Genomic DNA, 56,058 nt, shown 5'->3' on the forward strand with positions numbered 1-56,058 from the left:
CTCGGCGTCGCCTCCCAGGTGGCCGATCGCGGCCTCGCCGGCGGCCTCGCCCGAAACCACGGCGGCGGCAATACCGGCACCGGTAATCGGGTGCGTCAGGCCACCCGCGTCGCCAACGAACAGCACGTCGCCCGCGACCAGCGAGTCGCGCAGGCCGCCGACCGGGATCGCCCCGCCGGTGCGGTAGCGGATCTCCTCGCCCAGCAGACCCTGTTCCACGAGCTGGGCATGCAGGGATTCCAGCGGAGCCTTGAGATCACCGGCAATGCGCTTGTCCGCGCCCAGACCGAGATTGGCCCATTGGCCCTTGGGGAACAGCCAGGCGTAGCCGCCCGGGTAGTCATCGGACAGCCAGACATCGGTGGCGGTGTAGGGCTTGTTCAGCGGCACGGTGTACTGGCGGGTCTGCACCGTCGGCAGGGCCGGAAGGCCCAGCGTCTCGGCGACCGGCGAATGCGGCCCATCGGCCGCGATCAGCACGCGATAGCCGATCTCGTGTTCGACACCGGCGTGTTTCACCCGGGCGGTATGACGCTCCGCGTCCACCGCCACCAGCGGAGTCGAGGTCACCAGCTGCGCCCCGTTCGCCTCGGCGGCACGGATGATGGCGCGATCAAACTCGCCGCGATCCACCATCAGGCCCGGGAAGTCGGAATGTTCCACCGCGCCGGAGGGCAGGAAGCTCTGCATCGCGTCGATCCGCTGCAGCAACACGCCGTCGGGCTGCGCGTACGCGCCCATCGGGTTGGGGATGAACTCGGCGCATTGCACCGGCTCGCCGAAGGCCTTGTTACGCTCGACCGCGAGCACCGACAACCCGGCCTCGGCACACACACGCGCGGCCGAGGCCCCGCCCGGGCCCAGACCAACGACCAGCACATCCACCGCGGCGGGCAGCATTAGCGAAAACCTCGTGTTCCGTTCATCATTCCGCGACCGTTTCGACCTCGGCCTGCGCCAGCGCAGACTGGATCGCGGCGATAAAGTCGTCGGCGCTCAGCTGGAGCATCTCGACGTCGCGTTCGGCGAAGAAGGCGCGCACGCGCTCTTCCATCTCCGCCTGCGGCGTATCGCGCAGGGCCGCCTCGAGATCGGCGATCGTGCGGGCCGGCTTCACGAAGATGTCCCCGGTAATCCACAGCTGCTTCAGACGCTTGCGCTCCGGGTCCAGCGCCACACCCACCCGCATCAGCCCGCCATCGGACTTGGAGATACTCTCGAACATCGGGGCATCGGTCGCCGGACGGTTGCGCTGATACACCCACTCTTCGGAATCGATGTCGGCCAGCGCCTCGTCGAAGGCGCGGCGCTCTTCCGGGAGCAGGTCGGCGGCTTCGGTGCGCACCCCGAACTCCTCGGCGAAGGCGCGCGCAATGGCCTCCTTGACCACGTCCAATGCGGGCATCTCGTCGAGCAGTGTGGCGAGGTTCACTACCCGGTCGCGGGCGGACTCGATGGCCTTGTTGGAAAGCTTCTCCGCCGGTATGCGCAGGATGCGCAGCATGTCCTCGACATCGAACTCGATCAGCAACGTGCCCTGGTACATGATCGAATCGCCGTCAAAGGCGCCGCCGGTACCGGAGATCTTGCGACCATCCACTTCGATATCGTTGCGCGGGCGAAACTGCGCGTCCACGCCCAGCGAACGCATGCCGGCCGCCGCTGCGTTACAGATGCGCGCGGCAATCTGACCCATGTCGGCCGAACCGAGAAAGCGTTTGTCCAGATACAGTTCCCAACCGAGCTGGGTGGCATCGAAATAGATCGCACCACCGCCGGTGATGCGGCGCTGGATGGCGATGCCGTTCTCCTGGCAGTACTCGGTGTTGATCTCCTGGTCCACGTTCTGGTGGAACCCCACCAGGGCACAGGGCTGGAACTGCAAAAAGCGCAGGGTATGCGGCGATGCGCCTTCCTGATGGCATTCCAGCAGGGCGCGGTTGAACGCCATGTTCTCGGCGGCCGGGCGCAGCCCGGTGTCGAGGATGCGCAGGGTCGTCTGGTCGCGCTCAGGCATGACATCCACCTCCGGCTGCAACCTCGCCCCCCTCGGTGACGATGCGAATACCGCCCAGGCCCTGGCGCGCCTTGCGCTCCTGCTCGCGACGGCGGGCTTCCTCGGCCACGATGGTGTCCAGGTCCAGTTCCACGCCACTGGCAACACCGGCGTCCTCGGCCATCACCTCGTCACCGACAGCGATCGAGCAACAGGCCGGAGTCACGCGCACCTTCTTGCCCAGGCGCGCGGCGAGTTCCACCACCCCTTCCGCCGGGTGAGCGATCCCGGACAGGCCCGCCATCACGGCGTAGCTGTCGATCTGGCTCTTGGCCTCGCCCGGCGGACGGGCGCAGCCCAGCAGCAGCGAGGTATCACCCAGGCGTGCGCGGGCGTCGTGGAAGAAGCGGCCCACCGCATGCACATCCGGGGTCTCGAACGGGCGACTGGCCGGCGCGTAGAACGGCATGACCACCACCAGCACCACGGCATCCGGCAGGTGGCGCGCCAGCATCTCGAGCGCATTCCACTCGCCCAGCAGCTTGCCGTAGTGCAGGCCGATCACGATATGCGGGACCACCTTCATGTTGGTGTTCACCAGGCTCTCGAGCGTGCGCTCGAAGTCGTCCACGCTGCGCCGCAGGTGATAGACCTGCGTGATGGTGTCCTGGGCACCGATGACGTCCATCATCGCCGCATCGATTCCCGCCTGCTCCATGGACAGCGCAATGTCGTCGTCCACCAGTGCGGTATGCATGGCAATGCGGAATTCGGGGAACTCGTCCTTGATGCGCCGGATGGTGGAGTAATACGGGTCGTATTCCACCTCGTTGCGATGATTCGAGCCACCGGTCAGGAGCATGCCCTGGGCGCCGGACTCGATCACGCCATTCACCTGGCGCCAGAGATCCTCCGGGGTGCGGACGGGGATCATCGGGTCCAGGATCTTGGCCTTGCAGTGGTCACAGGCCAGCTTGCAATCACCACCGGTGATGGACATCGCAGGCCACGCACTCTTGCCACAATCGGCCAGCTCACTGGACTGGTAGGACTTGAAGGTCGGGGTATAAAAGTGCACCGAACCCGGATCCCCGGCGTGTTGCAGGCTATGCTGGAGGTCATCAACCAGCAACGGATCGACGGGGACGTCCTCGAGGGGCTCTACCCGCTGGATCACATCGTTCCAGCTTGTCATCGGCGGTCTCCGGGTCGGCGCATTTCTTGAAGGTTTTACTCGGGTATTACCGAAAAAAAGAGGCCGCCAACCGCAACGGGTCAGCGGCCCGGACCGGATCGGGGCTTAGCAGCCGCCGAAACCGTCCGCTTCCATCTTGGCTTCGAAGGCCGCATGGGCGTCGGAACCGGTCTTCAGATCGCCGATTTCGCCATCCCAGTCTTCCGGCTTCAGCTTGATCAGCCAGCCTTCGCCGTAGGGATCTTCGTTGATCAGGCCCGGGTTACCCGCAACCTTGTCGTTGGTCTCGGTGACTTCACCGGTGACCGGGGTCTTGGCCGGACCCACCCACTTGCCGGATTCGACGGTGGTGCAGGACTTGTCCTTCTTGACCGTCTTGCCGACCTTCTTCGGGGTGTAGGACACAATCGTGCCCGCCAGCGAACAGGCGTAGGACGTCAGACCGACGGTGGCGGTACCGTCGCTTTCCTTGCGCACCCAAACGTTGTTTTCAACGTTGTACATCAGATCTTCCGGAATATCACAACCCCGAACTGCACCCATGTCTTCCTCCAGGAATATTCAAATAAAGCGGGAAAATTAAAACGTTATCGTTTTATCACTGCGTAGTATCAGGTCGGCTAACTCGCTCGCCCGATTCACTTCATCGACATCGTCGATGAGATCCGAAGACGCGTCGATTCTATACCCCGGCAGAGCGGGCTGGCAAACGTGCAAGCGCACGCCTGCGCGTTTTGCGTCCTGGATAAAGTCCTTGATCAACTTGCCGTCTTCCATGGCCCGCAGATCATCCGCTACACCCTGCTCCATCAAGCGCACGCCCTCCATGGTGAAGAAGATGTGCACGTCCACATCCATCGAGGCCATGACCGCGCCGAGATAGAACGGCGTGGCGCAACGGCCGGGCGTCGACGGGCCCGAGGTCATGATGATCACGACCGTCTGCTCGTCGTTGTCCAGGTAATAATCGTCGTCGATATCAGCCATGGTCCCGCTCACCGCAGCTTTCGCTGGCACTGGATGTCATCGTCCTTGGCCCGCTTGCAGTAGCCTTCCTCGGCCTTGTCCCCGGTCAGGAACACCTCCAGCGCGGACTCGATCCCGTTGGTGGGCTCGACTCGGGCAATCCAGGCATTGTAGGGATCCGAATTCAGCAGCACCGGGTTCTCCAGCACCTCCTCGTTCCCCTCCACGATCTTGCAGTCGATGAAGTTGGGGATCGGACCCGCCCACTTTCCACTTTCGATCGTGGCAACCGGCTTGCCCGGCGGTCGCCGCGTACCCGGCCGCCGCACCCGCACGTGGATGATCTTGCCCGCAATCGTCTGCGACAGGTCGGTCATGCCCACGGTCAGGGTGTCGTCGTCCTCGCGCCGAAGCCAGATCTGGAATTCGTCGTCGTAGAACAGTTCAGGGTGAAACTCGCAGCCGTTGCAATCCATGTTTCGCCTCATTCCCGGGACCGCGGGGACCCGTGCCTACACAAAAAAACGGGCGCCAGGCGCCCGTCTTCCAAAGTCATTGATGGGCCATGCCGGGCATGGGTCCAGGGATCAAATGACCCCCTTCTCCTTCAGCAGGCCAATCGAGTCACTCACGTTCTCGTGAATGCCCAGTTTCCGCGCGGACAGGCCCATGGCCAGACCCAGCAACTGGGTGAAGTACAGCACCTTCACATCGGTCTTGATGCCGAACTCGGTCTCGGCACGAACCTGGTGCATCTCCAGACCGGAGTGACAGGTCGGGCACTCGGTGGCGATCACTTCCGCACCGGAGTCTTCCGCCGACTGCAGCAGGTTCAGCACCAGCTGGGTCGAGGTATCGGAATCGGACAACGTGTGCGCACCACCGCAGCAGGACGTCTTCAACGGATATTCGACGTTCACGGCACCCGCGGCGCCCAGAAGGTCATCCATGAAGTGCGGCTGATAGCTGGAGTCGGAGCCCGGGCCATTGTCCTTCTCCGGGAAGATCTGGCGCGGACGGGTGTACATGCAGCCGTAGTAGTTCGCGACCTTGATGCCGTTCAGGCTCTTGGTCATCTTCTGCTTGATGCCTTCCGGACCGAGTTCTTCCATCAGCCACTCGAGCAGATGCAGGGTGCGAACGTCGCCGCTGTAGACCGGGTCATCCGACTGACGCGCAAGATCCTGCACGGTGTTCATCGCGTCTTCCGACGTGGCAGTTTCGAACTCGGCTTTCTTCAGGTTGTGATAGCAGCCGTTACAGGGGGCCATCACGGTGTCCATGCCCATCTGCTCGGAGGCGATCGCCATGTTCCGTGCGGACAGGTAGGTCTGCAGCATGGGGTGAACGTTCTTCACCTCCATCGCGCCACAGCAGTTCCAGTCGCGCAGGTTCTCCATCTCGAGCCCCAGCGCCTTCACCAGCACGCGGGTGGAGCGATCGTACGGCCCACCGGAGCCCTCAAGTGCGCAACCCGGATAGTAAGCAACCTTAGCCATGAGCGGCCTCCTTCTGTTCGCGCACGTAACTCTTCAGCACGTCCCCGGTCTTGCCCCAGGACTTGGTGCGCGGCGTATGAATCGTGTTGAAGCCCATCGCCATCAGGTGTTTCACCGGGAGGTGCTTCATCATGCGGAAGACGAACACCTTCAGCCATTCCTGCAGAAGCGGCTGGCCGGTCTTCTTGAAGAAGTTCTGCATGACCTTGCCGTCTTCGATGCGGCCGGTTTTGTAGATCTGATCGGCGAACTCTTCATCGAAGATGCTGGACGGGGTCTTTTCGGTGATCCCTTCCTCTTCCATCCAGTGCGCCAGCGCCTTCATCACGCCTTCCGGCTTCACGTCCTTCGGGCAGATGTTCGTGCATTTGTTGCAAGAAACGCACTGCCAGATGATGTCCTTGTCCTTGACCAGCTCTTCCTTCATGCCAAGCCGGGTCAGGTAGATCCAGTAGCGCGGATTGAACTGCACATTCTGCGCGTACATCGTGCAGGAGTTGGTGCAGGACCCGCACTGCCAGCAGCGGTGCACGTTCTCCGCACCCGTGTAGGTCTGGATCTTCGCCTCGAAATCGTCGTCGTAATCGCGAACCGTGCGCGGGGCAATCATGGTGTTCCAGTGACCGGAAACATCCACCCCGTCGACCACCAGCTCGTCGTGCTGCTGGAGTCGTTCGTCCTCGATCAGTGCTTTTTCATGTATTGCCATGACGTCTCTCCGAAAACCTGTCTTGCCAGGCTCAAGTTCGTTCCGTTATTCAATGCAGCGACGCATCGGTTCCTTTCAGGCGACCTTCCGGGGAATCGATCCCCAGCATCTTCACCGCCAGCTCGAGCGGATCCTGCTTGCCACCAAACTGGTTGTCGATCATCCCTAAACTCATCGACAGCGATCGGGCGTAGTCCGAATAGGCCTGGACCCAGACCAGATCCGTTACAAACGGCAGGTCACGGTAAAAGCCCTCTTCCGCCAGCGCCTCGTAAAACCAGCGCCGTGCCCCCTCGATCGCACCGACTGACTCCCCGATCGGGATTGACCGAAGCGTGTCGTTGGCGCGAATGAACTCGCGCAACGACCCAGTCGTGGTCGACGTATCCCAGACCCAGCGGCAAGCCAGTGGCACAGCCTCGGGATCTGCAAAATGCAGGATCTCGGCACCGAAGTCCCAGATCGCCCGGCGCAGTTTCTTGTCATCTGCCGCCAGGTCCGCGAATGCGGCGAGGCGGTCGTTGACATCCACATCCGGGTGGACCAGGGCACGCACCCCGTCCACCAGGGCCCCTTGCCGTTCCGCCATCAGGGTGACCAGCTTCCGGCGAACCGAAAAGACCAGCCCCCCAAGGGCCCGAACATCCTCTGCATCGATCTCGTCGCCCTTGGCCACGATCGCCGCAAAGACTTCGTGCTTCGAACGCAAGGCCTCGATGAACGTCTCCAACCCATCGACACCGCCCGCTTCGGCGATAGCCCCTTTCAGGGTGGAGAGCTTGGACGCGAGGATCTCCTTGTCAAAGGTAACCTCAAGCGGCTCCGGGGCGAGCCCCGAAGCCGCCTCGTCGCTGACGACCTCAGCCGGCTTTCTGAACCAGCGCATGCAGATCCGCAACCGCGCGGCCACCGGCGGCGGCACCCTGGGCGATCGAGTCGTCGATCGTCTCGGGACCGTAGGCCGCACCGCAGGAGTAGATTCCCTTGCGGGTGGTGCCACAGGTGTTGGTGTACTGCTCGGCCTTCTCGATGAAGCCGTGCTTCTCGAGGCCGATACCGAACACCTGGGAAAGCTCGGGGTTATCGGCGTTCGGATCCATGCCAATGGCATGCACGACGATATCGAACGGGATGATGATCGGGCGCTTGACCAGGGTATCTTCACCCTTGACCAGCAGGCGACCATCGCCCGAGGCCGTCACTTCCGCGATACGGGCCTTGACGAACTTGGTTTTGAACTCTTCCTGGGACTTCCAGTAGAACTTGTCTTCGTACAGGCCGAAGGTCCGGATGTCCATGTAGTAGATGAACACGTCGGTTTCCGGTGAGATCTCCTTGATCTCCATCGCCAGGTTGGCGGAGACGGTGCAGCAGATCTTGGAGCACCATTCGCGACCGATCTGACGGTCACGGGAGCCCACGCACAGCAGGATGCAGACACGCTCCGGCACACGGCCGTCGGACGGGCAGGCGATCTTGCCACTGCCCACCATCTGTTCCATCTGGGTGGTGGTCAGCACGTCTTCATACGTGCCAAAACCCCACTCCGGCTTGTTGATGGAGTCAAAATGGGTGAAGCCGGTTGCCAGGACCACGGCGCCCGCCTGGACGGATTCGCCGTTGGTCAGCGTGGCGGTGAAGTTACCCGCCTCGCCTTCCAGCTTCTCGACCTTGGCGCTCTTGTGCACGGTCGAGTTGGCGTCGTCTTCCACGCGCTTGACCATGCGACCAATGGCGTCCTTGGCCCACTCGCCGGAAGGCACCAGCTTGGCGTAACCCGACAGGATCGGGGCGCCGCCGAGGACGTCTTCCTTCTCGACCACCACGGCCTTGTAGCCGGCCGAGTTGACATTGGCGGCAGCGGCCAGACCGGCCGGCCCACCACCCACTACTAGAACGGTATCTTGCTGCATCAGACCTTGCCCCCGTAAGCGAGTTCAGGATTGTAGAGGTATTCGATATTGCCGGCTTCGACTTCCTTCAGGTACTCCTGGAAGGTCTTCTTGGCCTCGGACCAGGACATGCCCATCTTCTCGACCAGGTCCTCGCAGGGCGACGCGTGCCACTGCAGCTGGACGATCTTGAACGGGTCCGCACCGCAGGCCAGGGCCGCGAACTGGACTTCCGCCATGATCGGGATCTGGAAGTTCTGGTTATGTGCCTTGCCGATCCACTGGTTCTTGTCCATGGTCGTGACACAGCCGGTATCGTTGGCCAGCATCACGTCGGCGTTGGCTTCCTCGCGGGCCACGCGGATCTTGCGATCCATCGTGAACGAGCGAGTGAATTCGCGCTCGGAGATGATGTGGCGGAAGCCGAAGCCGCAGCAGTCGTACCAGGTCGAATAGTCAATCACCTGCGCACCCAGAGCCTGGGCGGTGGAGGTAATGATCGCGGTACGGTTGCCGCCCAGCACGGTGGGATCGTACACCGCGTCCTCGTGGACCATCTTGTAGTAATGGCAGGCCACGTGGGCGGTGGTGCGGATGTTGGAGACGTCGATGGTCTGCAGCTCGGAAGCGATACGGTTACGCATCACGTGCACCCACTCGGAGTAGTGGATGATCTCTTCCGGGATGACCAGCTTGCCGTCGACCAGGCGACCCAGCTTGCCGAGGATCTTGGTGACCTTCTCGCGCAGTTCGGCGGACTCGACCAGATACTTGCGGATCTCCTTGTAGTTACCGAAGGAGGTGCCGCAATGGACCAGCGGGTAGAAATGACCCAGCTCGTGGCCGTGCTGCTTGCCGGAGACGTAGGCCTGGTGGAAGTTGCGCAGGAACACCGCAGCGAGCGACTCGACGTTCCCGATACCGGAGCCGTGGTAGTTCCACGCGGTGCAGGAAGTCTGGTCGGTTTCGTCGAGGTAGTCCTTGCCCGGCTCGAAGCCGAACTTGTTCATGAACCACAGCAGCGAGGTCGGGTAGCCAGGAATGTTCCCGCACTGGCCACAGGACTTGTGGTGCCACAGCTGCTTGGTCGGGACCTTCTTGTCCCAGCCGAACAGGGTCTTCACCGACATCGGCTCGTGTTCATCGTTGATGCGATGAATGATGATCTGGCCGTCCTTCTCGAGCTCGTACATGTGCTCGCGGACGTCGTCCATGCGGTCGCCAAGGTCGACGGTGCGGCGGTCGACGTGCTTGCGCACCCAGTCGGTGGCCTTGACTGCGTCTTCCTTCGACAGATCGGTCGACTGGAAGAACGAACCGTGACCGGCGATGCCCTGCCCGTCAGTGTTGTGGGAACCGGGCTTCATGGTGCCGGCGCCAGCGCCTTCACCATTCTGGTTGTGATTGCCTGGGGTCTGTTCACTCATAACGCTTCTCCTGATGTCTTGGATGCGGGAATCGGTGGACGACTTACTCGTCGTCTTCCTCTTCCTGCTCCTCGAGCCAGTCTTCGTAGTCCTCGCGCTTCTCGTCGATGAAGTCTTCGATCACGTCGAAGAGATTCTCGTCCATCAGCTCGAGGGACTTCAGGACTCCGGTCATTTCCCAGATGGTGTACATCTCCACCGAGGTCTTCAGGGACACTTCCCAGGCGGTCTCGACCGTCTGCAGCGTCTTCACCGGAATCGCCTTGCGCAGGATGCGCAGATCACCTTCCACCTTCTGGATGTTGGGGCCCCAGTCAGGGAAGTGATCGGGCTGGATCATATCGGGAGACAGCTGGTTCCCCGTGGTGATCAGCTTGAGCATGACGCGGCCGAACGGACGAAGCACGTCCTTGGCGGACTGCATCTCGTGCTTGATGGCCACTTCGCGCATGATCGCGACCAGGCCACCGGGGGAGTTCTTGAACGGGCAGCGCGCCGCACAGGTCATGCACTGGGCGCAGGCCCAGATCTTTTCCTGCATCGCGTCGTAGATCTGCTCGACGTTCTCGGTCCAGAGCAGCTGCACGATCTCGCGCGGCGAGTAATCGTAGAACTGGGCGGACGGACACGTGGCCGTGCAGATGCCGCAGTTCAGGCAGCCGTTAAGCTCGTGGTCGTAGCGAAAATCTCCACGAATATCGTCGAAGATTTGCTGCATCTCAGCGTATGTCGCCATATCTCACACCTCTTCGCTTTAGGCGATGCAGGTTTCTTGTGAACCTTGCGCAGCCAGCCTAGACCTCGTCCAGGCACCAATCCAGTTACCGCATGGCAACCATCGTTATTCAGGATTCGGGGCGGCAACCCTTGCGAATTGCCGCCCCGAATCAAGCACTTGAAGCGCCTTAGCCCTTCTTGATCAGGAAGTAGAACTTGCCGCCTTCTTCCTTGTGCTCCATCAGCTCGTTGCCGGTCTGCTTGGAAAACGCCTGGAAGTCCTTCACGGCGCCCGGGTCGGTCGCGATGATGTGCAGAACCTGGCCGGCGTCCATCGCGGCCAGCGCCTTCTTGGCGCGCAGGATCGGCAGCGGGCAGTTCAGGCCGGAAGCATCGAGTTCTTGGTCAAAGTTGGCCATCGTTTCTCTCCTTTGAGTGCGTTTTATCAGTCGTGTACTGCGGTTCGGTTGGGCCCCGTGCGCTGCAGCCATTACCGAACGGTAATCAACCGAATTCCCCCTTATAGGCGAATCGGCATCGGAATACAACCGAATTCTAATCCGGGCTTACCACCGGTTTTCCGGTCTGGGCCCACCCGACAATGCCGCCGCGCAGGCTGCTTGCACAGTCCACGCCCTGTTGGGCGAGAAAGGCGCAGGCCTGGGCGGAACGCGCCCCACTCTGACAGTAAATGACCACCGGCGCATCGCTACCGGTGAACTCGTCCTTGCGCAGCGGCAAAGTGGCCAGCGGGACAAGCTCTGCCCCCGGGATAACGCCGCGACCGGTCTCGCCCGGCGAGCGCACATCCAGCAAACGAAAGCTCTTGCCCTCGTTGCGCCACTGCTCCAGTTCGTCCGGGGTGATCTCGGTAAATCCGTACACGCTGCGCTCCGGGTCTTTCACTTGCGGGGGATGCCGTACTCGTCGCGCGAGCTCTGACCGGCGGCCGCTCTACGCAAGGAGTGGGCGCGGAGCATAGCGAAACCGATCGGAAATGCAAACAAGACCAAGCGAGGAGAGGTGGATGGTCGCCCGGGACGAAAAGTTCTGCTATCGTCGCCCACGCTTAAGAAAACGCTGATGCAGAGTCATCAGCTTCATTGCTTCGCGGAGGATATCCCGGTGGACAAGAGCGAATTCCAGGTCGACGGCCACTATGCCGTCACGCTGAAAGACGAGAACGGCAAGCTGCGCCCTGCCAACATCTACGTGCACGACATGCAGGACAACTACATGATCGCGCGGCGCACCTCCGGCGGCGACGTGGGCCTGCTGTTCAAGATGGACTATGACGACGTGATCAAGCTCGTCCGCACCCACAAGGTGCTGGACCGCAAGAAGTTCATGGTGCCTGCGGCGATGCTCAAGCCGAAGCTGTGGGAAACCCGCGACAGCATGCGCACCTATTCGTCGGCCCCGGGGCTTGGCAAGTAACGACCGCCCCCGGCATGCCCACACCAGAGGGCCGGCGCCCGCCGGCCCTCGCGGCATGCCTTCTATTGTCCGTTTCCTGCTCGCCGCCCTTCTGGTGGTGGCGAGCCTGGCGGTACCACCCGCCCACTCCAGTGGCGTTTCCCTGCCCGACTTGGGCGAGGCCTCCGGCGGCGTACTGACCCCGGCGGAAGAACGCGAGCTCGGCCGCTCCCTGCTGCGCGAGGTCCGCCGCAGCGCCCCCCTGGTGACCGATCCCGAGATCGTCTTTTATGTCGACTCCCTGGGACGCCAGTTGTTGGCCAACGCACCCAGCGCCGATGGGCCGTTCTACTTCCTGACCATCGACAACAGCCAGGTGAACGCCTTCGCGATGCCCGGGGGCATTATCGGCATCCATGCGGGTCTGATGCTGGAGGTCCGCGACGAGGCCGAACTGGCCGCCGTGGTCGCACACGAAATCGCCCACGTTACCCAACGGCACCTCGCGCGCATGTTCGCGCGCGGGCGCGACGTCAATTTCACCACCGGCCTCGCCATCCTGGCGGGCATCCTTGCCTCGGCGGTGGACCCCACCCTGGGCTCGGCCATCATTACCGGGGGTGTGGCCGGCGGCATCCAGCAACAGATCAATTTCACCCGCGCAAACGAGGCCGAGGCGGATCGTGCCGGGATGCAGATCCTGCAAGGCACCGGCTTCGACCCCAATGCGATGGCCGATTTCTTCGAACGCCTGCAAGAGCTCTCGCGCGGGGTCGGCGACCAGGTGCCGGAGTACCTGCGCACGCACCCGGTCACCCTCGACCGGATCACCGACGCCCGCAACCGCGCAAACCAGATGGCTGCCAGCGACACCCGCAACCGCGGCCCCGAATTCCAGTGGATGCAGGCGCGCATGCAGGCGCTGCAGGATCCACGGCGAACCCTGGAACGCTTCCGCGCAACGGACACCCCCTCGCCCCAGCAGCGCTACGGGGCGGCGGTCGCCTATCTCGAACGTGGAGAACCCGGCCGCGCCCGCGAACAGCTCGAACGCCTCGATGCGGCGGACGCCCCCGGACTGACCCTCGAACTCGCGTTCGCAGCACTGCTGCGCGAGGAAGGCGAACACAGCGCGGCGCTGGAACGGCTGGAAGATCTGGACGCGGTGTATCCCGGCCACCCGGTGATCCGCGAACGCCTGGCCCGGGTCCACCGCGACCTCGGGCAGCCCGACCGCGCCATTCGCATCCTGTCCGACATGATCCGCCGCGAGGCGGCCCCCAATCCGGAGCTCCTGCGCCTGCAGGCGGACATCGCGGACGCGGCCGGGTATATTGCAATCAGCCGCGAGGCCATGGCCGAATACTTCTTTCATCGCGCCCAGTACGAGGAGGCCGTGCGCCAGTTCGAGGCGGGAATGGACGCCTCGGATGCCAGCGAGCGCGACCGTCAACGCATCGAAGACAAGCGCGACACGGCCCGAGAGACCGCACGCGAGGCGCGCGAGGACCGGCGATAGAAACCGCGTACGCGGGGAATGTTCCCGCAGGACCATTCGTCTACCGACAGTCATAAGAACTGCCCGAAAACCCACCACCAATACACCCGGACAAGAGAGGTAGAACTCCTCATGCACATCTCACGCCGAGAATTCATGCAGTTACTGGCCGCCGCCAGCGCCGCCGGTTTCCCCCTGGGCACCGCCGCCTGCAGCAACAACAAGGGCGGCACTGCGGGTGATCCCTACGACACCCTGGATCGCTTCGGCAATGTGCACCTGCTGCACTACACCGACTGCCACGCCCAGCTGAAGCCGGTGTACTTCCGCGAGCCAAACGTCAACCTCGGCGTGGCGGACATGCGTAACCGTCCGCCGCACATCGTAAGCGAGCACTTCCTCAAGCATTACGACATCGAACGCGACAGCATCTACGCCCACGCCTATACCAACCTGAACTTCATGGAAGCGGCCGAACAGTACGGTCGCGTAGGCGGCTTTGCGCATCTGAAGACGCTGATCAACAAGCTACGTGACTCGCGACCGAACGCCCTCCTGCTGGACGGCGGCGACACCTGGGGCGGCGGCTCCGGCTCCGCGCTGTGGACCAACGCGCAGGACATGGTCGATGCACAGAAACTGCTGGGCATCGACGTCATGACCGGTCACTGGGAATTCACCTACGGCGCGGACCGTGTGGAAGAGGTCGTGAACGGCGACTTCGCCGATGCCGGCATCGACTTCGTCGCCCAGAACGTCCGCGACGTGGACTGGGGTGACCGCATCTTCAAGCCCTACGTGATCCGCGAGATGAACGGCGTGAACGTGGCGGTGGTGGGCCAGGCCTTCCCCTACACCCCGATCGCCAACCCGCGCTGGATGGTCGAACAGTGGTCCTTCGGCATCCGTCCGGACGACATGCAGGAGACCGTCAACGACGCGCGTGCCGAAGGCGCCGAGATCGTCGTTGCCCTGTCGCACAACGGCATGGACGTGGACATCAAGATGGCCGGCATGGTCGAGGGTCTGGACGCCATCATGGGCGGCCATACCCATGACGCCGTGCCGCAGCCGATGCCAATCGAGCGCCCCGACGGCGGAACCTGCCTGGTCACCAATGCCGGCTCCAACGCCAAGTTCGTCGGCGTGCTGGACTTCGATTTCCGGGACGGCGCAATCAAGGACTGGGAATACCGCCTGGTGCCGGTGTTCGCCGAGATGCTGCCGGAAGACCCGGCAATGGCGACGTACATCCACAACATGCGCAACAGCGAGGTCACCTGGAAGGGCGAGACCTTCAACATGGAGGAGAAGCTGTCCGAGGAACTGGCGGTCACCGAGGACCTGCTGTTCCGCCGCGGCAACTTCAACGGCACCTTCGACCAGCTGATCTGCGATGGCCTGATTGAATACAACGATGCGCAGATCTCGTTCTCCCCGGGCTTCCGCTGGGGCACCACCGTGTTGCCGGGCATGCCGATCACATTCGAGCACGTGATGGACCAGACCGGTCTCACCTACCCGGAGATGACCCGCAACGCCTTTACCGGGGCCCAGATCAAGGACATCCTGGAAGACGTGGCCGACAACCTGTACAACGCCGACCCGTTCTACCAGCAGGGTGGCGACATGGTCCGTGTCGGCGGCCTGAAGTACGCCATCGACCCGAGCGCCAGTGCCGGCAACCGGATCTCCGAAATGGAACTGGACGGCAGGAAGCTGGACGCCGACAAGGAATACGTCGTCGCCGGCTGGGCCAGCGTGCAGCAGAGCGTGCCCGGCGGTGTCGGGGTCGACATCTGGGACGGCGTCGCCGACTACCTGCGCAGCCAGGACGGCAATGTGCGCATTAGCGACCTCAACGAACCGAAGGTCAAGGGCATCGGCGAGGACAACCTCGGCTACGTCCCGACCACCGAGGACATGTACCGCAGGTCCTGATCGGTTCGCGCCCCCTTCCGGGGCCAACCCCGGAACGAGAAAGCCCCGCTCATGCGGGGCTTTTTTATGGCCGTCTTCCGGGTGACCCGTCTCGGGACAAGTCGCCCGGGGCACTGGGGCTCTCTCTAAACATCCACCCAGCGCCCGCTGGCATCACGGCAGGCCGTGCCGTTAATCGTTTCGGGGTAGCCGTCCATGGTGGCCTGCACCTGGTACTCGCGGCAGTCCTGCCCCGAGGAGCGGTAGGTCCGGGTCGGTGTGGCGTGGTACTGATGCCCGGTATTCGGGTTGCGCCAGGTCGAGCTCTGGCGATCCGGGACCGTCTCCAGCGTACGCGACACGCGCATCCGGTCCACGTCATCCATGCTCCGCCCCACCGAACCGCCAACCGCCGCACCCGCCAGGGTCCCGGCAATAATCGCCGCAGTACGCCCGCGCCCGCCGCCGATCTGACTGCCGATGACACCGCCGGCCGCACCCCCGATCAGGGCCCCGGTCTGCTGCTTGCTCACCGTCTGGCACCCCGCCAGGAGGGCCACCAAACCCGCCAGCATCAGGATCATTAAAATTCTGCCTGTCATCTTTCCAGCCTCCCGACGGCACAAACCGCACTAATACACGAACACGCAAACAGACTACGCCCGCGCATCTGAACGGAAGGTGAAAGACCTGGAGATATGCCGCCCCATCCTTCGCCACACCGAAAACGGCAAAGGGATCCGCTACACGCCTGCGGCGCTATTTGAGATCAATCGGGAAAAGCGGGAAAGAAAATGGTGGGCCGTGTAGGAATCGAACCTACAACCAATGGATTAAGAGTCCACTGCTCTACCAATTGAGCTAACGGCCCCCGGAACAAAAAAGGGGGTGGGGTGACCGATGGGACTCGAACCCACGACAACCGGAGTCACAATCCGGGACTCTACCAACTGAGCTACGGTCACCACCGTGTCACTGTACAGCTACTTGCGCGAAGGGCGGCCCTGGCGCGCCCGGCAGGACTCGAACCTGCAACCGTCGGCTTAGAAGGCCGATGCTCTATCCGGTTGAGCTACGAGCGCGTTACCGCCGAGCATTGAGGCCATGGCGCCTGATCCGAGCCTGCCGGAAAACCGTGGCCGGGAGCCATGGTCGGGGTAGAGGGATTCGAACCCCCGACATCCTGCTCCCAAAGCAGGCGCGCTACCAGACTGCGCTATACCCCGTCGAGCCGTCCCCGCTAAAGGGCCTACACAGCGAGCGCAGGATGGTAGCCCCGCGAGGGGTTCGCGGTCAACATTCATCAACAGATTCCGCCTGCAATGCCCTCCCCTCGGGCGCGGCCCCGTGCTAACGTCGGCTCGGGACGTTCGCAGGGTCGCGAGCGCGGAGGGGACGGATGCTCGACTGGGTAGCCAACACAGCCATTGTATTGGGGGCAAGCGGCCTCCTGTATGCCCAATGGACACTCGCCCGGCTGCTGCGCGAGCTCCCCGAGAGCCGAGTCCGCACCGGCTGGAAGATGATGTTCTTTCTGGTCCCGGTCTTTATCCTCGGCTATTTCGGCTACATCCCGCTGAACTGGGGGCTCTACGAGGGCCTGCCCGACCTCCTGGTGCCAGCCATCTTCCTCCTCGGGGGCTGTTTCGTCTGCACCGTGGTCGGTCTGACCCATAGCTCGGTGGAGAAGATCCGCCACATTACTCGGCTGGAACACGAATCCATCACCGACCCGCTGACCGGCCTGTTCAACCGCCGGCACATGGATCGCCGGCTGGACGAGGAAGTATCCCGCGCCCGGCGCTACGGCCAGCCATTGTCCGTCGTGATGCTGGATATCGACCAGTTCAAGCCGATCAATGACCGCCTGGGCCACCTGATCGGGGACTACATCCTGACGACCCTGGCCGAACGCATGCAGCAAGTCCTGCGGCGCTCCGACCTTGCCGCGCGCTTCGGCGGGGAGGAGTTCGTCGTCGTCGCCCCGCATACCGACCTCAAGGCAGCCATGGCGCTGGGCGAGAAGCTGCGCGAAGCCATATCCGGCCACCCGATCACCCTGACCGGGCACCAGGCCGCCCCGCCCTGCGCACCGGACACCCTGACGGTCACGGTCAGCGTCGGCATCGCCAGCCTCGACGCGAACCCGAAATCCAGGGACACCGCCGAGACCCTGATTGCCCGTGCCGACGACGCGCTCTATCGCGCCAAACAGGACGGGCGCAACCGCTGCGAGGCCAGCGCGCCCGCAAGCGGCCTCTCGGCGGCCCTGTAGCCAGGCACCTCCGCTGGCCGAGGCATCCGCCTCGCCCCCATGCAGATTCCGCCCGGCAAATCGCTTGAGCCCCCGCGCCCGCCATGGGAAGATCGCGGGCGTTCCCCCGGAGGCGAGACCCCATGACGGCCCAGATCATCGATGGACGCGCGATTGGCCAGACCCACCGCGCAAGAATCGCGACCGAGATCGAATCCATGACCGCCCGCGACCTGCGTCCGCCGGGCCTCGCCGTGGTGCTGGTCGGGACCAACCCGGCCTCCGAGGTCTATGTGCGCAACAAGCGCAAGGCCTGCGAACAGGTGGGTGTGGTCTCGCACTCCTATGACCTGCCCGCGGGCACGCCGCAGACCGATCTGCTGGCGCTGATCGACCAGCTCAATGCCGACCGCACCATCGACGGCATCCTGGTCCAGCTGCCGCTGCCGGATCACATTGACCCCGAGACGGTGATCGAGCGCATCTCCCCGGCCAAGGACGTGGACGGCTTCCACCCGTACAACGTCGGCCGCCTGGTGGCGCGCGTGCCGCGCCTGCGCCCCTGCACCCCCTGGGGCGTCATCCAGCTGCTGCGGCATATCGAGGAACCGTTCAAGGGCCGCACGGCCTGCGTGATCGGCGCCTCCAATATCGTCGGCCGACCCATGGCCCTGGAACTGCTGCTGGCCGGTGCGACCCCGACCATCTGCCATCGCTTCACCCCGGATACCGCCGCCATTGCACGGCACTCCGACATCGTGGTCGCCGCGGTCGGCAAGCCCGGCCTGGTCAAGGGTGACTGGATCAAGCCCGGCGCCACGGTGATCGACATCGGCATCAACCGCCGCGACGACGGCACCCTGACCGGCGACGTGGAGTTCGACGCCGCCGCCGAGAAGGCCGCCTGGATCACGCCCGTGCCGGGCGGGGTCGGCCCGATGACCGTGGCGATGCTGCTGGACAACACCCTGCGCGCCCGCGCCTTCGGGACCCACGAAGCGGCCTGAACGATGGCGCCCGCCGCCCGCCTGCGGGCGGGCGCTTCCTCCTCGCGGATTCAGCCCGCTGCGTGACGACGCGCGGCCTCCAGGCGCAGACGCACGCGCTCGCGCCCCAGATACTCCCAGATACGCGGCAGCTCCGGCCCAAAGGTCTGCCCGGACAACGCCGCCCGCAACGGCATGAACAGCTTGCGCCCCTTGCGTTCGGTGGCCTGCCCCACCGCCTTGGCCAGGGCGGGAAAATCCTCGGCCGCATCCAGCGCCTCCAGCCCCGCGCTAAAGAACTCCGCGCCGGCGGCCGTCAGTTCCTCGCGCGCGGCCGCGCTGTACGGCGCCGGATCGGCGGCGAACGCCGCCACCCACAGTGGCGCCTCCTCGGCGCGGGTGATGTTGTCGCGCAGCAGCCGCGCCAGCGCCGGGCGCTGCTCGGCGGCCACCGCCTCCAGCACCCCCGCCGCCTCCAGGTAGGCCTGCATCTCGGCATCCGAAAGGCTGCGCAGGGCCTCTGACTGCCAGTGATCCAGCTGCTGCGGATCATGCCGCGCCGCGCTGTGACCAATACGCTCGGGGCTGAATCCGGCCGCCAGCTCCGTGGGCGACAGCAGGGCATCGCTCTCGTAGCGATGCCCAAGACGCGCCAGGTGGTTCAGGATCGCGACCGGCAGATAGCCCTTCGTCCGCAACTCCTCGACGCTCGCGGAACCATTGCGCTTGGACAGCGGCGCCCCGTCCTGCCCCATCACCAGCGGCAGGTGGTGATACGCGGGTGCCGCGAGGCCCAGCGCCTCCAGCAGCAGCATCTGCCGCGGCGTGTTGGCGATATGGTCCTCGCCGCGCACCACGTCGGTCACGCCCATCAGGGCATCATCGATCGCGTTGGAGAAGAAAAAGGCCGGCGTGCCGTCGGAGCGACGGATCACGAAATCGCCGATCTCGTCGGTGCGGAAGCTGACCGGGCCGCGCACCCCGTCCTCGAAGCGGATGGTCCGGCCCAGTGGCACACGAAAACGCAGCGTGGGCTTTTGCCCCTCGGCCTCGCGCCGGCCGACCTCCTCCGCACTCAGATGGGCGCAGGTCCCGGGATAGCGCGGCGGCTTGCCCTGGGCACGCATGCGCTTGCGTCCGCGTTCCAGTTCTTCCGGCGAGCAGAAACAGGGATAGGCGAGCCCCTGATCGATCAGCTGGCGGTAATAGCCCGCGTAGAGTTCGCCGCGCTCGGACTGCGCGTAGGGGCCGGCATCGCCCCCGGCACCAAAGCCTTCGTCCCAGTCCAGCCCGAGCCAGCGCAGATCGCGCTGCAGCGCGTCGACGAACTCCGGGCGCGAGCGCTCGGCGTCGGTGTCCTCGATGCGCAGCAGGAAATGCCCTCCGCGCGAACGGGCCCGCAGGGCGCTGAACAGCGCCGTGCGTACATTGCCCAGGTGCAACAGGCCGGTGGGACTGGGGGCGAAGCGGGTTCGGATTATCGAGTTCGTCATCGCGCGCATGGTAGCGGAGCGTCCACCGGCTCACCAGCGCCTCGCCCTCACGCCCACACACACTTCCGGCACGCTGGCAGGCCTTGCCAGTGGCGGGTACCATTGCCGGTCTTATCTTCCGGAGGTCAGTCCAATGCAACGCATCCGCACCCGGCTCGGCGTCGTGCTGGCCACCCTGCTGATCACCCTCTTCACATCAGGAGCCCTCATGGCCGACACCCATCCGCAGGTCGCAATCGAAACCAACCACGGCCGCATCGTGCTGGAACTCAACGCCGAAGCCGCCCCGGAGACGGTCGCCAACTTCCTCTCCTACGTGGATGACGGCTTCTTCGACGGCACGATCTTTCACCGCGTGATCCCGGGCTTCATGGTCCAGGGCGGCGGCTTCGACAAGGACATGAACCAGAAGTCCGCCGGCGAGCCGATCCGCAACGAAGCCGACAATGGTCTGAAGAACGAGGTCGGTGCGATCTCCATGGCGCGTACCCAGGACCCGCATTCCGCCACCGCGCAGTTCTTCATCAACGTGAACGACAACGACTTCCTGAACCACACGGCCCCGAACGCGCAGGGCTGGGGCTATGCCGTGTTCGGCAAGGTCTCCGAGGGCATGGACGTGGTGCGCAAGATCGAGGCCCTTCCCACCGGCCGCGCCGGCATGCACCAGGACGTACCGCAGGAGCCGGTCGTGATGGAAAGCGTCAAGCGCGTCGAGGACTAACCTCTTCGTGAGTGCCCGCGCGCCGGCCCTGGTCATCTCCGACCTGCATCTGGATCGCGAACCCGGCCCCCTGCTCGAGGCCACGCTCGCCTTCCTCGAAGGGCCGGCGCGCGCGGCCTCCTCTCTGTACATCCTGGGCGACCTGTTCGAATACTGGGTCGGCGACGACGCCGGCTTTCCCGCTGCCGAACGGCTCGCCGCAGGCCTGAAGACCCTGGACATCCCGGTGGCCTTTATCCATGGCAATCGGGATTTTCTCGTGGGCGAGGCCTACGCGGCGTGCGCGGGGATGCAGCTCGCTCCCGACCCCCTGCATGCGGCACTGCCCTGCGGACCCGCCGTGCTCCTGCACGGTGACTCCCTGTGCACCGACGACACCGAGCACATGGCGTTTCGCCAGCAAGTACGCAGTGGCGAATGGCAACGGACGTTTCTCGCCCATCCGCTGGAAGAACGCATCCGCCAGGCCGAAGCCATGCGCGCCGCCAGCCGCGACAGCGGCCAGATGAAGGCCGCCGCGATCATGGACGTCAATGCCGAGGCGGTCGCCGACACCTTCCGCGACGCCGACGTCCCGCTGATGATCCACGGCCACACCCATCGCCCGGCGATCCACAAGCTGACCGTCGACGGCCAGCCACGCCAGCGCTGCGTCCTGCCCGCCTGGGACGAACACCCCGGCTACCTGGAGATCAGCGCGGCCGGCCCCGTCCTGCGCCAACTCGACGGCTCGCCCTACCCCGAGCACCTCCTCTGCACCTAAGCGAATCCGCCACAGCGAGTGTTGTGGGAGCGGGCTTGCCCGCGAACGCCCCCACCAAGCCCTGACAGAAAGCCCGCAGGGTCCCGATGAGCACAGCGAATCGTTTCGACGCATCGATAACCCCGCATATTGAGGCTGGTCCTGGATCGGCATCCGGTGTTTACGTGCCTTCGTCTGACCGCCTGCCAGGCGCTCTCTCGCGAGCGCACCGCGAGGTACTTCTTTGCTCGTGCAAAGAAGTACCCAAGAAACACGCCCGACTGCCGCGACCCCGGCCCGCTGCGCGGGCCGGGGTTTCCCTCGCTCCGAGGCTTTTCGCGGGCGGCGCTGAACTCGCTGCGCCTGCGGCTCCGCTCAGACATCCAGCGCCCCGTGTCTATTTAGAATCGTCCCGCGAAAAGCCTCTCCACTCGGCGCGACGACAACGGGGAGGCAGGTCCAAACAACGGCTATCCCGGCGCTATGACCAATGGATGATGGCTAGGTGTTCATACATCTTCGGCACGCTCGGCCTTTGGCCATGGCGTGCCGCACCCGCAAAAAATGGAAAGCGCAGCGAATCGCATCAGGGTTTCGCACGGCGCGGGGAATAGTGCGTTTCGCTACGCTCAACCGCACCCTACGGGGTGCGGGCTGGTTACTGGTGTCTGGATACCACCTGTTTTGACCTTCTCCTCCCGTATGGAGCCCCTCGCGGAGGGCGTGATGGGCCGGGAGAAGGCGCTGGATGTCTGAGCGAAGCGCAGCGTAGCGAGTTCAGCGCCGCCGGCCCAGCGCGTCCGGAGCGAGGTTCCCGGGCGAAATCCGGGGGCCCTTCTTTGGGTACTTTCTTGGGCAAGCAAGAAAGTACCTCGCGGTACGCTCGCGAGAGAGCGCTCGGCAGGCGGCGGACCGAAGCCACCGCAAACACGAACGACGAACCAGGGCCAGCCTTAGTGCGCAAGAGAACGCTCGGTATTGATGCGATTCGCTGCGCTCATCGGCATCCTACAGCGAGGTCGGGGCGGCCTGAGCCTCCAGTTGCGCCATCTCGGATTCGGTGAAGCCGGCGGCGCGGCGCGCCGCGTGCGCGAATGGTGGGCGCACGCGGCCGGGCATGTATTTGGCCAGCAGGTCGAGGAACAGCGGTTCGGGATCGAGGCCGCGTGCCCGAGCCAGTTCGCGGAACCAGTGCGTACCGATCGCCACGTGCGCGACCTCCTCGCGCTGGATGATCTCCAGGAGGGCCACGGTGTCGGTATCGCCCGCCGCTTCCAGCCGCTGGATCATGCCCGGAGTCACGTCCAAGCCGCGTGCCTCCAGCACCCGCGGCACCAGCGCCATGCGCACCATCACGTCGTGGTCGGTCGCCAGCGACGCCTCCCACAATCCGTTGTGGGCCGACAAATCACCGTAGTCCGCACCTAGTTCGAGAAGACGCGCCCGCAGCAGCCGGAAGTGCCGCGCCTCCTCTGCCGCGACCTGCAGCCAGTCGCTGACAAACGGCGCCGGCATGTCGCGGAAGCGGTACACGGCATCCAGCGCCAGGTTGATCGCATTGAACTCGATATGCGCCACCGCATGCACCAGTGCGACCCGACCGGCAGTGGCATTCAACCCACGCCGCGGCAGCTCCTTCGGATGCACCAGCACCGGCCGCTCAGGCCGCCCCGGCACCTCCATGCGTTGCGGCGCGGGGGCATCCGCGCCCTCCAGCTCATCCGCCCACCAGGCGCGCGCCAGCTCCAGCACACGCTCGCACTTGGCCTCCGGGTCGCGCTCGCGCAGGGCGGCCTCGGCCGCGCGGTAGACGGCCGGGTGCGGCCGCGGTCTTTCGCTCATGGCATCTCTCTGTCGCTACGCACGGTCAGGCCCGGACGCGCACGTTCACCATCATGTCGTTGTCCTCGTGCTCCAGATTATGACAGTGGAACACGTAGAGCTGATCACCAGCGTAGTGATGGGTGAAGTCGATCGCGATGCGCACGGTCTCGCCCGGCCACAGCAGGACCGTGTCCTTCCAGCCCAGGTCCGTGACGGTCAGGCCTTCATCGTTCACGGCCTGCTGGCGCACGAAGTCCGGACCGCCCGAACGTGACAGCACCTGGAACGAGAAGCCATGGATATGCATCGGGTGCGGCATGCTGCGGTCCGCATTGCGGATGGTCCAGACCTCCCGGGTGTTGGCATCCACCTCGATCGGCACCCGGTCAGGGTCGTACGTCTCTCCGTTGATGCGCCACTGCATCGGCGCCATGTCCAGACGGATATCCCGCTGGCCGGCATCCGTCACGTCGATGGGCTCGATCCGCGACAAACGCTCGGGCACCTCGGCGGTGACCGCCTCGCCCTCCTGGACCACGAACTCGAGCAATGCGAGCGGATCGCCGTCGTGCATGCCGCCACCCATCATGCGACCCATGCCGCCGCCCATGCCACGCCCCATCATTCCTCCGCCCATGCCGCCACCGGCCATCGGGTCGAATTCCAGGCTGTGCAGCTCGACCCGGTCGCCTCCGGCAAACGCGGCGAAGTCAACCAGGACCTCCAGGCGTTCTCCCGGCGACAGGAAGGCCTCGTGGGCTTCCCGGGGCGATTCCAGCAGGCCCGCGTCCGTGCCAATCACCCGGAACGGGACCGCCTCGCCGTCCACTCGCAGGGCCAGGCGGTAGATCCTGGCGGTCGAGCCGTTCAGCAGGCGCAGGCGATGCAGGCGCCGCGCCACTTCATGGGTCGCCGACGGTGTCATGTTCACCAGCACCTCGTCGCCGAGATAGCCCATCATCCGCTGCATCGGGTTCGGCTGGTACACCAGATGGCCGAGCCGGTCGAAGCGCTTGTCCTGCAGTACCAGCGGCAGGTCGGTCGTGCCGAGTTCCAGCCCCAGCGCGTCGTTCAGCGCCTCATTGTCGTCATCGCTCACCAGCAGGAAGCTCGCCAGCCCCTGGTGGGCCTGGCGCGCGGTCCGATGATGAGCATGGGTGTGATACCAGTAGGTACCGCCACGGTTGGTCACTTTAAAGCGGTATTCGTACTGCTCACCGGGGTCGACCGTATGGATCGGATGGCCGTCCACCCGGCCCGGAACATGCAGGCCATGCCAGTGGATGATCGTGCCGTCGTCGAGCTGGTTGTCCAGGGTCACGTCCAGTTCATCGCCGGTGCGCAACAAGAGGATCGGATTCTGGTATTCATGGCCGTTCATCTGCGTCCGGTACCAGAGGAATGGGGTCTCCTCGCGCCCCGGCACCGGCAGCCACCCCTGCTCCGCGACCAGGGTGAACGGCTCGTTGGGTGCGAGCACCGCAAACGGGCCGTCCGCGCCGGGCAGAAACAGGGCGTTGTCGAACCGGGGGGCGGACACTGCATGGTTGAACAGGCTCCAACCGCCGAATGTGGTGATGACGGGAAGCGCCGCGGCCAGCCCCAGAAACTGACGTCGTTTCATCATTGCTTTTCTCCAGTACGGGATGCCGGCATGCTCCGGCGCAGCAGAATGGAATTGCCGATCACCGAGAGCGAGCTGGCGGTCATCGCGACCACACCGATCATCGGGTGCAGCAGCCCGGCCGCGGCGATCGGGATCGCGGCGCTGTTGTAGCCCCAGGCCCAGAACAGGTTCTGCACGATCTTGCGGAACGTCAGCCGCGACAGCTGGACGGCCTCGACGACCTTGGTCAGCTCCCCGCGCACCAGGGTCACATCCGCCGCCTCGATCGCGACGTCGGCGCCGGCCCCGATCGCGATCCCGACATTCGCCTGCTGCAGGGCCGGGGCGTCGTTGATGCCGTCGCCGACCATCGCCACGTGCTCGCCGTACTCCTTTTGCAACTCGCGAATCGCCTCGACCTTGCCCTCCGGCAGCACCCCGGCGCGCACCTCGTCGATCCCCACCTGGGCGGCCACGGCATTCGCGGTGCGCTCGTTGTCGCCGGTGACCATCACGCAGCGGATGCCGAGATCATGCAGTTGTTCGATCGCGGCCTGCGACTCTTCCTTGAGCGTGTCGGCGACCGCGACAATGCCGGCCGGCCGGTCGCCGATGGCCACCAGCATCGCGGTCTTGCCGGCATCCTCCAGTTCCCGCAACGAACCCAGTAGAGACGACGGGTCCAGCCCCTGCTCCTCCAGCAGCCGCTGGCTGCCCACCAGCACCCGCTCGCCGTCCAGGCGGGCCTCCACACCGCGCGCGGTGTGCGACTGGAACTGCTCGACCTCGGCGACCTCCAGGCCCCTGTCGCGCGCCCCTTGCACGATGGCGTCGGCCAGCGGGTGCGCGGAACCGGCCTCGACGGCCGCCGCCGCCCGCAACACCCGGGACTCGTCGAAGCCCTCGGCCGGGATGACGTCGGTCAGCGCGGGCTTCCCGCGGGTGATGGTGCCGGTCTTGTCGAGCACGATCACCGCAATGTCCTTCAGGGTCTGGATTGCGGAGCCCGAGCGGATCAGCACGCCACGCTCGGCCCCCATGCCGGAGCCGACCATCAGCGCGGTGGGCGTGGCCAGCCCCAGCGCACAGGGGCAGGCAATGACCAGCACGGCGATCGCCGCCAGGATCGCCAGCACCAGCGGCGGACGTTCGGAATCGACCCAGGGCAGAAAGCCCTCGCCCCAGATCAGGATCGGCTGCAGCGCTCCGGAGAACGCCAGCCAGGCCGCAAAAGCGGCCAGGGCGATGACCAGCACCGCCGGCACGAAGCGTGCGGTGATGCGGTCCGCCAGTTCCTGCACCGGCACGCGCGAGCCCTGCGCCTCGTTGACCAGGCGGATCACCTGCGACAGGAAGGTATCGGCCCCCACCCGAGTGGCGCGCACCTTCAGGCGCCCCTGCTGGTTCAGGGTCGCGCCAAGCACGGTGTCGCCCTCGCCCTTGTCCACCGGGACCGACTCGCCGGTGGCAATGGACTCGTCCACGGTGCTCTCGCCCGCCACCACCTCGCCATCGGTGGGTACCTTCTCGCCCGGGCGCACGATCATCACGTCGCCCACCTGGAGCGACTTGACCGACACCTCGACCTCCTCGCCATCGCGCTCCACCCGGGCGGTCTTCGCACCCAGATCCAGCAGCTTGCGGATCGCCGAGGAGGCCTCGCCCTTGGCGCGATACTCCAGATACCGCCCAAGCATGTGGAAGGCCATGATGGTCGCGGCCATCTCGATGAACGAGGTCATCGGATAGACGAAACCAACCAGCCCGATCAGGTAGGGCGGCAGCGAGCCCATGGAGATCAGCACGTCCATGTTCAGATTGCCGCTTTTCAGCGAACGCCAGGCGGAACGATGCGTGGCCGCGCCCCCGGCCAGGAACACCACCGGGAAGGCCAGCAACGCAATGATCAGCAGATAGCCTGGGATCGGCTGCCAGAACATGTGCGGCATCATCAGGACCATGATCGCGATGGTCGGCACCATCGCGAACCAAAGACGGTTCCAGGCCTGCTTCACGTAGGCGGCGTCGATCGCCGCGTCGTCCGCCTCGCTGGCGGCATCGTCGGTCTCCACCGCCGCCACGTCATAGCCGGCCCCCTCCACTGCCGCTCGCAGGACCTCGCCATCGGGCCCGTCCGCCGCCACCTCCACTGTGACCCGATGGTCGGAGATGTTGGTGCGTATGGATTCGATCCCGTCGAGCTTCTCGATCGCCGCGCGCACGATGCCGGCGCAGTGATCCGAGCCCATGCCCGGCACCACCAGCCGCACCGAACCGGAACCCCCGGCCTCGCCCTCGACCTGCGCGACGTCGTAGCCGGCGCCCTCCACCGCGGCGCGCAGGCCCTGCGGGTCGACCTGGTCGGGGTCATACCCCACCGTCACCCGGTGCCGGGCGATATTGGTCCCCACCGAGGTCACCCCCGGGGTCTTTTCCAGCGCCGAGCGCACGATGCCCCCGCAGTGGTCCGATCCCATTCCGGGGACGATGACCACCGCCTCGCGTGCGGTCGCCGGCTTCGTTTCTGACGTCGTCATCGCGTGACTCCTTACCGGCCACCGAATAGATACTTGATCAACGCGGCGATCGCGAGGATCAGCAGTACCAGGACCAGAAGGCCGATCAGGCCTCCGCCAAGACCCATACCGCCCAGCCAGCCAAAACCTTGTTCATTCATCATGATGGAGTCCTCCCAAGGACTTAAATTCAACGGGGATACGCGGTTTCGCGTATCGAGGGGGCGATCCGCAATCGCCCGGCCAGGGAGGACTCAGAGAGGGGGACGCAGATCCGGGCCCGAACGGGCGCCGGGACCCATGGCCACGGCCCCCGGAACGGGGCGGGACAGCGATGCTGTGACCGGCTTGGTCACGGAGGAAGGCAAGGCGGAGACCCCACAGATACCGCAAACCGCGCACGGCATCTCGCAGCCCGAGAAGTCCGCCTGAACCGCGGGGTCCAAAGGCAGGGGTTCCGAAAGCGATGTGGCGCCTTGATCCGGACAGTGGCCCGGCGTGGCGATTGCCGCCCCGTGATCCCCATGCATCATGCCCGCACCGGCGATCGGCGCCAGCAACAGCGCGGCGGCAATCAGCAGAGTCAGCAGATAGGACAGGGCTCGCGACACGGGCAGGCCTCGAAAGAGCATTCTTTTTACAAGTCTAGCAGCGTCGCGGACCGTTCACATGAGATAGATCAAGCAGGGAAGCACAAGAACATTACAGCACCGGCGCCAGCAGGTAGGCGGCACGCGCGGCCACGCGGCGCCAGAGCGGAAGATCGTTCACGTCCTGCGGAGTCATCTCGCGGGAACGGGCAAAGTCGGCCTCGAACATGCGCGCCGTCTCGCGCGCGAAGGCCGGGTCCAGCACCAGTGCCGTGACCTCGAAGTTCAGCCGGAAGGAACGGTTGTCCAGGTTCACCGTACCCACGGCCGCGCCCATGTCGTCCACCACGAACGCCTTGCCGTGCAGGAAGCCATCCTCGTAACGATAGATGCGCACGCCGGCGTCCAGCAGCGGCCCCAGGAAGGCGTAGGCCGCATGCGTGGTCAGCGGGTTGTCGGTGACCTCGGGAATCAGCACGCGCACGTCGACGCCGCTCAAGGCGGCCAGCTTGAGCATGCCCTGCACGCCCTCGTCGGGCACGAAGTACGGGCTGGCGATCCAGATGCGCCGGTCCGCCGCGTGGATCGCCTGCTGCATCATCAGGCTGGCGGTCTCGAATTCATCGGCCGGACCGGAGGGAAGGATCAGTACCGGGACCCCGTCCTCCGCCATGGTCGCCGGCTTCCATTCCAGCTCCGGGATCGCCTCGGTGGCCCAGTGCCAGTCCTCCAGGAACACCGACTGCAACGCGAGGGCGGACGGCCCCGCAATACGCAGGTGGGTGTCGCGCCAGGCACCGATTGCCGGATCGCGGCCCAGGTACTCGTCCCCTACATTAAGCCCGCCGAGCCAGGCCTGTTCGCCATCGGCGACCACGATCTTGCGATGGTTGCGGAAGTTCAGCTGGAAACGATTGCCGCGTCCGCGGGTGGAATGAAAGTGCTGCACATGGACGCCCGCCTCCCGCAGGGTGTCCAGGTAGCTCCCGGACAGGCGGTAGCTCCCGATCTCGTCATACAGGAAATAGACCTCGATACCGGCCTCGGCACGCTCCACCAGCCGGCGCTGGAGTTCGCGCCCGATCGCGTCGTCACGCACGATATAGAACTGCACCAGCAGGTAGCGTTCGGCCTGCTCGATCCCCCGGAAGATGCTGTCGAAGGTCGCCTCGCCGTCCACCAGCAGCTCGACCTCGTTGCCGTGGAGAAACGGCCAGCGGGCGAGCTGCTGTACGCCATCCAGGTGCTTGCTCGGTTCCTGGGCGACGTACTGGTGCGACCACAGCTCCTCGGTCTTCGGCTGCAGCGCGCGGGCCAGGCTGGAGTCCTCGTCGCGGCGCGCCACGACATAGCCGCGAAACTCGCTGGCGCCGAACACCCAGTAGGCCGGGACAGCCACATACGGCACGGTGTTGAGTGAAACGATCCAGGCCACCGCGCCCTGCGATGTGCGGGTGGACATCAGCGCATCCAGCGAGGACAGGAAGCCCAGCAGGTGGAACGCAATGACCACAGTCAGCAGGACGCGCCAGCGCGGGCGCCGCCGGCGCGGCTGCGAACGGGCCTCCCCGCTGGAAGCCGACATACCCGTCTCAGCCCAGGGCGTCGAGGCCGCGCGCCAGATCGCGCTGGATATCGGCGACGGCCTCGAGCCCGACCGCGACCCGCACCAGGGCCTCGGTAATGCCCTGGGCCTCGCGCTTCTCCGGGTCCACGCGACCGTGGGTGGTGGTGGCCGGATGGGTAATGGTGGTCTTGGCATCCCCCAGGTTCGCGGTGATCGACAGGAACTGCGTGGCGTCGATCACCGACCAGGCGGCGTCGCGTCCGCCGGCGACCTCGAAACTCAGCACCCCGCCGAAGCCGCTTTGTTGCTGCTTCGCGATCGCGTGCTGCGGGTGATCTTCGAGGCCGGGGTAATGCACGGCCGTGACCGCGGGGTGGGATTGGAGCCACTGCGCCAGATTGAGTGCGTTATCGCTGTGCGCGCGCATGCGCAGGGGCAGCGTCTCCAGCCCCTTCAGGAACACCCAGGCGTTGAACGGCGACAACGTCGGACCCGCGGTGCGCAGGAAGCCGTAGACCTCCTTGCCCACCCGCTCGGCGTCGCCCACCACGGCACCGCCGAGGCAGCGGCCCTGGCCGTCAAGGAACTTGGTCGCCGAGTGGATAATGATATCGGCGCCCAGATCCAGCGGGCGCTGCAGGATCGGCGTGCAGAAACAGTTGTCCACCGCGAGCAGCACGTCGCGGCGATGGGCGATGTCGGCCAGCGCACGGATGTCCACCACCTCGCCCAGCGGGTTCGATGGCGTCTCGCAGAAGTACAGCCGCGTGTTCGACTGCGTCGCCTGTTCCCAGGCCTCGAGGTTCGACAGCTCGACGTAGGTCACCTCGACGCCGAAACGCGCCAGGTAGTTGTTGAACAGCACGGTGGTGGTCCCGAACACCGAGCGCGAACAAACCACGTGATCGCCCGCCTTCAGCAGGCCCATCATGGTCGCCAGGATCGCGGACATCCCGGAGGCGGTCGCCACGCAGGCCTCGCCGCCTTCCAGCGCGGCCAGGCGGTCCTGGAAGGTGCGCACGGTGGGGTTGGTGAAGCGCGAATAGATATTGCCCGGGACCTCGCCACCGAAGCGCGCGGCGGCCTCCGCGGCCGAGCCGAACACGAAGCTCGAGGTCGGGAAGATCGCCTCGGAGTGCTCGCCCTCGGGCGTGCGCTGGTAGCCATAGCGGATGGCGACGGTCTGCGGGTCGTATTCGCTGGGATCGAAATCGGTCATTGGGGTCTCTCGGGCCACGGATTGCTGACCGGACAGTGTACCCGGCGTTTCCGTCAGTTTCCGGGCTGCAGCCGGTCCGCCACGCGCGTGAGCACGTCGTAGCTGATGGTGCCCGCCGCGCGGGCGACCCGCTCCACCGGCAGGCCCTCGCCCCACAACGTCGCCATGACACCGACCTGCACCTCCGGCAACCCGGACAGGTCCACCGCCAGCATGTCCATGGAGACACGCCCGATCAACGGGCAGAGCCGGTCCTGCACAAGGATCGGCGTGCCCGACGGGGCATGCCGCGGGTAGCCATCGGCATATCCCATTGCCACGATCCCGGCACGGCCCGGAGCGGCGGCGGTCCAGGTCGCGCCATAGCCCACCGTACTGCCAGGCTCGAGAGGCTGGGTGGCGATGATCGGGGCGCGCACGGTCATCGCCGGGCGCAGATCGCCGTCCGGGCCCTCCGGGAGATGCTCGACAGGGACCGAGGCCGGATGCGCGCCGTAGAGCATGATGCCGGGGCGTGCCCAGTAATCGCCGGGCGCCGCCGACGCGCTGCCCTTGCCCCAGCCGGCGAACAGGGCCGCCGAATTGGCCACGCTACGGAGCCCCGGGAAAGCGGAAACCGTCGCGCCGAATTGTTCCAGCTGGCAAGCATTCTGCGGATGCCCGGGCTCGTCGGCGCACGCCAGGTGCGTCATCCAGTGCAGGCCACCGCACCCGTGTCCGGCGGCCTGCAAACGCGTGGCGACGCGCTTTGCCACCTGCGGTGCGAACCCCAGGCGATTCATGCCGGTGTTGAGTTTGACCCAGACCACGGGAAGCACCACGCCAGCGGCGTCGAGATGGTCAAGCTGCGTCGCGTCGTGCAGCACGGGCTGCAGGTCGAACTCGGTACAGGCACGCGCCTCGGAGACGTCGCGCGGCCCCTGCAACACGAGGAGTGGGCCGCCGAAGCCGGCAGCGCGCAAGGCGCGGGCCTCGCCGATCTGAGAGACCGCCAAACCATCGCTCGTCTGCGCAAGGGCCTCGGCCGCCCACAGCAGACCATGGCCGTAGCCCTCGGCCTTGATGACCGACCACATCGGAACGCCCGGCGCCAAGCGGCGCGCCACACCCAGGTTGTGTCGGAGCGCCTCGGGATGAAGGTGGATGCTGGCCGCGCGTCTCACGTCGTGCCTAGTGGCCGATCTCGCCGTAGACGTCGGGGGCGTAGTTCTCGAAACGGGTGAACTGCCCGTGGAAGGTCAGGCGCACGGTCCCGATGGGACCATTACGCTGCTTGGCGATAATGATCTCCGCCGTGCCCTTGTCGGGCGACTCGTCGTTGTAGACCTCGTCGCGATAAACGAAGGCGATGATGTCCGCATCCTGTTCAATGGCCCCGGACTCGCGCAGGTCGGACATCACCGGGCGCTTGTTCGGACGCTGTTCCAGCGAACGGTTGAGCTGCGACAACGCGATCATCGGCACACTCAGCTCCTTCGCCAGGGCCTTCAAGCCACGCGAGATATCCGAGATCTCGTTGGCGCGATTCTCGCTGCTGCCGGGGGATTGCATCAGCTGCAGGTAGTCGACCACGATCAGGCCCAGGCCCTTGTGTTCGCGCATCAACCGCCGGGTCCGTGCTCGCAGCTCGGTGGGCGAGAGCGCCGGCGTATCGTCGATGTACAGCGGGGCCTCGGACAGCATCTGCACCGCGCTGGTCAGGCGCGGCCAGTCGCCATCCTCCAAGCGTCCGGAGCGCAGCTTCTGCTGGTTGATCCGCCCCATCGAGGACAGCAGGCGAATGGCCAGCTGCTCACCCGGCATCTCCATGGAGAAAATCGCGACCGGCTCGGAGTTCTTCATCGCCACATACTCGGCAATGTTCATCGCGAACGAGGTCTTCCCCATCGAAGGCCGCCCGGCCACGATCACCAGATCGCCCGGATTCAGCCCCGAGGTCAGGGCATCCAGATCCTGGTAACCGGTGGCAATCCCGGTGATCGGATTCTGGCTTTCGTAGAGATACTCGATCTGGTCCACCGCCGCCGTCAGCAGTGGCTTCATCCCGCGAAAGCCCTGAGCCCCGCGCGCACCCTGCTCGGCGATGCGGAAGACCTTCTGCTCCGCCACGTCCAGCAGTTCCTTGGAACCGCGGCCGTCCGGGGTATAGGCGGAATCGGCGATCTCGGTACCTACCGAGATCAGCGAACGCAGGATAGAGCGCTCGCGGACGATATCCGCATAGGCCACGATGTTGGCCGCACTCGGCGTCTCGGCGGCCAGCCGTCCGAGATAGGCCATGCCCCCGGCCGATTCCAGCTCGGTCGTGCGATCCAGCTGCTCCGACACGGTGACCATGTCGAACGGGGCATTACGATCCGCCAACGCGGACACCGCCCGGAAGATCAGGCGGTGATCATGGCGGTAGAAGTCGTCTGCAGTGATGCGGTCCGCCACCCGGTCCCAGGCAGCGTTATCGAGCATCAGCCCTCCGAGGACCGCCTGCTCGGCCTCCTCGGAATGCGGGGGGACCCGCGGGTTCGGGATCATGGGCGGGTTCATGCGACGAACCCGCCCATGTGCCGGGTATCAGCGACCCGGTGGGGCCACCCTCCCGACATCCGGCGGATCACTCTTCGCCGATCACGACGACGCGGATGTCGACGTCCACGTCCGAGTGCAGGTGCAGGCCGATCTCGAATTCACCGGTGGTGCGCAGCGGACCTTCCGGCATGCGCACTTCGCGCTTTTCGACTTCGGTACCCTTGGCGGTCAGCGCGTCGGCGATGTCCGCCGGGCCGATGGAGCCGAACAGCTTGCCTTCGCCACCGGACTTCGCGGTGATCTCGAGCACGGTTGCGTCCAGCTTTTCCTTGCGGGCCTCGGCCGCAGCCAGGGCCTCGGCCGCCGCCTTTTCCAGTTCGGCGCGACGCGCCTCGAATTCGGCGATGTTCTCGGCGGTGGCAAACTTGGCCTTGCCCTGCGGCAGCAGGAAGTTGCGCGCAAAGCCCGGACGCACGTTGACGCGGTCGCCCAGGGTGCCCAGGTTATCGATCTTTTCCAGCAGAATGACTTCCATCTTTGGTATTCCTGTAACGTTTGATCAGCCCCCGAAGGGGCGCATTCTACACCGGTCTCGGACCGGTCTCACGGATTGTTGTCACTGTCCTGCCCGCCCTGCGCGGAACCGGGGCCCAGTCGCGAGCGGATATCCGCCCAGGCGTCGATCACCCCGATGGTGGCCAGCAGCAGAAACATCTGCGGCATGGCCAGGGCCAGGAGCACGTACATCCCCACCAGCCAGAAACTGCTCATCCCCTGCCGGAAGGTCAGCGCGTGCATCAGCGCGATCCCCTGCAGGAAGAACAGCACCGCCAGGATGAACGCCAACTCGGTGGCCACCGGGACCGGGCCCAGATGCCCGATACCGGCCAGCAGCAGCGTGACGGCACTCAGCATCCGCCCGAACTGCAGGCCCCGGAACTCCTCGCCGAACGCCCCCGGGTTGTACAGCAGTGCCTGCCAGTAGCGACCCAGCAGCACGGCCAGCGTCAGGCTCAGCAGCAGGATCCCGGCCAAGAGCCCGGTCAGGTACGGCGCCGCGCGGCGCAGCCCCGCCTCCAACTCCTGTGGCCCGGTGTCGCTGCCCTCGACCAGAGGCCCCAGCAGGGCCATGCCCGCCTCGGCCCAGGTGGACTCGAGATCCGGCACCAGCAGGTGCACGGCCAGCACGCCGACCCCGGCGACCGCGGCGGCGACCTGCAGCGTCATGCGCCACGAGATCGTGCGCCGCAGCAGCTCGGCGAGCAGCGCCACTGGCGCCCACTGCACCACCCCGGCAACCACCCCCGCGAACAGCGGGGCCTCCGGGATCAGGACAAACATCGCCACCCCGAGCACCACTGCGGACAGCACCATCACCAGGAGTGCCTGGCGCAGGCCGATGCGCAGCCCCACGAGGGCGATCAGCGCACTGCTGAGCAGCGCCACCGGAGGCAGGAACAGGCCCGCCACGCCAAAGGCGGAAACCGCGCCTACGGCGCGGCTCCGGCTTTTCATCGCAAATTCGGCCAGTACGCGCATGGCGACGGCCCCGGCGAACCGGTGCGGGACTTAGTGGTTATCGCTGTACGGCAGCAGGGCCAGGAAGCGCGCTCGCTTCACCGCCGTGGCCAGTTGGCGCTGATACTTCGCGCTGGTGCCAGTGACACGGCTGGGCACGATCTTGCCAGTCTCGGTCACAAAACCCTTCAACAGATTCAGGTCCTTGTAATCGATGTACTCGATGCCTTCGGCGGTGAACTTGCAATACTTGCGGCGACGCGGAAAACGGGCCATGTCAGATCTCCTTCAATGATTCGGTCAACGAACGGGCGGGCGGGATTTACTCGGCGGAAGCCGAGTCGTCGGAGGCGCCTTCGCCACCCTCGTCGTCACGCTCGCGGCGACGGCCCTTGCCACTCTCCTCTTCCTGGCCCTTGGCCAGCGGGGAGATCTCGGTCACGGCCTCTTCCATGCGCATTGCCAGGTGGCGCAGCACGGCATCGTTGAACCGGAAGGCACTGGCGAGCTCTTCCATCGCCTCTTCCGAGGCCTCGATGTTCATGAGCACGTAGTGGGCCTTCACCAGCTTCTGGATCGGGTAGGCCAGCTGGCGGCGGCCCCAGTCTTCCAGGCGGTGGATCTTGCCTTCATGACCTTCGACCAAGCCCTTGTAGCGCTCGATCATCGCCGGGACCTGCTCGCTCTGGTCCGGGTGGACCAGGAATACAACTTCGTAATGACGCATCGGGAACTCCTTGCGGGTATCAGCCTCCCGTCAAATGCGGTGAGGCAAGGGTTCGACCCAGCGGACGCAGCCGCAGGGCAGAAAGGCGCGACACGATAACCGAAGCGGGCGCCAACAACAAGCAGGGAGCCGGCGAAACAGGGGTTTGCACCGCCCCCGGAAGGCTACCGGCTACGCAGAACCAGCCGGCGGACCTTCGCGGCGCTGACGGACCGCCTCGAACAGGGTGACGCCGGTGGCGACGGAGACGTTGAGGCTTTCTACCGCGCCCTGCATCGGCAGGGCCGCGAGGTGGTCACAGGCCTCCCGGGTCAGACGCCGCAGGCCCTCGCCCTCGGCCCCCATGACGATCGCGGTCGGCGGGCGCAGGTCCAGGTCATAGAGGCTCTCACCCCCCTCCCCGGCCAGGCCTACGGTCCACATCCCGCCATCCTTCAGGGCTGCCAGCGTCCGCGCGAGATTGCCGACCGTCACCACCGGCACGGTCTCGGCGGCCCCGGACGCCACCTTGATGGCGGCGGGGGTCAATGCGGCGCTGTGATGGCGCGGCATGACCACCGCCCCGGCCCCGGCCGCATCCGCGGTCCGCAGGCAGGCCCCGAGATTGTGCGGGTCGGTCACCCCATCGAGCACCAGCAGCAGATCCAGGCCATCGCGCACCCGGGTGATCAGGGCCTTTTCGTCCAGCAGCGGGCGCGGCGTGCAGTGCACGACCACACCCTGGTTCTGGAACCCCGGAAGCTGTTGATCGAGCCGCTCGCGGCCTACCCGCTCGATCGAGATACCCCGCGACTGCGCCAGCGCTCGCAGGCGCTCCAGGGCGGGTTCGATGGGGTCGGGCGCCAGCTGCAGTCGCTTGACCCGCTCCGGGGCCCGCTGCAACACGGCGGCCACTGCGTGGATGCCACCAAAGGTCTCGGCGCGGCTACCCTTGCCCCCCTTGCTCATCGCGGACCTCCGCCACGGCGATCCCGCCACGGGTCAACGCCCCGGCGGACACCGTCTGAGCAGCCCCCGAGCAAGCGAGGGAACAGAAGCGGGTTCACCCGGCGCCTCAGGACGAGGACGGACGTCGACGACGGCTGCGGCCACGTCCGGACCCAGAGGATTCCTTGGCCTTGGCCGGGCGATCCGCACTCGGCTCGACAATGGTATTTCCGTCCTTGTCGGCCTCGGGGCGCGGCGGCGGAACCGCCTCGTTGCCCGGTTCCGGGGCATCGCTGTTGCCTTCATCCGGCGCGTTCCGCGGGCGGCGTGCGTTGCCCCGGCCACGTCCGCTGCCCCGGGTCCGTTCATTCCCCGGGCTTGCTTCATTCCCCGGGCTCGCCTCATTCCCCAGGCTTGCTTCATTCCCCGGGCTCGCCTCATTCCCTGGGCTCGCTTCATTCCCTGGGCTCGCTTCATTCCCTGGGCTCGGCTCTTTCTCCGAGCTCGGTTCTTTCGCCGGGCTCGGCTCGGCAGCAGGGCTCGTGTCGCCACCGGCGGCCCCACGGCGGCGGCCACCACGACGGCGGCGCTTCTTCTTCGGCGCCGGGGCATCATCGTCGGCCGCGGGCGCTCCCGGCCCGGCTGCTGCGGGCTTTGCCTCAGGCTCGGGCGCTGCTGCGGTTGGCTCGGCGGCGGCCTCGACCGGAGCCGCATCGGCATCCTTGCGGCGCTTGCTACGACGGCTGCGCTTTTTCGGCGGCGGAGCGGCGGGACTCGGCTGACCCGCTTCCTGGGCCAGGGCCAGATCGATCTTGCGATCATCCAGGCTCACCCGGGCCACCTGCACTTGAAGCTCGTCGCCGATACGGAACACCCGGCCACCGCGTTCGCCGGTCAGGCTGTGGCGCGCCGGGTCAAAGTGGTAGAAGTCGTTGTCGAGGCTGGTCACGTGCACCAGGCCCTCGATGTAGACGTCCTTGATCTCCACGAACAGACCGAACCCGGTGACTCCGGAGACCACGCCGGGGAAGGTCTCGCCGACCTTGTCCTGCATGTACTCGGCCTTCAGCCAGGCCACCGCGTCGCGGGTCGCGTCGTCGGCGCGTCGCTCGGCCATCGAGCAATGCTCACCCAACTGCTCCATGTCGCCATGCGAGTACGGGAAGGCCTTGCCACTGCCCTTGCGCAGCACATGGCGAATACCGCGATGCACCAGCAGGTCCGGATAGCGGCGGATCGGCGAGGTGAAGTGCGCGTAGTCGTCCAGCGCCAGGCCAAAGTGGCCATCGAGCTCCGGGGCATACACGGCCTGGCTCAGCGAACGCAGCAGCACGGTCTGGATCAGCTGCTGGTCGGTGCGCTGGCGCGCTGCCTTCAGGACTTCGGTGTAGTCGGCGGGGCTCGGCTCGTCACCACCGCCCAGGCTCAGGCCCGCGCCATTGAGGAAGTCGCGCAGGTCGTCGATCTTGTCCGACGGCGGCTGATCATGGATGCGGTACAGCGCCGGCACCTTGTGCTTCTTGAGGAAGCGCGCGGCGGCCACGTTGGCCATGATCATGCACTCCTCGACCAGGCGATGCGCATCATTGCGCACCGTCGGCACGATCTTCTCGATCTTGCGGTCCTCGCCAAAGACGATCTTGGTCTCGGTGGTGTCGAAATCGATCGCGCCCCGGCGATTGCGCGCCGCGTGCAGGGCCTTGAAGGCCTGGTGCAGGGTCTCCAGGTTCGGCATCACATGCGCGTTCTGCTCACGCTGCGCCGCGTCGCCGTCGAGCATCGCGGCCACGTCCTCGTAGATCAGGCGGGCGTGCGAACGGATCAGTCCCTCGTGGAAGCGATAGCTCTTCAGCGCCCCGCGCGCACCGATCTCCATCTCGCAGATCATGCTCAACCGGTCCACGTTCGGATTCAGCGAGCACAGACCGTTGGACAGGGCCTCCGGCAACATCGGGATCACGTTGTTCGGGAAGTACACCGAGGTGCCGCGCGTGCGCGCCTCGCGATCCAGCGCGGCGTCGCGCTGGACGTAGTGCGACACGTCGGCGATCGCAACCCACAGCCGCCAGCCCTTGCCTTCCGGCTCGCAGTACAGGGCGTCGTCGAAGTCGCGGGCGTCATCGCCATCGATCGTGACGAACGGCTTCTCGCGCAGGTCCAGGCGCTCCTTCTTGTCTGCCTCGGCCACCTCGGCGCCCAGCTCGTCAGCCGCCGCGGTGACCTCGTCCGGCCACTCGTGCGGCAGGGCGTGAGCGCGGATCGCGATGTCGATCTCCATACCTGGCGCCATGTGCTCGCCCAGGACTTCCTGCACGTCCCCACGCAGGCGCGCCGTGCGTGACGCGGATTCACGGATGCGCACGACCACGATCTGGTCGTCCTCCGCCTCGCCCAGGCCGTCCGGCGGCACCAGGATGTCGTGGGTGATGCGCTTGTTGTCCGGGGTCAGGATGCCGACACCGTCCTCGATCTTCAGGCGCCCGACCACCTGGGTGGTGTTGTGCTCCAGGACCTCGACAATCCCGCCCTCGCGGCGGCCGCGACGATCCACGCCCATGACCCGGGCCAGAACCCGGTCGCCATGAAATACCCCGCGCATCTGCTTCGGCGACAGGAACAGGTCGTCATCCTGCTCGTCCGGCACCAGAAAACCAAAACCATCCGGGTGACCGATCACGCGCCCACGGATCAGGTCTTCCTGGTTGACCGGCAGATAGGCACCGCGACGGTTGCAAAGGGCCTGCCCATCGCGCTCCATCGCCTTCAGGCGGCGGCGCAGGGCCTCGAGGCGATCGTCGTCGTCGATCTTCAGACGTTCCGCGATCTCGTCGTAGGACAACGGATTGTCGGCTTCCTGCAGAAGCCCGAGGATGAACTCGCGACTGGGGATGGGGTTGTCGTATTTCTGCGCCTCGCGCTCGAAATTGGGATCGGCGGGGGTCTTGCGACGTTGTCTTGGCATTCAGTGAACTCTGTGGATGTTGCAATGGGCAGCCCCTCGCCGGGAATCCGGCTGGGCGCGCAAAGCGCCCATTATGAGGCATGCGGAATTTTGTTGCGCAGGGGACGCGTTTGCGCGCCCCCTGCCGACCACACCGGAGGGAAACATTCCCGCTCCGGGGCGTTGACAGCCCCCCAGCCGCGCTCTATATTGCGCGCTCCTGAAGCGCAGGACACACGGTTTCCTCATTGTGTGTCGTCCCTCGTGCCGAGGTGGCGGAATTGGTAGACGCGCTAGCTTCAGGTGCTAGTGGGGGTAACCCCGTGGAGGTTCAAGTCCTCTCCTCGGCACCATTTTTCAGCTGTACTCGAATCCCTGTTATACGCGAAGCGACACCCGTGAGGGTGGCGGATTTTCTGCGTGGCGAATCCCACCTGCTCCGCCACTCGGCGCGCCGGAACCCGCACGGTGGTGCGCGCCCCGACGTGCCCAGGGAGACACGCAATCAGCTGTCGAACGGGTCGCGCAACACCAGGGTCTCGTCACGATCGGGCCCCGTGGAGACCATGTCGACCGGCACCCCGACCACCTCGCTCAGGCGCTCCAGATAGGCGCGGGCATTAGCCGGCAACTGGTCATACTCGCGGATCCCGACCGTGGATTCCGTCCACCCCGGCATCTCCTCGTAGATCGGCGTGCAGGCCGCATAGGCCTCGGCGCCGGACGGCGGCGCCTCGCGGGTCTCGCCATCGCAGTTGTAGCCCACGCAGATCTGCACGTTCTCCAGGCCGTCCAGCACATCCAGCTTGGTCATGCACAATCCGCTGATGCTGTTCACCTTGACTGCCCGCTTCAGCGCGACGGCATCGAACCAGCCGCAGCGCCGTGCGCGCCCCGTGGTGGAACCGAACTCATTGCCCTGCCGCGCCAGGTGTTCACCCATGTTGTCGAACAGCTCGGTCGGGAACGGTCCGGCGCCCACCCGGGTCGTGTAGGCCTTGGTGATCCCCAGCACGTAGTCGAGGTCGCGCGGCCCCACACCCGACCCGGTGGACGCACCACCCGCGGTGGTATTCGACGAGGTCACGAACGGATAGGTGCCGTGGTCGATGTCCAGCAGCGTGCCCTGGGCCCCCTCGAACATGACGTCCTTGCCCTGCTCGCGCAGCTTGTGCAGGCGGCCCGCCACGTCGGTGACCATCGGCTGCAGGCGCTCGGCGTGCGCCAGGCACTGCTCCAAGACCTCTTGCTGGTCGATGGTCGGGGCCTTGAAGTAATGCTTCAGCGCGAAGTTGTGATAGTCCATCACCTCGCCCAGCTTGGCCGCCAGGCGTTCGCGGTGGAACAGGTCGTCCAGGCGCAGGCCCCGGCGCGCAACCTTGTCCTCGTAGGCAGGACCAATGCCGCGCCCGGTGGTCCCGATCGCGGCCTTGCCACGGGCCTTTTCGCGCGCCAGGTCGAGGGCCACATGGTAGGGGAGGATCAGCTGGCAGGCATCCGACAGGCGCAGACGGTCCGCCACCGGCACACCCTTGGCCTCCAGTTCTTCCATCTCGGTAATCAGAGCCTCGGGCGAGAGCACCACGCCATTGCCGATCATGCATTCCACGCCCTCCCGCAGGATGCCCGACGGGATCAGGTGGAGCACGGTCTTCTCGCCATCGATCACCAGGGTATGCCCGGCATTGTGCCCGCCCTGGAAGCGCACGACGGCCGCGGCATCCTCGGTCAGACGATCGACAATCTTGCCCTTGCCCTCGTCACCCCACTGGCTGCCCAGTACGACTACAAAACGTCCCATCGCCATCAATGCTCCACTACTGTCCATTCCCCGGCGCGCTGCTCGAGCCGCGCGCCCCCGGGTACTTCGTTGTCCTGGCCTTCCAGCTCGCGCACTACGCGCACGCCGCGGGCACGGAGATCCGCAATGGCCGCCTCCAGCGCCACATCGCCGGTGGCCGGTGCCAGCACCGTCTGACGAGGCGCCATCGGCGCCCCGGCCTCGCGGCGTACGAAGGCGCGCAAATCGGTGCTGAAACCGGTGGCCGCCCGTGCGCGGCCGAAGACGCGACCGATCTCGTTATAACGGCCACCGCGCGCGATCGCCTGACCGGAGCCGGGCACGAAGGCCGCGAACACCAGACCGGTGTGATAGGCATAGCCGCGCAACTCGGCCAGGTCCAGGTGCAGGTCCAGGCCCGGCTCGCTCGCCTCAAGCCGTGCCACCACTGCCTGCAGGTGATCCAGCGCCACCGCCACCTCGGCGGGTGCACCGGCCAGGGCGCGACGGGCAGCGTCGAGTACCGTGGCATCGCCATTCAGATCCACCAGCGCGCGCAGCCGCGCACAGGCCGCCGGATCCATGCCGCCGGCCTCCCAGGCCGCGAGGGTCTGTTCGATCTCGGGCACGCTCTTGCGCTGGAGTTGATCGAAAAATTCCTGCTCCTGGCTCGCATCCAGACCCGCATCCTGCGCCAGGGCGCGATAGATCCCGACGTGGCCGAGATCCATGCTAGGACGCTCCACTCCGCAGGCAGCCAGGGTCGCCAGCATCAAGCGGATAATCTCGAGATCACTATCGATCCCGTCATGACCAAACAGCTCGGCCCCGGCCTGGAGCGGACTGCGTGAACCCGACCATTCATCTGCCCGGGTACGCAGCGCACTGCCCACGTAACAAAGCCGATTCGGGCCCTGGACACGCAGACGGTGAGCATCGATCCGCGCCACTTGCGGGGTCAGGTCGGCGCGCACGCCCATCATGCGGCCAGTGAGCTGATCCGTCAGCTTGAAGGTCTGCAAATCCAGTGCGTGCCCGGCACCCGTCAACAGGGACTCCAGATACTCCGCCAGCGGCGGCATCACCAGGTCATAGCCCCAGGTGTCGAACTGGTCCAGCACGCGCCGGCGGAGGTCCTCCAGACGGCGCGCAGCATCCGGAAGGGCCTCCTCCAGCCCGTCCGGCAGCAACCAGCGGTTGATATCGGTCATCTCGTCCCTGCTCTTGTGCTGTGATCCGCCACGCCCGAGTGGCGGCCCGGCAAAAATCGGGCCCGGAATCTTCCGGGCCCGTTGCAAACGGCCACCTTCGAGGCGGCCACGGCGGACCGCCTCCGCCCCTCCTTTACCGGGTCGGCAACGGCGCCGGGCGTTCGCCACCGGGGGCGTTGAAGAACTGGAAGAACTCAGAGTTCGGTTCCAGGATGAAGGTGCTGTTCTCGCCACTCATGCTATTGCGGTAGGCGATCAGGCTTCGATAGAAGCGGAAGAACTCCTGATCCTCGCCAAACGACCGGCCGAGGGTCTCGGTGGCGATCGCATCACCGGCACCGCGGATCTCTTCCGAGTCACGATAGGCGTTCGCCAGGATGACCGTGCGTTCACGGTCGGCGCGCGAGCGGATGCGCTCGGCCTCTTCCTGACCACGGGCGCGGAAGTCCTGGGCGACCCGCTGACGTTCGGCGCGCATGCGCTCGTACACCGACTCGGACACCTCCTCCGGCAGGTCCATGCGGCGGATGCGGACATCGACCAGGTCGATCCCCAGCTCCTGCGCGGTCTCCAGCGCGGTCTGGCGCACCGCACCCATGATCGTCAGGCGTTCGCCAGCGACCACGTCCTGCAACTCGAAGCGCGCAAACTCGTTACGCATCCCGTCGCGCAGGATCTGGGCCAGGCGCTCCTCGGCCAGACGCTCGTCACCACGGGTGGCACGGTAGAACTGGCCGACATCGTCGATCCGCCACTTGGCGTAGAAGTCGACAATGATGTTCTTCGCCTCGGAGGTCAGGAACCGGTCCGGCGGGATATTCAGCGTCATGATCCGGGCGTCGAACTTCTCGACGTTCTGGATCAGCGGGAACTTGAAGTGCAGCCCAGGGGCCGGGTCGACCTCCCGGATCTCCCCGAGGGCGAACTTGATCACGCGGTCACGCTCGTCGACGGTGTAGGTCGACAGCGCGACCACGATCCCGAGCACGACTACGGCAATACCGACGATGCGTAACATTAGCGAACCTCCCGCGAACGCTGGGCGGCCGGGCTGCGATCGCCCAGTCGGTTCGTGCCCGTGCCACTGTTGCCGAACGTGCTGCGGCTGGTATCCAGCGGCCGCGGTGTTGGCGTGTCACCGGAATTAGTGGTGGAGCGCTGCCCCTGGAACAGTTGATCCAGCGGCAGCATCATCAGGTTGTTACTGCTGCCAACATCCAGCATGACCTTGCGGGAATCCTGCAGCACGGCCTCGACGGCCTCGAGATACAGACGGTCGCGAGTCACATCCGGCGCCTGCTGGTATTCGGCCAGCAACTGATCGAAGCGCGAGGCGTCACCCTCGGCGCGCGCAATCACCTGATCCCGGTAACCCTCGGCCTCCTCGATGATACGGGCGGCCTGACCGCGTGCCCGCGGAATCACACCGTTGGCGTAGGCCTCGGCCTCGTTGCGGAAACGCACCTCGTCCTCGCGGGCACGAATCGCGTCGGCAAAGGCCTCCTGCACCGGCTCCGGCGGCTGCGCCTGCTGCATGGACACGGCCGTCACGATAATGCCCGCGCCATAGGAATCGAGGTTTTCCTGCATCACCACTCGCGAGGAGGATGCGATCTCGCCACGCCCCTCGCCGAGAATGAAGTCCAGGTTGTTCTTGCCGATACGCTCGCGGATCGCCGACTCCATCACCTGGTTCACGGTGGTGTCGGGGTCGCGCACGTTGAACAGGTAGTCGACCAGATCGAGGACGCGGTACTGCACCGCGATGTCGACATCGATGATGTTCTCGTCACCGGTCACGATCAGCGCACGGTGGGAGAGCGTACGCACATTGTCGACATTCTCGATCTCGACGCGCTCGATCGGGTACGGCAGGTGCCAGCCCGGCCCCGGATTCTTCACTTGCTGGAATTCGCCGAAACGCAGCACGACGCCGCGCTCGCCTTCCGAGATGATATGAAATCCGGAGGCCAGCCAGACAACCACGGCAATGATCAGGCCGAGGCTGACCAGGGCCTGCGTGCCGCGGCCCATGCCGCCGCTTCCGGAACCGCCGGAGCCGCCACTGCCGCCCCCGCCGAAGATGCCGTTCAGCTGACGCGACAGCTTGCGCATCATTTCTTCGAGATCGGGCGGCTGGTTACCGCCTCCGCCGCCACCGCTACCGCGCTGGCCGCCACCACCCCCACTCCAGGGGTCGCGGTTGTTGTTTCCCGGTTCGTTCCAGGGCATGGAGTGGACTCCGTCGCTCGCTCAGGGCTGCGCCCGACGCGGAATCCATGGAGACCGGCGGGCATAAGGGGTCACATTCTAGGGAGGCGCCTCCGGGCGGGCAACCACGTCCGGAGGGAAATGGGGGTTACTCGGTGCGCATACCGGCCGGCTCGGCCTCAATCACGACAAACGCCTGGGCGTAATCGCGCTCGTCGCTGATGCTGAGATGGATGGTCCCGGCGCCCAGACGCTCGGCCGTGGCGCGGGCACGCCCCTCCAGCACGAACTCCGGCCGACCACGGGCATCATGGGTCACGCCGGCCTCGGCCAGTGCCATATCCGCCCCGATACCGCAGCCGAGCGCCTTGGACAGGGCCTCCTTGGCGGCGAAGCGCCGGGCGAGAAAACCGGCCGGGTGTTCAGGCGGCAGGTCCACGCGCTCCAGCGGGTGCAGGATACGTTCCGCCAGGCGCGCACCGTGGCGCTCCCACATGCCCTGGATGCGCGCGACCTGCACCAGATCGGTGCCGATGCCCAGGATCATCCGGCGCTCAAACCGGGTACTGACCGGGCGGCAGACCCTGGCGCGCGGCATCCATCAGGCCGCGCATATGGCTGACCGCCTCGGGCAGGCCGGTGAACAGGGCCCGCGCCACGATCGAATGCCCAATGTTCAGCTCGTGAAACACCGCGTTGGCAGCAATCGGCCGCACGTTGTCATAGTCCAGCCCGTGCCCCGCGTTGATGACCAGCCCCATGGCCCGGCCGGCCGCAGCGGCCTCGTTGATCCCGCCCAGGAGCCGCTCGCGCTCGGCGACATCGCGGGCATTCGCATAGGCGCCGGTGTGCAGCTCCACCACCGGGGCGCCGATGGCCACGGCGGCCTCCAGCTGGCGCGCATCCGGCTCCACGAACAGCGAGACCTCGATCCCGGCGGCGGTCAGCGGCGCGACAAACTCGCGCAGCCGCTCCAGCTGGCCCACGGCATCCAGGCCGCCCTCGGTGGTCAGCTCCTCGCGCTTTTCCGGCACGATGCAGCACGCCTCCGGGAGCAGCTTCAGGGCGATCGCCTGCATCCCCTCGGTGGCGGCCATCTCCAGGTTCATCGGGACCTTCAGCCGCGGCTTGATCCCGAACACGTCGTCATCCTGAATGTGGCGCCGGTCCTCGCGCAGATGCAGGGTGATCGAATCCGCCCCGCTGGCCTCGGCCAGGCGCACGGCCTGCATCAGGTCCGGGTACGGCGTATGCCGCGCCTGGCGGATGGTGGCGATATGGTCGAGATTGACCCCGAGCTTCAGCGGAGCAGGATGCGACATGATGCGATGCCCTTGTATGGCTGCGGTCCGGGCCACTACAGCAGACCCCGGGTCCGCAGCGGCCGCCCGGCCAGATGGGTGTCGATCAGCCGACGCATGAAGTCGCGGCTGACGCGGGCCTGATTATCCGGCACGTCGCAGGCGCTGGCCAGCGCCTGCAGCGCGACACCGGGGATCGCCTCGCTGCGACCGGCGGCCACACGCTCCACCCCCGCCTCCGGGTCGTAGCGGTACCAGGCATCGGGGTCCAGCTCGGCCGGGTCCACGTGTTCGAGCCCGGAATCGAGTGGTGCGAGCAGGGCCCATTCCGCGCGGCGCAGGACCGTATCGGCGCGCTCGCGGGCGGCCAGCCGGGCATAAGCGGATAACAGCGCCGGGAGGGCTTCCGGGATCGGTGCGTCGCGTGGGTACAGGCGCAGGATCAGCTCGTTCAGGTACAGCCCGCAGACCAGGGCCCGCCCGGTCAGCGGGAAGACCCGCTGCTGCTCGGCCACATTCAGCGTCGGCAGTTCGCCGCGCCCCCGCCAGGCGAGATCCAGCAGCACGAAGGGCTGCACCGATCCGGCCTTGCCGCGCACCACTGCCGACAGGCGCCCGGCCTCGGCGGTGAGCAGGTCGAGCACCCGGCTGTTCTCGCGTAGCGGGCGGGCGTGCAGGACCACCCCCTGGGTGAGCCCGGCGGTCGCGCTCACCGCGATTCTTCGATCCCGAGGTCACGCAGGGCGCGCGGGTTGCGGGTCCAGTCGGCCTCGACACGCACGGTCAGGCGCAGCATCACCTTGCGCTCCAGCAGCGCCTCCAACTGGACGCGTGCGGCCTGGCCGATGCGCTTGAGTCGCTGCCCGCCCTTGCCGATCACGATGCCCTTCTGGCTGTCGCGCTCGACCAGGATCACGGCATCAATGTGGGTGGTGCGCGGCTCGTCCGCCCATTCCTCCACGCGCACCGCCACCGAGTACGGGACTTCCTGCCCGAGATGCTCCAGCATGGACTCGCGGATCATCTCTTCGGCACGGAAGCGCTGCGGGCGATCCGAGAGCTGATCCGGGTCGTACAGGAACGGCCCCTCCGGGATATGCGCCCGAATCTCCGCGATCAGACCGTCCAGGTTGGATCCGGTCTTTGCCGAAAGCGGTACCACGCCGACATAGCCGAAGGCCGCGGCGCGGGCCTCGATGAACGGCAGCAGCTCTTCCTTCTCCCGACACTGGTCCACCTTGTTGATCACCAGGAGTGCCGGACGCCCGGAATGACGGATGGTCTCCTCGATGCGCTCGTCGCCGGGGCCGAACTCTCCAGCCTCGACGATGAAGCAGACCAGATCGGCATCCGCCAGCGCCTGGCTGGCCGTGCGATTGAGGACCCGGTTCACCAGCTGGGTACGCTCGGTATCGATCCCCGGGGTATCCATCAGTACGACCTGGTCCTGCCCCTCGGTCACGATGCCGAGGATGCGATTGCGCGTGGTATGCGGCCGGCGGGTCGTCGCCGCCAGCTTCTCCCCAACCAGGCGGTTCATCAGCGTGGTCTTGCCCACGTTCGGTCGACCAATCAGCGCGACCAGTCCGCAGTGCGTGGTGGCGGGTTCGGGGACTACGGTTTCACTCATTGTTCCTGTACCTGTTGCAGGCGTTTCAGGGCCGCCTCGGCCGCGGCCTGTTCGGCGCGACGGCGCGAGGAGCCCTGGCCACGTTGGCCCCAGCCCTGGGTGGGCAGGTGGACCGCCACGGTGAACTGGCGCTTGTGATCGGGGCCGACCACCTCCAGCACCTCGTAGACCGGCAGATCCGCATTGCGGCCCTGCAGTTGTTCCTGCAGCCGGGTCTTGGGGTCCTTCAGCGATTCGGCCGACGGGAGATCGTTCAGGCGCTCGACATACAGCGCCAGGGTAAAGTCGCGCGCGGCCTCCATCCCGGCCTCGCGGTAGGTCACCCCGATCAGGGCCTCCACCGCATCGGCCAGGATGGAGTCGCGGCGCTGGCCGCCACTCTTGCGTTCGCCCTGCCCCAGGTTCAGCGTGCCCTCGAGGCCGGTCTCCCGAGCCAGATCCGCCAGCGACTCGCGATTGACCAGCGCCGCACGCAGGCGGGTGAGATCCCCTTCCGGGGCATCCGGGAGCTTCTCGTACAGGGCGTCGGCGATCACCAGCCCAAGGACGGCGTCGCCCAGGAACTCCAGGCGCTCATTATTGCGCCCGCCGGCGCTGCGGTGGGTCAACGCCTGGTCAATCCCGTCGCCGTCGCGCACGGCCGCGGGCAGCAGACTGCGAAAATCCCGGCTCACGAACCCACCCGACAAAGCATGCAAGGAACCGACGCCGACCCCATCAGGGGGCCAGCGTCTCGCTGTTCGAGAAGCGCGCCACCACGTCCACATTGCCGAGGAATTCGCGGCGCACCTCGTACTGCAGGTGCAGCTGGCGGCTGGCGCCATTCTCGGTCACGCTGAAGTCCTCCTCGCCAATCCCGTCGTATACGGAATTGATCTGGAAGCGGCGGTTGATCTCGCGCCACAGTTCGCGTTCGCTCTTCTCTGCCGCGCCGGCCTGGGTGGCGACGTCCTGCATGATCGAGCGCACGGTGAGGAACTGGGTGTACTGCGTGCCCATCTTGATCACGAAGGTACCGACCAGCAGCGCCAGGAAGATCAGCGCGAGAATGGTGATCGCGCCCGCGCCCTGCATCGAGTGTCTGGAATGTTGCATGAATACCCCGTCCCTGTTTGCCCGCCCCCGCGGGGCTACTAGCGAATCGCCTGGCCGATCCGGGAAAAGTCCCGATGGCCTTCATTGTAATCCCAATGCAGCCAGATGAAGAGGGCACGCCCAACCAGATGCTCCTCGGCGACAAAACCCCAGGATCGGCTGTCGTTGGAATTATCGCGGTTGTCACCGACCATGAAGTAGTGCCCGTCGGGCACGGTGACCGATCCATCCAGGCTGGCCTGCTGCTCGCGCATCAGGGTGTTGTACGTGCGCCCGTCCAGGGTCTCCTCGAAGATCGAGGCGCCCGACATCACCTGCCCCGAGCCCTCGCCCTCGAAGGTACCGACGCGCTCGGCCGACTGCGGCTCCCCATTCACGTACAGGACGCGGTCGCGGAACGCGATGGTGTCGCCCGGCAGGCCGATCACACGCTTGATGTAGTCCTCGGCCGGGTTGCGCGGATACTTGAACACCACCACCTCGCCCCGCTCCGGTTCCCCGGTGTCGAGAATCTTGGTGCGCGTCACCGGCAGACGAATGCCGTAGGAAAACTTGCTGACCATGATGAAGTCGCCCACCAGCAGGGTGGGCATCATCGAACCCGAGGGAATGCGAAAGGGCTCGGCCACGAACGAGCGCAGGATCAGCACGATCAGCAGGACCGGGAAGAACGAGCGCGAGTAGTCGACGAACCAGGGCATTTCGCGCTGGCGCTCGGGGCTGCGGCGCCGCCGCAGGACCACCCAGCCCAGCCAGATCAGGCCGGTCACGGCGGTTGCCAGCACCAGGATCAGTTCGAGATTTGCCATGCCGTGTCCTCTGTTCCCGGCCCGCCGGGGATCGCCCTGCGACCCGTCCGGGCCGCAGGCCTGGTTGTTACTTCTTGTCGTCGTCTACCGACAGCACCGCGAGGAAGGCTTCCTGCGGGACATCCACCCGGCCGATCGACTTCATGCGTTTCTTGCCGGCCTTCTGCTTTTCCAGCAGCTTGCGCTTGCGCGAGACATCCCCGCCGTAGCACTTGGCCAGCACGTTCTTGCGCATCGCCTTGACCGTGGAGCGCGCGATGATCTTCGACCCGATCGCCGCCTGGATCGCCACCTCGTACATCTGACGCGGGATGATCTTCGCCATGCGCTCAATGATCTGGCGCCCGCGCGACTCGGCGTGGTCGCGATGCACGATTGCCGACAGCGCATCCACCCGGTCGCCGTTGATCAGGATATCCACACGTACCAGCGGCGCCGCCTCGAACCGCAGCGGCTGATAGTCGAACGACGCATAGCCACGGGTCGCGGACTTCAACCGATCGAAGAAGTCCAGCATCACCTCGGACATCGGCAACTCGTAGGCCAGCTGCACCTGGCGCCCCAGGTACTGCATCTTGGTCTGCGACCCGCGCTTTTCCACGCACAGCGTGATCACCGCGCCGACATACTCCTGCGGGACCAGGATATTGGCCTCGATGATCGGCTCGCGGATCTCGCCGATCTCGTTGTTCGGGGGCAGCTCCGAGGGGTTGTGCACCATGACCACCTCGCCGTCGCTTCTTTCCACCTCGTAGACCACGGTGGGCGCGGTGGTGATCAGGTCGAGGTCGTATTCACGCTCCAGGCGCTCCTGCACGATCTCCATGTGCAGCATGCCGAGGAAGCCGCAGCGAAAGCCGAAGCCCAGCGCCTGCGAGGTCTCCGGCTCGAAGGACAGCGCGGCGTCGTTCAGCCGGAGCTTGTCCAGGGCATCGCGCAGGTCATTGAAGTCCTCCGCGCTGACCGGGAACAGCCCGGCAAACACCCGTGGCTGAACCTCCTGGAAGCCCGGCACGGGTTCGGAGGCCGGGTTGTTGAAGTCCGTGAAGGTATCCCCGACCTTGGCCCCGGAGATGTCCTTGATGGTCGCGATCAGATAGCCGACATCGCCGACCTCCAGGGTCGCGCGATCCACCGGCTTGGGCGTGAACACCCCGACCCGGCTGACCTCGTGGGCACGCCCGACCGACATCGCCTTGATCTTCTGCCCGGCGCGGAAGCGCCCGGCCTTCACCCGCACCAGCGCGACCACGCCCAGGTAGTTGTCGTACCAGGAATCGATCACCAGCGCCTTGGGTGCAGCCTCGGAATCGCCCTCCGGCGGCGGGATACGACGCACGATCTCTTCCAGCAGTTCAGCCATCCCCTCGCCGGTCTTCGCGGAGACTCGCAGGGCGTCGGTGGCCTCGATACCGATCACATCCTCGATCTCGGCGGCCACCCGATCCGGCTCGGCGGCCGGCAGGTCGATCTTGTTCAGGACCGGCACGACCTCCAGGCCCTGGTCGAGCGCGGTGTAGCAGTTCGCGACGCTTTGCGCCTCCACCCCCTGCGACGCATCGACCACCAGCAGGGCGCCTTCGCAGGCAAACAGCGAGCGCGACACCTCGTAGGAGAAATCCACGTGCCCCGGGGTGTCGATGAGGTTCAGCTGGTAGCGCTGACCATCCTGGGCGTCATAGAACAACGACACGCTCTGCGCCTTGATGGTGATTCCGCGCTCGCGCTCCAGATCCATCGAGTCCAGCACCTGCTCCGACATCTCGCGCTCGGTCAGGCCGTTGCAACCCTGGATCAGGCGGTCCGCCAGCGTGGACTTGCCATGGTCGATGTGCGCGATGATGGAGAAATTGCGGGTAAGGCGGGTTTCGGTCATGCAGGGGCCAGTAGGTCCAGCAGTGCCTTTCGGTCGAGGAAATGGCAGCAGAGAATGTCGTCGTCGACCGCGAGCACCGGGACCTTGACGTTGAAACGCGCCTGCAGGTCCGGGTGCTCGTCGATGTCGACGACCGTAAGCGCGAAAGTATAACGGCTTTTGAGGGCCATGATCTCGGCCAGCATGTCATGGCAGAGACCGCAGCTCTCGCGATGATAAAGGGTCAGTTCGGTCATCCAGAAACGATTGGGAGGGCTGCCGAACCCGCCGGCAGCCCTCCCGTTCTCCATTGCTGCCCCGCAGCACCCGCGCCGTTGGACCCGCGCGAGCGCAGCACGAGGCGGTTTCAGTCCCGCGGAACGCGCAGGGCGATATAGGTCGGATTGCCGCCACGGTACACCAGCACCGGCACCGTGCGCCGCTCACCCACCTCTTCGATCTGCTTCTCCAGGGTCTCCACCGAGTCGACCGCATGGCCGCCAAACTGGACGATCACGTCGCCGGAGCGCACCCCGGCCGAGCGCGCCGGATTGTCGGTGACGTCCCGGACCACCAGGCCGCCATCGACGTCCAGCTCTGCGGCACGCTCGGCATCCAGCGGCTCCAGGACCATCCCCAACAGGCTTTGCGGCTCGGTTCGCTCCGGGGCCTCACGCTGCGGCCCGCCGCGCTGGGCGGAGATATCCTCCGGCAGACGCTCGATCTCGACGATGATGGTACGAGTCTCGTCACCACGGCGCACCTCGACCTCGGCCTCGGCGCCCACCGGCGTGCGCCCGACAATCGGCGGCAGTGCGGACGAGTTCGGCACCTCGATGCCGTTGAACGACAGGATTACGTCCCCGGTTTCAAAGCCGGCCTTCTGCGCCGGACTGTCCGGCTGCACGCGCGAGACCAGCGCCCCGGCCGGCTTGTCCATGCCGAAGGAGTCGGCCAGCTCGCGGGTCACTTCCTGGATCAGCACACCCAGCCAGCCACGCGTCACCTCGCCGTGCTCGCGCAACTGCTGTACCACGTCGCCCACCATCTCGATGGGCACGGCAAAGGACAGCCCCATGAAACCGCCGGTCCGGCTGTAGATCTGCGCGTTGACGCCAATCACCTCGCCATCCAGGTTCAGCAGCGGCCCGCCGGAGTTGCCCGGGTTGATAGCCACATCGGTCTGAATGAACGGCACGTAATTCTCGCTCGGGAGGCTGCGCCCCTTGGCACTGACGATGCCGGCGGTCACCGAGTGGTCGAAGCCGAACGGTGAACCGATCGCCAGCACCCATTCGCCAACCTTCAGATCGGACGAGGAGCCCAGTTTCAGAGTGGGCAGGTTCTCGGCGTCAATCTTGAGCAGGGCCACATCACTCTGCGGGTCCTTGCCAACGATCTCGGCGTCGAACACGCGCCGGTCGGACAGGTGCACGACAACCTCCGAGGCGCCCTCCACCACATGGTTGGCGGTGATGATGTAGCCATCTTCGGTATAGATGAACCCGGAACCCAGCGAGTTGCGCTCGAAGCGCTCCGGCCCGCGCGGGCCTTCGCCCCCGGGGCCCCCAAAGAAACGTTCGAACAGGTCCTCGAAGGGCGAGCCCTCGAAGTCCGGCATCTGACTGCGATGCGGGTTCTCGCGCTCGCGGGTGGTCGCGATATTCACCACCGCCGGGCTGTGCTCCTCCGCCAGCGGCACGAAGTCCGGCAGCATGCGCGCCGAGGCCGGCAGCGACAGGGCGACAAAGGTCAGGGCCACCAGTGCCCATTGCATCGGTTTCATCATCATCCAGCCCGCATTGGGAAGTCGTAGGTTCATGGCTCTAGAAAGCCGGCCCGGCCACAAGTTCCCGACGACCGGCGCGAAGATTCAGGGCCGGGGCGCAGCCATGGGTGCCGCAGCGCGGTGGGTTCCCGTGGCCGGATGGCGCTCCAGCAGCACCGGCGCCAGATCCGGGGCGCGCCGGCGCAGCCAGGCGCGCACGCCGAGCAGCCCGCCCGCGAACCCCAGGGCCCCGGCCAGCAAATGAAAGCCCTCCCCGAGGCCGGGCACGACCAGCATCAGCAGTGCCGGCGCCGCCACCAGGCCGGCGAGCGGCAACAGGTACATCGCCAGGGCCCCCGAAACCAGCGCCTGATCGCGAATACCCAGGGTCACGGTATCTCCCGGCTGCAGCGAGCCGGGATGGCCGATGGACACCTCCACTGCCTTGCGGCCCAGCACCTCGGACAGGACGCCGCTGCCGCAGCCCGTCCGGGCCGAACAACTGCCGCAGGTCGAACGACGCTCGATACGCACACGCGCCGCGTAGCCCTCCACCGAGAGCACGGTTCCCTGTTCGCGGATCCATTCACTCATGCTTGCGGGCCCATGTGGCGATTCAATTGCCGGGGTGATGCACCACGGCGTCCAGCACGCCCCGCACCGTCGCCTGCGGGACATCGCCCACCGCAGTGACCTGGTGCCCCGCGATCGAACGCGCGGCCCCGTGCGTGGCCCCGGCACGTGTCGTGCCCTCGAACATCTGCTCGCCGCTGGCCTTCTCGATATAGACCGAGACCGAGGCCAGACCGTCGCTCAACACGAAATGACGCAGGCTGGCCTGGTCGTCTCCGACACGGCGTTCGGACGCGGCAATCGCGGAAAAGCCATCCGGCAGGTTGGCAAAGCTCCAGCCGTCCATGCCGGTCTGCTCGTCCCAGTCGGGCTTCTTGTGCCCATGGTCGGCTCGCACCTCGACATGCTCGGCGTCCTCGCGGGTCGCCTCGAGGGCGGTTTCCGCGACCTCGTCAAGATGCTCAAGATCGGTAAAGGCCAGGCGCTCAAGCAGCGCCCCGTGACCGTCGTACAGTTCGCTGAGCAAGGGGAGCGCGGTCGCGGTGTGCAGGCAGTAGCGATGGCTGTAACGCAGCATATCGCGGGCACGCGCTAGGATCATGCGGCACTCGAGTCCGGCGACTCGGTCCACGCCCATGTCTTCCAGGGCGTAGTGATCGTGATGCTCGAGCAGGAAGACCGGCGCTCCGGCCGGCCAGTGCGGGGCCCCTCCACCACCTTCGCCGGCTGCGGCCCGGGCTCCCTTCAACGCGCTCAGACGGTCGACCGACCGCAGGATCTCGCGGTGGCTTCCGGTCAGGGTTTCCAGGCGCTCGCGGTAGCCACCGTTCTCGGCGGCGTGCACCACACGAATGGCGTCCAGTCGGTCATCCCGCTGGAGCACGAAAGTTCCCTGGTAACTCTCCGAATGCAGGCTACTGGTCATCCGCTGCAGCCAGTCTGCCGGGGATTGATCCCCGGCCAGAACCGGCAACGGAACACAGCAAAGTGCAGTGGCGGCAACCAGGACGAACGGCAGGCCGCGGCGCATCACGCGTTACTCGTCACTCACCGAGTAACGAACCCGGCCCAGGGCGGTAGAACCCGGCCCGGTCAGTTCCGCGTGATTTTCGAGGTAGCGGGCAAAACGTGGGTCCAGCGACTCGCGTCCGGCGGCCGGGGCCTCGACGTCGGAGGTACTGGCCCGCTGCACGCCATCGGCGACCTGTGCCGGGGTACGGGTCTCGCTGGCGACCGGAGCGGCCTCCTGCGTGCCCGTGTCGGGCCCCAGCATCTGCATTCCGACCAGGGTCACCATCGCGACCGCGGCGGCCACGCCAGTGCCCGCAACCGGCTTCAGCCAGCGCGGCTGCGCCGGCTTGTGGGCAGCCGACAGCGGCGCCTCGTCAGCCAGGGCCGCATGGACACCGTCCATGAAGTTCGCGGGGGCCGTGCGGCGCATCCCGCCGCGCAGACTATCGCCGATCAGGTGATAGCGTTCCCACTGGCCGCGGTCCTCTTCGGACTTGACCAGTTCATCCATCAGGCGACGCGTCTCGAAGTCATCCGTTTCTCCGTCCACCAGGGCCGAAAGACGTTCATTCTTTGAGACTTGCTCTGTCATGGCGCTACTCGTTCAGTTGTTGTCTAACAAAGGACGCAAGGTCCGGTCGATGGCCTCGCGGGCCCGGAAGATGCGCGACCGGACCGTGCCGATCGGGCATCCCATCGTCTGCGCGATTTCCTCGTAACTCAGTCCCTCGATCTCGCGCAGTGTGATGGCCATCCGAAGGTCGTCGGGCAGTTCCTCGATAGTGCGACGCACCGCCCCTTCAATCTCTTCGGACAACAGCTCCCCCTCCGGGGTTGCACTGTCCTTCAGGGCGGAGTCACCGCCCATCTGTTCCGCGTCCTGCGCATCGATTTCGGCCTCGGGCCGCCGCCGTCCCTGGGAGACAAGGTGATTCTTGGCCGTGTTGATGGCGATGCGGTAGAGCCACGTATAGAACGCACTCTCGCCACGAAAGTTCGCCAGCCCCTTGTAGGCCTTAATAAAGGCCTCCTGAGACACGTCCAGGGCCGCTGCATGGTCATGGACATAACGCCCAACCAGGTTGACGATCTTGTGCTGGTACTTCAGCACCAGGACGTCGAAGGCCGCCTTGTCGCCCTTCTGAACTCGCTTGACCAGGGCCTCGTCGGAAGCCTTCTCGCTCATGCGGGGACTCCCGCCAACACGCCAGTCTCCGGTATTCTATGTTGCATGGACCGCCTGACTCGCATTAAGTTCGCTTTGCGCACAACACTGTTGCGCAAGGGCCACAATTCGCTCTGGCAACAAGCGCAGCACGTTACCTGACCCATGGGGACAGTACAACAACCGCGCCTGGCGGACGTCCTCGTGATCGGAAGCGGCGCGGCGGGGCTCTCCGCAGCCCTGCATCTGGCCCCGCA

General features: G+C 65.9%; 57 protein-coding genes, 5 tRNA genes and 1 pseudogene (2 of these 63 only partly in view). 10 read left to right on the plus strand and 53 right to left on the minus strand.

Going from position 1 to position 56,058, the window contains the following annotated elements; all coding sequences use genetic code 11:
* The 14 genes from D573_RS0107040 to D573_RS0107105 form a co-directional block, all read right to left on the minus strand.
* Positions 1-900 carry the 5' portion of an NAD(P)/FAD-dependent oxidoreductase gene (locus D573_RS0107040; RefSeq protein WP_018938852.1) on the minus strand. Its footprint begins 183 nt before the window's first position, so the window shows 900 of its 1,083 coding nt (coding positions 1-900); its start codon is at positions 898-900; its stop codon lies beyond the left edge, outside the window.
* 25 nt (positions 901-925) lie between these two features.
* The gene (locus D573_RS0107045) at positions 926-2,017 is read right to left on the minus strand and encodes a biotin/lipoate A/B protein ligase family protein (protein ID WP_018649743.1); all 1,092 of its coding nucleotides are present in this window, start codon (positions 2,015-2,017) and stop codon (positions 926-928) included.
* Positions 2,010-3,191: a radical SAM protein gene (locus D573_RS0107050; protein ID WP_018938851.1), complete on the minus strand. Its 1,182-nt coding sequence runs from the start codon at positions 3,189-3,191 to the stop codon at positions 2,010-2,012. Before D573_RS0107050 ends, D573_RS0107045 begins: the two co-directional genes overlap by 8 nt.
* Positions 3,192-3,296: 105 nt before the next feature.
* Positions 3,297-3,734, minus strand: coding sequence for a glycine cleavage system protein H (locus tag D573_RS0107055; RefSeq protein ID WP_077276997.1), 438 nt, complete (start codon positions 3,732-3,734; stop codon positions 3,297-3,299).
* Positions 3,735-3,770: 36 nt separating this feature from the next.
* Positions 3,771-4,178: a DsrE family protein gene (locus D573_RS0107060; protein ID WP_026287984.1), complete on the minus strand. Its 408-nt coding sequence runs from the start codon at positions 4,176-4,178 to the stop codon at positions 3,771-3,773.
* Positions 4,179-4,186: 8 nt separating this feature from the next.
* Positions 4,187-4,633 (minus strand): glycine cleavage system protein H, encoded by a 447-nt coding sequence (locus D573_RS0107065; protein WP_018938849.1) that lies wholly within the window; start codon positions 4,631-4,633, stop codon positions 4,187-4,189.
* A gap of 111 nt (positions 4,634-4,744) precedes the next feature.
* Positions 4,745-5,656: a CoB--CoM heterodisulfide reductase iron-sulfur subunit B family protein gene (locus D573_RS0107070; protein WP_018144004.1), complete on the minus strand. Its 912-nt coding sequence runs from the start codon at positions 5,654-5,656 to the stop codon at positions 4,745-4,747.
* Positions 5,649-6,365, minus strand: a complete 717-nt coding sequence (locus D573_RS0107075) for a 4Fe-4S dicluster domain-containing protein (protein ID WP_018938848.1) — start codon at positions 6,363-6,365, stop codon at positions 5,649-5,651. The genes D573_RS0107070 and D573_RS0107075 overlap by 8 nt, the downstream gene beginning before the upstream one ends.
* Before the next feature lie 49 nt (positions 6,366-6,414).
* Complete coding sequence (locus D573_RS0107080; RefSeq protein WP_018938847.1) at positions 6,415-7,287, minus strand: hypothetical protein; 873 nt, start codon at positions 7,285-7,287, stop codon at positions 6,415-6,417.
* Positions 7,226-8,254 carry an FAD-dependent oxidoreductase gene (locus D573_RS0107085; RefSeq protein WP_018168414.1) on the minus strand — a complete coding sequence of 343 codons (1,029 nt, stop codon included), beginning with the start codon at positions 8,252-8,254 and terminating at the stop codon, positions 7,226-7,228. The genes D573_RS0107080 and D573_RS0107085 overlap by 62 nt, the downstream gene beginning before the upstream one ends.
* A gap of 23 nt (positions 8,255-8,277) precedes the next feature.
* Entirely contained in the window at positions 8,278-9,684 is a 1,407-nt protein-coding gene (locus D573_RS0107090; RefSeq protein ID WP_018938846.1) for a heterodisulfide reductase-related iron-sulfur binding cluster, read from the minus strand.
* A gap of 43 nt (positions 9,685-9,727) precedes the next feature.
* Positions 9,728-10,402, minus strand: coding sequence for a 4Fe-4S dicluster domain-containing protein (locus D573_RS0107095; protein ID WP_017941141.1), 675 nt, complete (start codon positions 10,400-10,402; stop codon positions 9,728-9,730).
* Between the two features lie 187 nt (positions 10,403-10,589).
* Positions 10,590-10,820 (minus strand): sulfurtransferase TusA family protein, encoded by a 231-nt coding sequence (locus D573_RS0107100; RefSeq protein ID WP_018144009.1) that lies wholly within the window; start codon positions 10,818-10,820, stop codon positions 10,590-10,592.
* Positions 10,821-10,956: 136 nt separating this feature from the next.
* Positions 10,957-11,286 carry a rhodanese-like domain-containing protein gene (locus tag D573_RS0107105; RefSeq protein ID WP_018144010.1) on the minus strand — a complete coding sequence of 110 codons (330 nt, stop codon included), beginning with the start codon at positions 11,284-11,286 and terminating at the stop codon, positions 10,957-10,959.
* A gap of 198 nt (positions 11,287-11,484) precedes the next feature.
* Here D573_RS0107105 and D573_RS0107110 point away from each other — a divergent pair, with 198 nt between their 5' ends.
* From D573_RS0107110 to soxB, 3 genes are all read left to right on the plus strand, one after another.
* Complete coding sequence (locus D573_RS0107110) at positions 11,485-11,838, plus strand: hypothetical protein (RefSeq protein ID WP_018168412.1); 354 nt, start codon at positions 11,485-11,487, stop codon at positions 11,836-11,838.
* 55 nt (positions 11,839-11,893) lie between these two features.
* On the plus strand, positions 11,894-13,336 hold the full coding sequence (locus tag D573_RS0107115) for a M48 family metalloprotease (protein WP_018938845.1): 1,443 nt from the start codon (positions 11,894-11,896) through the stop codon (positions 13,334-13,336).
* 111 nt (positions 13,337-13,447) lie between these two features.
* Positions 13,448-15,256, plus strand: coding sequence for a thiosulfohydrolase SoxB (soxB, locus tag D573_RS0107120; protein WP_018938844.1), 1,809 nt, complete (start codon positions 13,448-13,450; stop codon positions 15,254-15,256).
* Between the two features lie 125 nt (positions 15,257-15,381).
* Here the strand turns inward: soxB and D573_RS0107125 are convergent, their stop codons facing one another.
* The 5 genes from D573_RS0107125 to D573_RS0107145 all read right to left on the minus strand — a co-directional run bounded on the left by D573_RS0107125 (position 15,382) and on the right by D573_RS0107145 (position 16,461).
* Positions 15,382-15,837: an RT0821/Lpp0805 family surface protein gene (locus D573_RS0107125; protein ID WP_038038336.1), complete on the minus strand. Its 456-nt coding sequence runs from the start codon at positions 15,835-15,837 to the stop codon at positions 15,382-15,384.
* 193 nt (positions 15,838-16,030) lie between these two features.
* A tRNA-Lys gene (locus tag D573_RS0107130) sits at positions 16,031-16,106 on the minus strand.
* A gap of 18 nt (positions 16,107-16,124) precedes the next feature.
* A tRNA-His gene (locus D573_RS0107135) sits at positions 16,125-16,200 on the minus strand.
* A 40-nt stretch (positions 16,201-16,240) separates the two neighbouring features.
* Positions 16,241-16,317 (minus strand) — tRNA-Arg (locus tag D573_RS0107140).
* A gap of 67 nt (positions 16,318-16,384) precedes the next feature.
* Positions 16,385-16,461: transfer RNA gene (locus D573_RS0107145), tRNA-Pro, on the minus strand.
* A gap of 173 nt (positions 16,462-16,634) precedes the next feature.
* Between D573_RS0107145 and D573_RS0107150 the strand changes: the two genes are divergently transcribed.
* A complete protein-coding gene (locus D573_RS0107150) occupies positions 16,635-17,510 on the plus strand; it encodes a GGDEF domain-containing protein (RefSeq protein WP_018938842.1) in 876 nt (291 codons plus the stop codon).
* A gap of 122 nt (positions 17,511-17,632) precedes the next feature.
* Positions 17,633-18,496 carry a bifunctional methylenetetrahydrofolate dehydrogenase/methenyltetrahydrofolate cyclohydrolase FolD gene (gene folD, locus D573_RS0107155; protein WP_018144036.1) on the plus strand — a complete coding sequence of 288 codons (864 nt, stop codon included), beginning with the start codon at positions 17,633-17,635 and terminating at the stop codon, positions 18,494-18,496.
* 50 nt (positions 18,497-18,546) lie between these two features.
* Here folD and gltX read toward each other — a convergent pair whose 3' ends face one another.
* A complete protein-coding gene (gltX, locus tag D573_RS0107160; protein WP_018938841.1) occupies positions 18,547-19,977 on the minus strand; it encodes a glutamate--tRNA ligase in 1,431 nt (476 codons plus the stop codon).
* A 199-nt stretch (positions 19,978-20,176) separates the two neighbouring features.
* On the opposite strand from gltX, the gene D573_RS0107165 reads away from it, so the two are divergent.
* From D573_RS0107165 to D573_RS14810, 3 genes and pseudogenes are all read left to right on the plus strand, one after another.
* The gene (locus tag D573_RS0107165) at positions 20,177-20,692 is read left to right on the plus strand and encodes a peptidylprolyl isomerase (RefSeq protein WP_026182001.1); all 516 of its coding nucleotides are present in this window, start codon (positions 20,177-20,179) and stop codon (positions 20,690-20,692) included.
* Positions 20,693-20,699: 7 nt separating this feature from the next.
* Positions 20,700-21,455, plus strand: a complete 756-nt coding sequence (locus D573_RS0107170) for a UDP-2,3-diacylglucosamine diphosphatase (protein ID WP_018938840.1) — start codon at positions 20,700-20,702, stop codon at positions 21,453-21,455.
* A 473-nt stretch (positions 21,456-21,928) separates the two neighbouring features.
* Positions 21,929-22,190 (plus strand): annotated as a pseudogene (locus D573_RS14810) (hypothetical protein).
* Positions 22,191-22,442: 252 nt separating this feature from the next.
* On the opposite strand, the gene D573_RS0107175 reads toward D573_RS14810, so the two are convergent.
* The 15 genes from D573_RS0107175 to rnr all read right to left on the minus strand — a co-directional run bounded on the left by D573_RS0107175 (position 22,443) and on the right by rnr (position 39,413).
* Complete coding sequence (locus tag D573_RS0107175; protein WP_018938423.1) at positions 22,443-23,276, minus strand: ferritin-like domain-containing protein; 834 nt, start codon at positions 23,274-23,276, stop codon at positions 22,443-22,445.
* Between the two features lie 25 nt (positions 23,277-23,301).
* Positions 23,302-24,885, minus strand: coding sequence for a multicopper oxidase family protein (locus tag D573_RS0107180; RefSeq protein WP_018938422.1), 1,584 nt, complete (start codon positions 24,883-24,885; stop codon positions 23,302-23,304).
* Positions 24,882-27,401, minus strand: a complete 2,520-nt coding sequence (locus tag D573_RS0107185; RefSeq protein WP_018938421.1) for a heavy metal translocating P-type ATPase — start codon at positions 27,399-27,401, stop codon at positions 24,882-24,884. The genes D573_RS0107180 and D573_RS0107185 overlap by 4 nt, the downstream gene beginning before the upstream one ends.
* Before the next feature lie 11 nt (positions 27,402-27,412).
* Entirely contained in the window at positions 27,413-27,544 is a 132-nt protein-coding gene (locus D573_RS14900; RefSeq protein ID WP_017925682.1) for a hypothetical protein, read from the minus strand.
* 90 nt (positions 27,545-27,634) lie between these two features.
* A complete protein-coding gene (locus D573_RS14815) occupies positions 27,635-27,991 on the minus strand; it encodes a hypothetical protein (RefSeq protein WP_231367864.1) in 357 nt (118 codons plus the stop codon).
* 91 nt (positions 27,992-28,082) lie between these two features.
* On the minus strand, positions 28,083-29,555 hold the full coding sequence (cls, locus tag D573_RS0107200) for a cardiolipin synthase (RefSeq protein ID WP_018938419.1): 1,473 nt from the start codon (positions 29,553-29,555) through the stop codon (positions 28,083-28,085).
* Positions 29,556-29,562: 7 nt separating this feature from the next.
* Positions 29,563-30,756 carry an O-succinylhomoserine sulfhydrylase gene (locus tag D573_RS0107205; RefSeq protein WP_018938418.1) on the minus strand — a complete coding sequence of 398 codons (1,194 nt, stop codon included), beginning with the start codon at positions 30,754-30,756 and terminating at the stop codon, positions 29,563-29,565.
* 53 nt (positions 30,757-30,809) lie between these two features.
* Positions 30,810-31,919 (minus strand): alanine racemase, encoded by a 1,110-nt coding sequence (gene alr / locus D573_RS0107210; RefSeq protein WP_026287960.1) that lies wholly within the window; start codon positions 31,917-31,919, stop codon positions 30,810-30,812.
* A gap of 7 nt (positions 31,920-31,926) precedes the next feature.
* Positions 31,927-33,285 carry a replicative DNA helicase gene (gene dnaB / locus D573_RS0107215; RefSeq protein WP_018144046.1) on the minus strand — a complete coding sequence of 453 codons (1,359 nt, stop codon included), beginning with the start codon at positions 33,283-33,285 and terminating at the stop codon, positions 31,927-31,929.
* A 79-nt stretch (positions 33,286-33,364) separates the two neighbouring features.
* Positions 33,365-33,814, minus strand: a complete 450-nt coding sequence (gene rplI / locus D573_RS0107220) for a 50S ribosomal protein L9 (protein WP_018144047.1) — start codon at positions 33,812-33,814, stop codon at positions 33,365-33,367.
* A gap of 68 nt (positions 33,815-33,882) precedes the next feature.
* Positions 33,883-34,818, minus strand: coding sequence for a hypothetical protein (locus D573_RS0107225; protein WP_018168153.1), 936 nt, complete (start codon positions 34,816-34,818; stop codon positions 33,883-33,885).
* A gap of 30 nt (positions 34,819-34,848) precedes the next feature.
* Entirely contained in the window at positions 34,849-35,073 is a 225-nt protein-coding gene (gene rpsR / locus D573_RS0107230) for a 30S ribosomal protein S18 (RefSeq protein ID WP_018144049.1), read from the minus strand.
* Positions 35,074-35,119: 46 nt separating this feature from the next.
* A complete protein-coding gene (gene rpsF / locus D573_RS0107235) occupies positions 35,120-35,524 on the minus strand; it encodes a 30S ribosomal protein S6 (protein WP_018168152.1) in 405 nt (134 codons plus the stop codon).
* A gap of 171 nt (positions 35,525-35,695) precedes the next feature.
* Positions 35,696-36,472: a 23S rRNA (guanosine(2251)-2'-O)-methyltransferase RlmB gene (gene rlmB, locus D573_RS0107240; protein WP_018938416.1), complete on the minus strand. Its 777-nt coding sequence runs from the start codon at positions 36,470-36,472 to the stop codon at positions 35,696-35,698.
* Positions 36,473-36,578: 106 nt separating this feature from the next.
* Positions 36,579-39,413: a ribonuclease R gene (gene rnr, locus D573_RS0107245; protein ID WP_018938415.1), complete on the minus strand. Its 2,835-nt coding sequence runs from the start codon at positions 39,411-39,413 to the stop codon at positions 36,579-36,581.
* A gap of 245 nt (positions 39,414-39,658) precedes the next feature.
* Between rnr and D573_RS0107250 the strand changes: the two genes are divergently transcribed.
* Positions 39,659-39,745 (plus strand) — tRNA-Leu (locus D573_RS0107250).
* A gap of 152 nt (positions 39,746-39,897) precedes the next feature.
* On the opposite strand, the gene D573_RS0107255 is transcribed toward D573_RS0107250, so the two are convergent.
* The 18 genes from D573_RS0107255 to rpoE all read right to left on the minus strand — a co-directional run bounded on the left by D573_RS0107255 (position 39,898) and on the right by rpoE (position 55,822).
* On the minus strand, positions 39,898-41,199 hold the full coding sequence (locus tag D573_RS0107255; protein WP_018144053.1) for an adenylosuccinate synthase: 1,302 nt from the start codon (positions 41,197-41,199) through the stop codon (positions 39,898-39,900).
* Entirely contained in the window at positions 41,199-42,383 is a 1,185-nt protein-coding gene (locus D573_RS0107260; protein ID WP_018938414.1) for an ATP phosphoribosyltransferase regulatory subunit, read from the minus strand. The genes D573_RS0107255 and D573_RS0107260 overlap by 1 nt, the downstream gene beginning before the upstream one ends.
* Positions 42,384-42,516: 133 nt before the next feature.
* Positions 42,517-43,401 (minus strand): protease modulator HflC, encoded by an 885-nt coding sequence (hflC, locus tag D573_RS0107265; RefSeq protein WP_018938413.1) that lies wholly within the window; start codon positions 43,399-43,401, stop codon positions 42,517-42,519.
* Complete coding sequence (hflK, locus tag D573_RS0107270; RefSeq protein WP_018144056.1) at positions 43,401-44,615, minus strand: FtsH protease activity modulator HflK; 1,215 nt, start codon at positions 44,613-44,615, stop codon at positions 43,401-43,403. The genes hflC and hflK overlap by 1 nt, the downstream gene beginning before the upstream one ends.
* Before the next feature lie 127 nt (positions 44,616-44,742).
* On the minus strand, positions 44,743-45,141 hold the full coding sequence (gene acpS, locus D573_RS0107275; protein ID WP_018938412.1) for a holo-ACP synthase: 399 nt from the start codon (positions 45,139-45,141) through the stop codon (positions 44,743-44,745).
* A gap of 7 nt (positions 45,142-45,148) precedes the next feature.
* On the minus strand, positions 45,149-45,916 hold the full coding sequence (locus D573_RS0107280) for a pyridoxine 5'-phosphate synthase (RefSeq protein WP_018938411.1): 768 nt from the start codon (positions 45,914-45,916) through the stop codon (positions 45,149-45,151).
* Positions 45,917-45,951: 35 nt separating this feature from the next.
* Complete coding sequence (locus D573_RS0107285; RefSeq protein ID WP_018168144.1) at positions 45,952-46,608, minus strand: recombination protein O N-terminal domain-containing protein; 657 nt, start codon at positions 46,606-46,608, stop codon at positions 45,952-45,954.
* Entirely contained in the window at positions 46,605-47,525 is a 921-nt protein-coding gene (gene era, locus D573_RS0107290) for a GTPase Era (protein WP_018168143.1), read from the minus strand. Before era ends, D573_RS0107285 begins: the two co-directional genes overlap by 4 nt.
* Entirely contained in the window at positions 47,522-48,199 is a 678-nt protein-coding gene (gene rnc, locus D573_RS0107295; RefSeq protein WP_026289529.1) for a ribonuclease III, read from the minus strand. Before rnc ends, era begins: the two co-directional genes overlap by 4 nt.
* A 43-nt stretch (positions 48,200-48,242) precedes the next feature.
* Positions 48,243-48,599: a DUF4845 domain-containing protein gene (locus D573_RS0107300; protein ID WP_018144062.1), complete on the minus strand. Its 357-nt coding sequence runs from the start codon at positions 48,597-48,599 to the stop codon at positions 48,243-48,245.
* A 59-nt stretch (positions 48,600-48,658) separates the two neighbouring features.
* Entirely contained in the window at positions 48,659-49,429 is a 771-nt protein-coding gene (gene lepB / locus D573_RS0107305; protein ID WP_018938410.1) for a signal peptidase I, read from the minus strand.
* A 67-nt stretch (positions 49,430-49,496) separates the two neighbouring features.
* Positions 49,497-51,305: a translation elongation factor 4 gene (gene lepA / locus D573_RS0107310; protein WP_018144064.1), complete on the minus strand. Its 1,809-nt coding sequence runs from the start codon at positions 51,303-51,305 to the stop codon at positions 49,497-49,499.
* The gene (locus D573_RS0107315) at positions 51,302-51,541 is read right to left on the minus strand and encodes a glutaredoxin family protein (RefSeq protein WP_018168141.1); all 240 of its coding nucleotides are present in this window, start codon (positions 51,539-51,541) and stop codon (positions 51,302-51,304) included. The genes lepA and D573_RS0107315 overlap by 4 nt, the downstream gene beginning before the upstream one ends.
* A 110-nt stretch (positions 51,542-51,651) precedes the next feature.
* Positions 51,652-53,076, minus strand: coding sequence for a DegQ family serine endoprotease (locus tag D573_RS0107320; RefSeq protein WP_018938409.1), 1,425 nt, complete (start codon positions 53,074-53,076; stop codon positions 51,652-51,654).
* Positions 53,077-53,157: 81 nt separating this feature from the next.
* Positions 53,158-53,646: a SoxR reducing system RseC family protein gene (locus tag D573_RS0107325; protein WP_018144067.1), complete on the minus strand. Its 489-nt coding sequence runs from the start codon at positions 53,644-53,646 to the stop codon at positions 53,158-53,160.
* Between the two features lie 22 nt (positions 53,647-53,668).
* A complete protein-coding gene (locus D573_RS0107330) occupies positions 53,669-54,655 on the minus strand; it encodes a MucB/RseB C-terminal domain-containing protein (protein ID WP_018144068.1) in 987 nt (328 codons plus the stop codon).
* A gap of 6 nt (positions 54,656-54,661) precedes the next feature.
* Positions 54,662-55,228, minus strand: coding sequence for a sigma-E factor negative regulatory protein (locus D573_RS0107335; RefSeq protein ID WP_018144069.1), 567 nt, complete (start codon positions 55,226-55,228; stop codon positions 54,662-54,664).
* Between the two features lie 12 nt (positions 55,229-55,240).
* Positions 55,241-55,822 (minus strand): RNA polymerase sigma factor RpoE, encoded by a 582-nt coding sequence (rpoE, locus tag D573_RS0107340; protein ID WP_018168138.1) that lies wholly within the window; start codon positions 55,820-55,822, stop codon positions 55,241-55,243.
* Positions 55,823-55,966: 144 nt separating this feature from the next.
* Here rpoE and nadB point away from each other — a divergent pair, with 144 nt between their 5' ends.
* Positions 55,967-56,058 carry the 5' portion of an L-aspartate oxidase gene (gene nadB / locus D573_RS0107345; protein WP_018938408.1) on the plus strand. It continues 1,549 nt past the right edge of the window, so 92 of the gene's 1,641 nt are visible here — the first part of the coding sequence; it begins with the start codon at positions 55,967-55,969; its stop codon lies off the right edge, out of view.

The organism is Thioalkalivibrio sp. AKL9 (assembly GCF_000377825.1).
In the GTDB taxonomy this organism is placed as follows: domain Bacteria; phylum Pseudomonadota; class Gammaproteobacteria; order Ectothiorhodospirales; family Ectothiorhodospiraceae; genus Thioalkalivibrio; species Thioalkalivibrio versutus.

What these genes read in the sequence shown, in the direction of transcription:
- rlmB (WP_018938416.1), bottom strand. Translation starts at nt 36,472, where the DNA reads ATGAGCAAGGGGGGCAAGGGTAGCCGCGCCGAGACCTTTGGTGGCATC.
- D573_RS0107260 (WP_018938414.1), bottom strand. Translation starts at nt 42,383, where the DNA reads ATGACCGATATCAACCGCTGGTTGCTGCCGGACGGGCTGGAGGAGGCC.
- D573_RS0107165 (WP_026182001.1), top strand. Translation starts at nt 20,177, where the DNA reads ATGGCCGACACCCATCCGCAGGTCGCAATCGAAACCAACCACGGCCGC.
- lepB (WP_018938410.1), bottom strand. Translation starts at nt 49,429, where the DNA reads ATGGCAAATCTCGAACTGATCCTGGTGCTGGCAACCGCCGTGACCGGC.
- D573_RS0107175 (WP_018938423.1), bottom strand. Translation starts at nt 23,276, where the DNA reads ATGAGCGAAAGACCGCGGCCGCACCCGGCCGTCTACCGCGCGGCCGAG.
- D573_RS0107045 (WP_018649743.1), bottom strand. Translation starts at nt 2,017, where the DNA reads ATGCCTGAGCGCGACCAGACGACCCTGCGCATCCTCGACACCGGGCTG.
- soxB (WP_018938844.1), top strand. Translation starts at nt 13,448, where the DNA reads ATGCACATCTCACGCCGAGAATTCATGCAGTTACTGGCCGCCGCCAGC.
- D573_RS0107330 (WP_018144068.1), bottom strand. Translation starts at nt 54,655, where the DNA reads ATGCGCCGCGGCCTGCCGTTCGTCCTGGTTGCCGCCACTGCACTTTGC.
- D573_RS0107185 (WP_018938421.1), bottom strand. Translation starts at nt 27,401, where the DNA reads ATGACGACGTCAGAAACGAAGCCGGCGACCGCACGCGAGGCGGTGGTC.
- rnr (WP_018938415.1), bottom strand. Translation starts at nt 39,413, where the DNA reads ATGCCAAGACAACGTCGCAAGACCCCCGCCGATCCCAATTTCGAGCGC.
- hflC (WP_018938413.1), bottom strand. Translation starts at nt 43,401, where the DNA reads ATGTTACGCATCGTCGGTATTGCCGTAGTCGTGCTCGGGATCGTGGTC.
- D573_RS0107115 (WP_018938845.1), top strand. Translation starts at nt 11,894, where the DNA reads ATGCCTTCTATTGTCCGTTTCCTGCTCGCCGCCCTTCTGGTGGTGGCG.
- rpoE (WP_018168138.1), bottom strand. Translation starts at nt 55,822, where the DNA reads ATGAGCGAGAAGGCTTCCGACGAGGCCCTGGTCAAGCGAGTTCAGAAG.
- D573_RS0107320 (WP_018938409.1), bottom strand. Translation starts at nt 53,076, where the DNA reads ATGATGATGAAACCGATGCAATGGGCACTGGTGGCCCTGACCTTTGTC.
- D573_RS0107255 (WP_018144053.1), bottom strand. Translation starts at nt 41,199, where the DNA reads ATGGCGATGGGACGTTTTGTAGTCGTACTGGGCAGCCAGTGGGGTGAC.
- D573_RS0107280 (WP_018938411.1), bottom strand. Translation starts at nt 45,916, where the DNA reads ATGTCGCATCCTGCTCCGCTGAAGCTCGGGGTCAATCTCGACCATATC.
- D573_RS0107125 (WP_038038336.1), bottom strand. Translation starts at nt 15,837, where the DNA reads ATGACAGGCAGAATTTTAATGATCCTGATGCTGGCGGGTTTGGTGGCC.
- D573_RS0107065 (WP_018938849.1), bottom strand. Translation starts at nt 4,633, where the DNA reads ATGGATTGCAACGGCTGCGAGTTTCACCCTGAACTGTTCTACGACGAC.
- hflK (WP_018144056.1), bottom strand. Translation starts at nt 44,615, where the DNA reads ATGCCCTGGAACGAACCGGGAAACAACAACCGCGACCCCTGGAGTGGG.
- gltX (WP_018938841.1), bottom strand. Translation starts at nt 19,977, where the DNA reads ATGCGCGCGATGACGAACTCGATAATCCGAACCCGCTTCGCCCCCAGT.
- D573_RS0107180 (WP_018938422.1), bottom strand. Translation starts at nt 24,885, where the DNA reads ATGATGAAACGACGTCAGTTTCTGGGGCTGGCCGCGGCGCTTCCCGTC.
- D573_RS0107315 (WP_018168141.1), bottom strand. Translation starts at nt 51,541, where the DNA reads ATGACCGAACTGACCCTTTATCATCGCGAGAGCTGCGGTCTCTGCCAT.
- era (WP_018168143.1), bottom strand. Translation starts at nt 47,525, where the DNA reads ATGAGTGAAACCGTAGTCCCCGAACCCGCCACCACGCACTGCGGACTG.
- D573_RS0107095 (WP_017941141.1), bottom strand. Translation starts at nt 10,402, where the DNA reads ATGCAGCAAATCTTCGACGATATTCGTGGAGATTTTCGCTACGACCAC.
- D573_RS0107100 (WP_018144009.1), bottom strand. Translation starts at nt 10,820, where the DNA reads ATGGCCAACTTTGACCAAGAACTCGATGCTTCCGGCCTGAACTGCCCG.
- rpsR (WP_018144049.1), bottom strand. Translation starts at nt 35,073, where the DNA reads ATGGCCCGTTTTCCGCGTCGCCGCAAGTATTGCAAGTTCACCGCCGAA.
- acpS (WP_018938412.1), bottom strand. Translation starts at nt 45,141, where the DNA reads ATGATCCTGGGCATCGGCACCGATCTGGTGCAGGTCGCGCGCATCCAG.
- cls (WP_018938419.1), bottom strand. Translation starts at nt 29,555, where the DNA reads ATGTCGGCTTCCAGCGGGGAGGCCCGTTCGCAGCCGCGCCGGCGGCGC.
- D573_RS0107110 (WP_018168412.1), top strand. Translation starts at nt 11,485, where the DNA reads ATGCAGAGTCATCAGCTTCATTGCTTCGCGGAGGATATCCCGGTGGAC.
- lepA (WP_018144064.1), bottom strand. Translation starts at nt 51,305, where the DNA reads ATGACCGAAACCCGCCTTACCCGCAATTTCTCCATCATCGCGCACATC.
- D573_RS0107060 (WP_026287984.1), bottom strand. Translation starts at nt 4,178, where the DNA reads ATGGCTGATATCGACGACGATTATTACCTGGACAACGACGAGCAGACG.
- D573_RS0107055 (WP_077276997.1), bottom strand. Translation starts at nt 3,734, where the DNA reads ATGGGTGCAGTTCGGGGTTGTGATATTCCGGAAGATCTGATGTACAAC.
- rpsF (WP_018168152.1), bottom strand. Translation starts at nt 35,524, where the DNA reads ATGCGTCATTACGAAGTTGTATTCCTGGTCCACCCGGACCAGAGCGAG.
- D573_RS0107225 (WP_018168153.1), bottom strand. Translation starts at nt 34,818, where the DNA reads ATGCGCGTACTGGCCGAATTTGCGATGAAAAGCCGGAGCCGCGCCGTA.
- D573_RS0107300 (WP_018144062.1), bottom strand. Translation starts at nt 48,599, where the DNA reads ATGCAGGGCGCGGGCGCGATCACCATTCTCGCGCTGATCTTCCTGGCG.
- dnaB (WP_018144046.1), bottom strand. Translation starts at nt 33,285, where the DNA reads ATGATCCCGAACCCGCGGGTCCCCCCGCATTCCGAGGAGGCCGAGCAG.
- D573_RS0107325 (WP_018144067.1), bottom strand. Translation starts at nt 53,646, where the DNA reads ATGAGTGAATGGATCCGCGAACAGGGAACCGTGCTCTCGGTGGAGGGC.
- D573_RS0107070 (WP_018144004.1), bottom strand. Translation starts at nt 5,656, where the DNA reads ATGGCTAAGGTTGCTTACTATCCGGGTTGCGCACTTGAGGGCTCCGGT.
- D573_RS0107205 (WP_018938418.1), bottom strand. Translation starts at nt 30,756, where the DNA reads ATGACCGATTTCGATCCCAGCGAATACGACCCGCAGACCGTCGCCATC.
- rplI (WP_018144047.1), bottom strand. Translation starts at nt 33,814, where the DNA reads ATGGAAGTCATTCTGCTGGAAAAGATCGATAACCTGGGCACCCTGGGC.
- D573_RS0107075 (WP_018938848.1), bottom strand. Translation starts at nt 6,365, where the DNA reads ATGGCAATACATGAAAAAGCACTGATCGAGGACGAACGACTCCAGCAG.
- D573_RS0107050 (WP_018938851.1), bottom strand. Translation starts at nt 3,191, where the DNA reads ATGACAAGCTGGAACGATGTGATCCAGCGGGTAGAGCCCCTCGAGGAC.
- folD (WP_018144036.1), top strand. Translation starts at nt 17,633, where the DNA reads ATGACGGCCCAGATCATCGATGGACGCGCGATTGGCCAGACCCACCGC.
- D573_RS0107335 (WP_018144069.1), bottom strand. Translation starts at nt 55,228, where the DNA reads ATGACAGAGCAAGTCTCAAAGAATGAACGTCTTTCGGCCCTGGTGGAC.
- D573_RS14900 (WP_017925682.1), bottom strand. Translation starts at nt 27,544, where the DNA reads ATGATGAATGAACAAGGTTTTGGCTGGCTGGGCGGTATGGGTCTTGGC.
- D573_RS0107090 (WP_018938846.1), bottom strand. Translation starts at nt 9,684, where the DNA reads ATGAGTGAACAGACCCCAGGCAATCACAACCAGAATGGTGAAGGCGCT.
- D573_RS0107150 (WP_018938842.1), top strand. Translation starts at nt 16,635, where the DNA reads ATGCTCGACTGGGTAGCCAACACAGCCATTGTATTGGGGGCAAGCGGC.